Source organism: Comamonas testosteroni ATCC 11996, assembly GCF_000241525.1.
Lineage (GTDB): Bacteria > Pseudomonadota > Gammaproteobacteria > Burkholderiales > Burkholderiaceae_C > Comamonas > Comamonas testosteroni.
Window position 1 is genome coordinate 1 of record NZ_AHIL01000043.1, and the last position, 57671, is coordinate 57671.

A 57671-nucleotide genomic window follows, 5' to 3' on the forward strand; every position below is an offset into this window, starting at 1 on the left:
AACGTGAGCTTCTCAAGCAGGCCCATGAAATCTTAAAAAATGGGGCTGACATTGATCTGCATAGGCTGGCAAACAAAGATAAGGCTGTGCTGGTTGAAGCGTTGCACGGGCAGTATGAATTGCCAGAACTACTTTCTCTTGTTGGACTTGCTAGAAGCTCGTATTTTTACCATCGTGCCCGGCTGAAGCTGGCTGACAAATACTTGGATGTACGCCGAAGCATCACAGATATCTTCGACAACAACTACCGTTGCTATGGATATCGCAGAGTGCAGGCATCCTTGCTCAAGGAGTGCACGGGCATCTCAGAGAAGGTGGTGCGTCGGCTGATGAAGCAGGAAGGGTTGATCGTGGCCAAGCCAAAACGCCGCAGATATAACTCATACCTTGGAGAGATAGGTGCTGCCCCTCAAAACCTCATCAATCGAGACTTCCATGCTGCTGCGCCCAATGAGAAGTGGCTCACCGACATTACTGAATTCCAGATTCCTGCTGGTAAGGTTTACCTGTCGCCAGTCATTGATTGCTTTGACGGGCTGGTGGTGAGCTGGTCGATTGGGACTCATCCCAATGCAAATCTCGTCAACACAATGCTGGATGCGGCCATTGACGCTGTTCAAGGCAGCGAGAGCCGCCCTGTGATTCATTCTGATCGTGGAGCTCACTACCGATGGCCCGGCTGGCTCTCGAGGGTCCATGATGCAAAGTTGGTTCGCTCGATGTCTCGCAAAGGGTGCTCGCCAGACAATGCCGCATGCGAAGGCTTCTTTGGACGGCTGAAAATAGAACTGTTCTATCCCAGCAACTGGCAATCAACAACGATTGAGCAGTTCATTGAAGCTGTCGATACTTACATTCATTGGTACAACGAAAAACGCATCAAGGTATCTCTGGGACGTTTAAGTCCTGTGGAATACCGACAAGAACTTGGTCTAGCCGCATAAAAACCAGTCCAAGTTTTTATCCGCATCCCCGCCGGAGGCTAGTGGGTCACTTCTGGGTGGAAATCAACAGTCGTGCTCCAGGATTTGCCTGGCTGCTTCATTCTCGAGTTCTTCGAGGTAACGTTGGCAGCTCATAAGGACTCCTGATGGAACGAGGAGGCTCTGAACTAGCTATGAAACTCAGGTCGATCCAAGTTGGAATCTCACGACTGAGATTCAAAGATGTGTGGCGTTGTCTTAGGTGAGGCAGGTAATGAAATCCCAATTTTGGTGATCCCGCTTGAGGATGTCGCGAAAGCGGTACCGCCGTGCATCCGCGCTATAGCCGCAACGATGGCCAGTCCTAAGCCGTGATTGAGATTTGCATGTGCGCGGGACGCATCAGCACGATAGAACCGATCAAACAGGCGTGGCAGATGGATGGGATCGATCTCCGCTCCTCGGTTGATCACCGCAATGCTAACGTTGTCACGTTTGCCATCGGGTGTCTCCACTACGCTTTGGGAGATCTCGATAGTGATCGTTGATCCGGCTTCTGCATAGCGTGAAGCGTTGCCTAAAAGATTGGATAGTGCACGGCGAACCAAACGCGCATCCACAGCAACACTTGCATCTCCATCGATTAGAACTTGAAGGTGCGCTTCTTGAAGCACTGCCTCATGGAACTCGGCCACTTCTGAGGCAAGCTCTGCAAGACTCACTTTGGCGGATCGCCGCGCTTCAGTACCGCGGTCTGCGTGTGACAGAAACAGCATGTCAGCCACGATTCCGGCCATGCGCTGTAGATCCTCTAGGTTGGAGGCCAAGATGTCCTGTAGTTCAACAGCACTACGCGGTTTACGAAGCGCCAACTCGCAACTACTGATCAAGGTGGTCAACGGTGTGTTTAGTTCGTGTGCCACGTCAGCATTGAACGCCTCCATTTGTTGATAGGCGATGGCCAGTCGGTCAAGCAATGCATTGAACTGTGCGATCAATGGTCTTAATTCTTGAGGTTGATGGCTATCATCTAAACGGCGATGCAAGTCTTGCGCAGAAAGGCTTCGCGTTTGATCCACCAGTAGGCGTAAAGGCTTGAGTCCTATGCGAACAAGCCATGTGCTCGCAAATGAGACCAGCAATGCACCCGCCACGGCGGCAATGCCCAGGGTCCAGGCCAGACGATTAAGCAGTCGGTCATCTGGTCTACGGTCTAGCAACAGGACCGCTTGCATTGGCTGCAGGCCGTCGTTAACTGTCGGAACTTCCACTGAAAATTTGCGAACTGCAACCCGGTCGTCATCTTCAGGTTGGCGCAAAAGTTCAAATGCGCTTTTACCGGAGGTTGGCACCAGGCGTAAAGACAGTTCGTCATGCCCCGTGACGAAGTCGTTAAGCATGTGGTTCAAGGCCTCCGGGGAGTGAACCCCTCGGCTCTCGCTTAACAGGTGCTCGATTGCTGTTTTCTTGTGATCTAAGGTGTCTTGCTGACGTTCCGACAGCGTGACGGAGATCACGAAATAGACAGCAATGCATACAAAACCGAGGCCAACAATGGTTTGCAGTGCTAAGGCGCGGGCTAAACGTCGAGCTAAATGTGGTGCAGCGGTCTTGCTCATGTTGTGCGAGATTCGAGCACATAGCCCATGCCACGGACGGTGTGGAGGAGATGTTGCTCAAAAGGCTGATCAAGCTTTAGCCGCAGGCGTCGGATAGCGACCTCTACCACGTTGGTCTCACTGTCGAAATTCATATCCCAAACCTGAGATGCCAACTCTGTTCGTGTTAACACTTCCCCTTGGCGGCGTAATAGAAGGCTAAGCAAATTGAACTCTTTGGCCGTGAGCTCGATTCTCTGGCCCGCCCGCGTGGCCCTACGACGAATTAGGTCTAACTCTAAGTCAGCTAAGCGCAGAGTCGTCGCTTCGGGGGCGGCTTGGGCAACGCTGGGGCCACTGCGCCGTAATAGAACATGCAGGCGTGCGACCAGTTCAGAAAATGCAAATGGCTTAACGAGATAGTCATCGGCGCCACACTGCAGTCCCTTGACGCGATCCTCAACCTGGCCACGGGCAGTCAACATCAGTACAGGTGTTTGTTTCGTTTGCCTCAGCGCAGCTAGCACGGCTAGGCCATCGATGCCCGGAAGCATGCCGTCAAGCACGATCAGGTCATAGTCCATTTCACTGGCCAGGTGCAGACCGTCAATACCGTTGTGGGCTACATCCACAGTGAAGCCCTCTTCCGCCAGACCCTTGTTTAGGTAATCGGCGAGCTTGATCTCATCTTCTACAACCAGGATTTTCATGCTGACTATTCTGAGATAGGCGCACGCATTTTGAAAATGACAAATTTGTCATCCGGCTGTCAGGATGGTGAGGGGAGCACTTTATTATAGTGGCAGCGCCCACCCGCTTTCTATTCCTCACCTGGGCAATGTATCGCCCGGCTGACTTTGGATTGCACGGGTAGGAGTTTTAACAATGATTTCTTCGTCGTCTCATCGTGCTGGCCGAGCAGCTAGTGCGTTGCGTCATGCGTTGTTGTCCACCAGTTTGGCTTTAACTGGCGTGGCAGGCATAGCGCAGGACAATCCTGCCAATAAGGCGTCTCTGGCACCACTGACTCTGGACACTGCAGTAGCACGCGCTATCGACCAACACCCTCGTTTACGAGCTGCCCAGCGCGGTCTTGAGGCAAGCGATGGAGCCGTTCTGCAAAGTAAGGCGAGGCCTAACCCTGCGCTCTCGTATTCACAAGAAGATACGAGCAGAGATAAACGTACCACGACGGTTCAATGGACCCAAATGCTGGAAATCGGTGGCAAGCGCGATGCGCGCATGCGTGCTGCAGCACGTGGCCGAGATGTGGCTGAGGCGGAGCTGGATGCCGCCAAAGCTAATCTTGTCGCAGATGTCCGACTCGCATTCTTCGGGTTGTTAGTCGCACAGCAGCGTGAAGTCCTCGCAGGACAAACTCTTGACATCGCTCGAAGCGCGCGTGAGGCTGCATCGAAGCGTGTAGCAGCGGGCAAGGCAGCGCCCCTAGAGGCCAACCGGGCCAGTGTCGCTGAGTCCAGTGCAGAGCTGGAGCAAGCCCAAGCTCAGGCCGCAAAACGAGTGGCTCGTCAACAATTACAGGCCCTTATAGGAGAGGGAGGCCCTGTATTTGGTGATGCGCAAGGCAAACTTGACGCGTTGCCTACTGTTCCGGAAATTGGGGTTCTTCAAAGCCGCTTGGAGCAGTCGCCTTCCATTCAGCAAGCTCGCTTCACTGTTGAACAGAGCCGGGCGACCGCAGATCTGGAGCGCGCAAAGCGAATTCCTGACCCAACGGTGAGTCTAGGTATGAAGCGCGCTCAAGAGACCGGCAATCAACTCGTAGTCGGCGTCTCCATTCCTTTGCCTGTGCTCGATACCAATCGAGGAAATCAGTTGCAAGCCCTCCGCCTGGCTGACCAAGCTGAAGAGCGCTTGCTAGCTACCCGGTTGGAACTTCAGTCTCAACTTTATGCGGCGCGAGAGACGCTAGAGGCAAGTCGTAAACAAGCTATCCAACTGTCTGAACGCGTGCTGCCGACTGCACAAGTCGCCTATGAGGCGGCAAGCAAAGGATTTGCGCTAGGGAAATTCGGCTATCTGGACGTACTTGACGCGCAACGCTCTTTGTTTGATGTACGTAGTCAATACCTGGACCAGTTAATGGCCACACATCGTGCTTCGGCCGATATCGAACGCTTGTTGGGCACAACAGACGAGTAAGTTTTTTGCACAGATCATCAACATGAACGATACAAAACCATCTCCATTTGGGACTCGGCGTACTCAGATTGCAATTGCTGCAATCCTAGTAGTTGGCGCTCTTTCTGCTGCACTAATTCTTCGCAGTGGTCCAGACAGCAGCAGTGCTAAAGGTGCCGGAGGTCAGGGGCACTCAGAAGCCGCTAGCCACGCAGACACAGAACATCACGGCGAGAAGCAAAGCGGTGATCACAAAGATGAAAAAGGACACGCAGATGGTGAGCACCATGATGAAAAAGAGCAAAAGGACGGAGCCAAGTCTGCAGAGAAGAAAAGCGCCGAAGGTGCTCATGATGACGATGAAGGTCTAATCCAAATGGATTCGCAGCGTATGCAGGCTGCAGGCATTCGAACCGCAGAGGTCGGCGCTGCAACTGTTCGCTCAGTACTGCAACTTCCGGGGGAAATACGCTTCAACGAAGACAAAACGGCTCACGTTGTCCCTCGAGTCCCTGGCGTCGTCGACTCGGTACCCGCCAATCTCGGGCAGGTTGTAAAGAAGGGGCAGTTGCTGGCTGTGTTGAGCAGTGCGGCTGTTTCTGAGCAACGAAGTGAACTTCAAGCCGCTAGCCAACGCTTAGCACTGGCGCGTACAAGCTATGCCAGAGAGCAAAAGCTGTGGGAGGAGAAGGTATCGGCTGAACAGGATTACTTGCAGGCTCGGCAGACACTGCGCGAGGCAGAAATTGCCGTTTCAAATGCTCAACAGAAATTGGCAGCCAACGGCGCCGGAGGCGGTGGCGGTGCACTAAACCGATTTGAATTAAGGGCTCCTTTTGACGGAGTGATCGTCGAGAAGCATCTCGCCGTCGGTGAAGCTGTTCAGGACACTACCCAAGTTTTCACAATCTCAGACTTGCGCTCCGTTTGGGCTGAAATGAGGGTTGCAGCATCTGACTTGCCCGCCGTGAAGGTAGGGGAAAAAGCAACTGTCAAAGCGACAGCATTCTCGTCGTCTGCGACTGGGGTGGTTGCTTACGTGGGTGCTCTGATTGGCCAGGAAACACGTACCGCTCCTGCTCGAATCACTCTAGAGAATCCTGAAGGTGCGTGGCGCCCAGGTCTATTCGTTAATGTGGAGTTGACGGCCTCTTCGCAACAAGTGCCAGTGGCGGTAGCTTCCAGTGCTATCCAGCGTCTGGACGGCCAAAACAGTGTTGTGTTTGTGCCCGTCAAGGGGGGTTTCCGAGCTCAACCTGTACGCGTTGGTCGCTCAGATCCCCAGACAACAGAAATTCTTGAAGGGCTGAAGTCCGGCCAGTCCTATGTGACTGAAGGCAGCTTCATGCTTAAGGCCGAACTGGGCAAGGCTACAGCCGAGCACGCACACTAAGCAAGGGCTGCAAATGTTCGAACGAATTATCCGATTTGCCATTGAGCAGCGCTGGCTGGTCATGGTTGCCGTTCTGGCCCTAGCGGCTCTTGGCGTATACAACTATCAACGCCTCGCTATTGATGCTGTACCTGACATTACCAATGTTCAGGTACAGATCAATACGCAGGCCAGCGGCTACTCACCGCTTGAGACTGAGCAGCGAGTCACTTACCCAATTGAAACGGTGATGGCCGGCCTGCCCAATCTGGAACAGACTCGCTCGCTGTCGCGCTACGGCCTGTCGCAAGTGACAGTAGTGTTTAAAGATGGCACTGACATCTACTTTGCTCGCCAGTTAGTCAACGAACGCATCCAACAGGCCCGTGACAATCTTCCCGCTGGTGTCACTCCCACGCTGGGACCTATCTCTACAGGTTTGGGTGAGATCTATCTTTGGACCGTTGAGGCCGAGGACGGTGCAAAGAAGGCAGATGGAACGCCTTACACACCTATGGATCTGCGCGAGATACAGGACTGGGTGATCAAACCGCAACTGCGTAATGTGCCTGGTGTCACTGAAATCAACTCTATTGGCGGGTTCGCGAAAGAGTATCTGGTTTCGCCACGCCCAGAACAGCTGGCGTCCTATGGTTTCACTCTTGCTGACCTGGTTGCTGCGTTGGAACGCAACAATACCAATGTGGGAGCTGGATACATTGAGCGTCAAGGTGAACAGTATTTGATCCGTGCCCCAGGTCAAGTCTCTGGCATTGCTGACATTCGAGAAGTGATCGTGGGTTCGGCTCAAGGCCAGCCCATACGTATTCGTGATTTGGCAGAGGTTGGCTTGGGTCGTGAGCTTCGCACTGGAGCTGCCACGGATAACGGCCGAGAGGTCGTGCTTGGCACGGTCTTCATGCTGATCGGGGAGAACAGCCGTGTGGTCTCGCAGGCTGTGGCTGCACGTATGGAGCAGATTAACCGCAGTCTTCCTGAAGGCGTGAAAGCGATCACGGTCTACGATCGCACAAACCTCGTCGATAAAGCCATCGCAACGGTCAAGAAGAATTTGGTGGAAGGTGCGGCTTTAGTTGTTGTCATCCTCTTCCTTTTCCTAGGCAACCTCCGCGCGGCCCTGATTACAGCGCTGATCATTCCGTTGTCCATGCTGTTCACCTTCACTGGCATGGTGCAATACAAAGTCAGTGCCAACCTGATGAGTCTGGGCGCTCTTGACTTCGGCATCATCATTGATGGCGCGGTGGTCATTGTGGAGAACTGCGTGCGTCGTCTTGCCCACGCGCAAGAAGCACGCGGACGCTCTTTGACGCGCAGTGAACGCTTCCACGAAGTATTTGCTGCAGCCAAGGAAGCGCGTCGGCCATTGTTGTTTGGACAATTGATCATCATGGTGGTCTATTTGCCAATCTTTGCGCTCACAGGTGTAGAGGGCAAGATGTTCCATCCCATGGCGCTGACTGTGGTGATCGCGCTTGCTGGCGCAATGCTGCTGTCCATTACCTTCATTCCTGCGGCGATTGCTCTTTTCATGGGCAACAAGGTTGCGGAGAAGGAAAATCGCCTCATGGTTTGGGCACGTCGCGTTTATGCACCAGCCCTTCATCGCGTCATGAGAGCTCCTGCAGTTGTTCTGACTGCAGCTGGTGTGGCGGTGGTGCTAAGCCTGCTGCTGGCAACGCGTCTTGGTAGTGAATTTGCACCAAACCTCAACGAGGGCGACTTCGCCATTCAGGCTCTGCGGATTCCAGGAACCAGCCTGACCCAGTCCCTTGAGATGCAAATGCAGATCGAGAAAACCTTGAAGAAAGAGTTTCCTGAGATCGACAGGGTATTTGCTCGTACAGGTACCGCGGAGATTGCCTCTGACCCGATGCCTCCGAACATCTCGGACGGCTACATCATGCTTAAGCCGCAGTCCGAATGGCCGGATCCGGCACGTACACGAGACGATTTGCTGGCAGCAATTCAGGCAGCCGCAGATCGAGTTCCAGGCAACAATTTCGAGTTCTCTCAACCTATTCAACTGCGCTTCAATGAGTTGATATCGGGTGTGCGTAGTGATGTCGCTGTAAAGATTTTTGGCGACGACATGACTGTGCTGGAGAAGAACGCACAAGCCGTCGCAGGCATGTTGCAGCAAATTTCTGGAGCCTCTGAAGTCAAGGTCGAACAGACCACAGGCTTGCCAATGCTCACCGTGAAAATCGACCGTGAGAAGGCCTCGCGCTATGGTTTGAACATGGGTGACGTGCAAGACACCATCAGTACGGCACTGGGCGGTCGTGAAGCCGGCACAGTTTTCGAAGGCGACAAGCGATTCGACATTCAGGTTCGCTTGCCGGACGAAGTGCGCAATGACATGGAAGCGATAGGACGCCTACCTATCGCGCTTCCACGCGGTACGGATGGCCGACTTGGTTTTGTTCCGCTTTCGGCCGTGGCTAGTTTTGATATCGCACCAGGCCCTAACCAGGTGAGCCGAGAGGATGGTAAGCGCCGCATCGTGGTGAGTGCCAACGTGCGCGGACGTGATATTGGATCTTTCGTCACAGAAGCACAACAACGCCTCGAATCGCTGCAACTGCCTGCCGGCTACTGGACCCGATGGGGCGGAACCTTCGAGAACCTCGAGTCGGCTAGAAAACGCTTGACGATTGTTGTGCCGGCAGCATTGCTGATGGTCTTTGTCTTGCTGTTTGCAATGTTCGGCAATGTTCGTGATGGTCTCATCGTGTTCACGGGCATTCCGTTTGCGCTGACAGGTGGCATCTTGGCGCTCTGGATGCGCGGTATTCCTTTATCCATCTCGGCAGCGATCGGGTTTATCGCGCTGTCAGGCGTGGCAGTGCTCAATGGCTTGGTGATGATTGCCTACATCCGATCGCTGCGCGAAGAAGGAAAGCGCCTATATGAAGCAGTCACTGAAGGTGCTTTGACCCGACTGCGGCCAGTTCTGATGACCGCGTTGGTTGCATCGCTAGGCTTTGTTCCGATGGCCATCGCAACGGGCACAGGCGCGGAAGTTCAGCGCCCCTTGGCCACAGTGGTGATCGGCGGGATCTTGTCGTCGACTTTGCTGACCCTTCTCGTGTTGCCATTGCTTTATAGCTTGATACACCGCAAGGATCTCTCCGAGACGGAGGATGAGCAGGTGTTGGCGTCTACTGAGGAAAAGCCAGCCTGATACAAGTAGTTCAATTCACCTCATAAAAGCCATGGCCTCTAAGGCCATGGCTTTTTCTTGTAACAATACTTAATATGACAACATTGTCACATTCCTGTTGGCAATCTGTCGGTGGGTATTTTCTACACTTAAGCCATCTTCTCTGAATAGACGACTTTCTTAGATGGAGAAGAAAATCAATTCACTTAAGGAGTATTAAATGGCTCACCGTAAAATTTTTGCATCTCTCACCGCCGCAGCCGCAATGGCAACCGTTATGGCAATGCCTGGCGTCGCAGTCGCAGATACGTACTGGCACCCCACAAATAATGAGGCTGGTGTAAAAGTATACCCCGAGCATTTCAAGAGCTCTCGAACCCGTGACCAAGTTCGTGAAGAAGCAGCGAATGCCGTACGAGAGGGCGGGGACAATCGACTGCGCAGCGGAAACTACCCAGCTGAGGCGAAAGGTACGGAGCCCGAAAAGACACGTCAGCAAGTTATCGACGAACTGATTAAAGAAACCCCTTCGCAGCGAGATGCTCGTAACCAAGCTATAGCTGGGTAATCAGTAATATTTTCTTGGCGTGGATTCGTGGTAACACGATCCACGTTTTTTTTCGCTCAAAAAATGACAAAAATGTAATCGGAATGTCATCGTGCAGATCAGATTTTATCTCTAGGATTGTGGGTTTATATAAATTCAAAAATAGTTTCATTGAGAAGCTGAATAGTTCTTGATTAAATTCTTTTCGTAAAATGAAGACTTTAAATAAAATAAGTGAATTCCTGCGCTCTAGTGGCATGCAATCAACACGCATGATCATTGGAGTTAGTATATGGATTGCTATTTTTTCTAATTATTATCTTTGGCTGAAGATATCTAAACTAGGTGAAGAATCGAATATAAGTTTAATAATATCTTTTGTTTTTATATTGATTGGTGTGAATATTTTTTCGATTTCTGTTTTGGGATGGGGGTGGCTTTTAAGGCCAATTGCCAGCATCTTTGTAGTCGGTGCGGCTTCAGGTGCCTATTTCATGCAAGCATACGGGATTGTTATTGATTCCAATATGATAACTAATGTGCTTCAAACAGACTTCAATGAAGCCTCGGATCTGATTAACTTGCAGATGATTTTCGTGATCTTGCTGCTGTCGTTGCCTCCATTGTGGTTTATATGGCGCAGAAATTTCTCAAAATCTACTTTTGGCAAACTGATATTGCAACGTTTGATGCTTGCTCTCCTGGGGATTTCAATAGCAGTGGTAAGCCTAATTGTTTCTTTTCAGGCGTTCTCCTCAACCATGAGGAACCATAAGGAGATTCGCTATTTGATTAATCCATACAACGGACTATATGCGGTTTTCAAGAAAATTGACGATTCCCAGAAGAGGAAATCTAAAGATTTGGTAAAAATAGGAGAAGGAGCATACATTGAAGGGACTATAGACCCTATAGTATTTCTTGTAGTCGGAGAAACCGCTCGTTCAGATCATTTGGGGTTGAATGGCTATTTAAGAGATACCACACCTTTGCTATCAAGTCGAAAAGACATTTTGTCATTTAAAAATGCCTGGGCTTGTGGAACGAGCACCGCAGAGTCATTGCCGTGCATGTTTTCTCATTTATCAAGAGAGGAATTTTTTGATCGAAGCGAAAATTACGAAAATTTATTAGATGTTCTAAAAAGGGCAGGATTGGATGTCCTTTGGGTTGACAATCAATCAGGGTGTAAGGGGGTATGTGCGAGAATACCTGCTAGTAATCAAGAGATTATCGAAGGTAATATCAATTGCAGAGATGATGGCTGTTTTGATGCAGCAGTGTTGAACAATCTCCAAAAGAAAATTGAAGACTTGCCAAAACCTGGCAAAGCTAAAGGAACCGTTATTCTAGTTCACCAAATGGGAAGCCATGGTCCAGCCTATTACAAGCGCTCTTCATCAGATAGAAAAGCCTACTTCCCAGAGTGTGACTCTTCAGCTCTGCAAACCTGCAGTCGAGACCAAGTAGTTAATGCATATGACAATAGCATAAGAGAGACTGATTATTTCATTTCGAATGCAATTGATTGGATTAAGGAAACATATCCAGATCGACCAACTGCAATGATGTATGTCTCAGATCATGGCGAGTCTTTAGGAGAAAATAATATATACCTCCATGGCCTACCTTATAGTTTGGCACCCGATGCTCAGAAACGGATTCCTTGGATCGCTTGGTTCTCTGAATCATTTAAGCGCGAGAAATTCGACGAAAATGGATGTGCTGCTCTATTAGACGTTGATGCCAAGATAAGTCATGATAATTATTTCCATTCGGTTTTGGGAATGATGAATGTAAAGTCTGAGATCTACAATCCTGATCTTGATATTTTTAAAAAATGCAGGAAGTATTGATTTTTGAAGCGATGTTGAGCAAATGGGTTTCTGACTATCTGGTTGGATAAAGGCATAGCATGGTTTGTCGCTATCAGTGGCAAACAGGGGCGTAGCCCGAAGGGGGATGCGAACAAATGCTAGGACTACCAGGATTTAGTTCATATTCTCATACGAAGACAGGATTCGTGCAGTTGAACGTTACTTCAAGCTTGGCTTGCGTATCAGGGCCACAATTCGCCAGTTGGGATACCCAATCAAGAACGCATTGAAAGGCTGGTATCAGCACTTCCTGAAGTATCAGGATTTGTCAGTAAGCCAAGCGCCAAGAGCACCGAAATATTCGCTGCAGCAAAGACAGGCAGCGGTTGCTCATTACCTCGTCCACTATCACTGTATTGCTGCCACGATAAGGGTTTTAGGTTACACGGGTCGAGGAACCTTGTCGTCTTGCGTCACGGCGATATTCCGAACCAGGCTAAGCCGACCATGACCATGGGCTTCGCGGCATCCGAAAAGAAGATGCTAAAGGTTGGAGATAAGGTGAAGTCCTAAGCAGAGGTGATCAATGGCAAGGCATGGTGACGGAGCTGAAACCAAGTCGCTGATAGAAAAGAGCCTGCCGTCCACGGCAGGCTCTTTGTTCAAGACATTCGTTTAGGCAGCAGACCGTACTAGCAGAGCTCCAAACTCGCAAGTCATCGTGGGCTTTCGTTTACTTTCTGCCAACAGCCGAAGATTGGCCTAAAGCAGGCATCCATTAGTGGCAGCACAGGTGTGTGCTTCAGGCTATTGCTGTTTGAAACTCCCCTATGGATCATGTTTTTGCCGGTGCCTGAAGATCTTTGAGAGTCAGGGTGCTCGGAGCATAGTCGGAGCACCCTACCAAGGGGGCCTATTAATCTCAAACGATTCGGGGGTTCCGAGCCTTCACGGCGTTCATGGCAAAGCCCGCTAAGGCAATGGCAAGCACCAAAGCTTGCGCAATCGCGGTTTCCGCTGACGGATAGATGCCAAGCACTTCAATGCGCGGCCAATGGATCGGGCTCGCGCTCAACCAGCCAGCCTCCTGGAGGCCAGCAACCCCCTTGCCAGCGAGCACTACCGCGAGCACCGCAACCAGGATCGAACTGAGGCTGAAGAACTTACCAATCGGCATGCGCGCACTGCTCCGCAGCATAAGCCATGCAATGACGGCCAGGATGGCCACTCCGCATACCAATCCGCCTAGCAAGGCACTGTTGTTGCCGTCACTGGTCAGTGCAGAGTAAAACAACACGGTCTCAAACACCTCGCGGTAGACGGCGATGAACGACAAGGCGAACAATGCCCACGCTGAACGCCGCGTCATGGCTGCCGAAAGTTTGTCCTTTAGGTAGGCCTGCCACTTGCCCGCTGCGCTTTTCTGGTGCATCCAGAGCCCTACGCTCAGCAGCACAACGGCCGCGAACAGTGATGAAACCCCCTCGGTTACCTCACGGCTTGCGCCGCTGATGCTCATGAAGTAGGTGGCCACCGCCCAGGTCAGACCACCGCAAGCCAGTGCGGCCACCCAACCACCATGCACATAGCCCAGCACATCGCGTCGCTCTGCCTTCTTCAGGAAAGCCAGCATTCCCACGACGATCAACAGCGCTTCAACACCTTCACGTAGCAGGATCGTGAGGGAGGCAACGAAGGTGGTTAATGGATCTGCCTTATTAGCGCCGAGTTCGGCGTCCACCTGGGCAAACAGATCGTCCAGCTTCTGTGCTGTGGCATCGGCTTGTTCCAACCGCCCACCGGCGAGCGCACCGCGATAGGCCAGCATGGCGTTTTCGACTTCTGTGAGAAGTGCCTGGTTGCGTGCGCGCAATGCAGGCTCAAGCGGCTCAAAACCATCCAAGTAAGCCGACAGGCCCAGTCGTGTTGCGCTGGCCCGGTCGCCCGCGCGCGCCGCGGCAAGGCTCTTCTGAAGGAGTGAGCGGGCCAGGGTTAGTCCGCCAGAGCCGCTCGCAACAGCGGTGACTTCTGGGTGGCTACGAACATATGCGGTGAGGTCGCGAGCTGCGTCTGGTGCTATCAGTTCGGATAAAGCGGCTTCGGTCAAGGTCGCTGCAGCAGCTAGATCGGGAAAGACAGTCTTGGCGGCGGTGTCTCGAACCCAGGATTGTTCGCCGCGAGCACGCATGGCATCGTCATGCGACAGTGTTCCTGTGAAGAAGGCCAGCGCCCAACGATCCTCGTCAGCGAGCGTGCCGAAGCCCTGCATCGATGTGCCGGTCACGCCTTGAGAAATGACCTGGTACAGCGCGAGCACACTTCGCGAACGGGCACGATCATGATCGGTGAAGGCGATCGGGGGCGGGTCTAGCTTGGTGCTGAGTGGGCCGTCGCCAGCACCAGTTGCCCCGTGGCATGACGCGCACTTGGCTTCAAACAGCACCTTAGCGCGTGCGAGATCCGGTGGCTGAGTCGGAGATAGCGGAAACGGATAGGCTTTGACCAACGCCGCTGCCAGCGAATTGGCGCTGTCGGCCACTGCTTTGGCATCCGCCTTTGCGGCAATGAGGTCTACTAGCACTTTGGCCTGCCGCTGCAACTCGGGCAGCACCGCAGTGCTCGGCAATGCGGCTAGCTGCAGCACAGCGGTTGCCGCGAATTCCTTCATTTCTTCGTATTCACTCGCACTTTGAATCTGGCCGTTGCTTACTGCGCCACCGTAGTCAACCGCCAGGTAGTCCAGCAACTGCCAGGTCTGCTTAGCCTGATCGCTGGCAGCAGGGTCGGCAGCCCAGGCGGGAGAAGCAGACCAGAGCACAAACAATGCGGCTATTGCCAGGAATCTTCTGGCGTAAAGAGAAAGCATTTTCATGATATGGAAGTGTTATTGATTCTCATTTTATTCAGGATATGGCCCACTGGGCGTTGCTCAAGGCCGTTCGGCATAAGTTTCTAAAAAGGAGGTTTGCTTGTTGTAGGCAAAAAATGACTCAACCAAAAACGCCGCATAACTTAGGTTGCATTTATCGATCGAGTCACAGCCAACTGTGCTGAATGCCTATAAGAGGCAACATATTCATCTTCGTCATGGTTGCTGAACGATTACGTGACGAGCACTGCCAAGATTAGTGTTCCCAGTGCAATGCGATACCACGCGAAAACTCCAAATCCATGTCCGGTCAGATAGCGCATCAGAAGGCGTATGGCAAGCAGCGCAAATACGAAAGAGGCAAGGAGACCCATTACAAAAACGCCGATGTCGTCGCTCGACAATGCGTTCCAGTGCTTAAAGAGGTTGTATCCGGAGGCGGCCCCCAAGACTGGAATGCCAAGGAAAAACGAAAACTCCGTCGCCGCCTGGCGTGAAGCCCCGAACCATAGCCCGCCGATAATCGTCGCGCCTGAGCGAGAAGTACCCGGCCAAAGTGCAAGGCACTGCACGAAACCAATCTTCAATGCGTCGATTCGGCTGATCTCTTCGGCACGCTCGGCCTTTACATGCACGGGCCGCCGCTCGGCCCACAGAATCGCGATACCACCGATTACGAGTGCGACGGCCACTGGCCCTGGGCTAAATAGCAGCCTCTGCACATGAGATCCAATCAGCAATCCGAGCACTGCCGCAGGCATGAATGCAATGGCGAGGTTCACTAAGAACCGGCGAGCGCCCTGATCGGCACGCGCTGAGACAACAACGTTTGCCAGACGAGCCCTATATTCCCAGATGACCGCGAGCATCGCGCCGAACTGGATGAACACTTCAAAGACGTCGCGTTTCTCTTTCGCAAGGAATGAGAGCGCATTGCCCGCCAGGATCAAGTGCCCTGTCGAGGAGACTGGCAAGAATTCCGTGATGCCTTCGACGACGCCCATCATTAGCGTCTTGAGAACAAGTTCAGCGTGCATTTGCAGGCGGCATTGGTAGAGTCGAGTGGGACATCAGTTTCTCCGAAGCGATGTTCACGGCTCCGCATGTGTCAATGAAAAGATGGATCATCTTGCTGGCGTATGGGAATCTGCGCCGTTTCGTTCATGGCCGCGAAAAGCAGCGATCAGCAGAAACCCCGCTCCCAGGGTGATGCCAATGTCGGCTGCATTGAACGCCGGCCAGTGCCAATCACCCCAATGGAAATCGAGCCAGTCCACCACGGCCCCGTGCCGCACGCGATCAATAACATTGCCGAGCGCGCCTCCGAGAATTGCCGCATAGCCCACAGCCTCAGGTGTTGCAGTCTTCTCGCGGGCAATAAGCCAGGTGAGAAAGGCAGAAGCAGCGATGCCAAGAGCAACTAAAAAGCTGCGTTGCCATCCACCCGCCTGCGCCAAGAAGCTGAAGGCCGCACCTGGATTCAGCCAATGCCCGATGTTGAACCATGGTGTGATTTCATGGGAGCCATACAAAGGAATCCACGCGACGATGGCCGCCTTGGTCGCTATGTCGGCGGTAAGCACAGTCACGGCCAGCAGGTATACCCACAAATTAGTCCTCTTAATGGCCATGGGGCTTGATTTCCTCAGACGACCGCAGCAAGCGCATCCCATTGAAAACGACGGCCAGGCTAGCCCCCATGTCGGCCAGAATCGCCAGCCACAGACTTGCATGTCCAGTAAAAGCCAAGGCCATGAACACCGCCTTTGTCCCAAGCGCAAACACGATATTGGCCGTCAAGATGCCTGCAACGCGTTGCGATAGCCGGATGAACTCAGGAAGCTTGCGGAGGTTGTCTTGCATCAAGGCGACGTCAGCCGTTTCGATCGCTGTATCGGTACCAGCAGCGCCCATCGCAAAGCCTATGCTCGACTTGGCCAACGCTGGCGCATCGTTAACGCCATCCCCAACCATACCAACTGGCCCGCGTGCGAGTAGCCCTTCGATTGCCAACAGTTTGTCCTGCGGAAGTAGTTCGCCCTTGGCGTCGGTGATGCCCACCTGCGCAGCCACAGCTTGCGCGGTTTTCGAATTATCGCCAGTCAACATGACTGGCTCGATCCCCAGCGACTTGAGTTCGGCGATTGCTTGCCGGCTGGTGTCGCGCACCGTGTCGGCCACGGCCAGCAGGGCGAGTACTTGCTGGTCAGTTGCGAGGAGCACAACGGTCTTGGCCTCGTTCTCCAACGCATCGAGCTGAGTCTCGATCTCGAGTGTTGAAAGTCCCAGCTCTTTGATCAGCCGGTGGTTGCCGACGTAATAGACATCTCCATCGACGTTGCCTTTGACGCCTCGTCCAGGGATCGCTTCGAACTTGCCCACCTGAGCATGCGGTTGGTTGTAGCTGGCCACGATGGCAGAGGCCACAGGATGCTCCGACAGCGCATCGATGCTCGCAGCAATCCGCAGAACTTCTTCCCTCGGCTGGCCACGCAACGGTACGACATCGGTCAGAGAAGGGCGACCATGGGTCAGGGTCCCCGTCTTGTCCAAAGCCACCGATTTCAGGTGTCGCCCTTGTTCGAGGTAAAGACCGCCCTTGACAAGAATGCCCCGGCGTGCGGCCGCTGCCAGGCCGCTGACCACGGTAACCGGCGTGGAGATCACCAATGCGCAGGGGCAGGCAATGACCAGCATCACCAGCGCTTTGTAGACCCATTCGAACCAGGGCTGCCCGAAAGCGAACGGAGGAATGACCGCAACGGCGAGAGCAACCGCGAAGACCGCCGGTGTATAGATGCTGGCGAACTTGTCCACGAAGCGCTGCGTGGGTGCGCGTTGCCCCTGCGCTTCCTGCACCGATCGTGCAATACGGTCGAGAGTGGTTTCACCCTTTCGAGAGGTAACGCGGAACTCCAGCGTGCCGCGCTCGTTGATGGTACCGGCGAATACCGTGGCACCGGCGGTTTTCTCCACGGGCATGCTCTCACCGGTGATCGGCGCCTGGTTTACCGATGATTGGCCCGCGACGACTTCACCATCCAATGCGATGCGTTCGCCCGGACGCACCCGTACAATGCTGCCGAGTGGCACGGAATCCGCCTTGACTTCATGCCATTGCCCGTCCGGCTGGCGTACCAATGCGTTCTCCGGCGCCAGATCCATCAGCTTGCGGATGGCATTGCGGGCCCGATCCAGGCTCAAGGCCTCAATCATCTCAGCGATACCGAAGAGCCAGATCACCACCGCTGCCTCAGGCCACTGCCCAATCAGGGCCGCACCGATGACGGCGACCGTCATCAACAGGTTCATGTTCAGCGAGCGCGTCTTCAGCGCAATCCAGCCCTTTTTGAGGGTCTCGACCCCACCCAAGCTGATGGCCACGAGGCACGCAAGAATGATGGGCCAGGAGGCCTCGGATGCCCCCGCAAAGACCATGGCCTCTGCGCCGAGCGCTAGTACGCCGGAGACCGCCATCCGAATCCATTGCCCGCGCGAGATGCTGGTGCCGAAATCACGGGGCGCAGATGGCTCTGGGTCAGAGGTGCTTTGGAGCACTGGAGCCATGCCGAGTCGCTCAATCGCGGTCGTCACCGGAGCCAGATCGGCAAGATCGTGGCTCACGGTAAGCGTACGACCCATAAGATTGAAATTCAGTGCTTTCACCCCTGGCATACCTTCGAGCGCCTTGCGCAACAGCCCCTCCTCGGTTGGACAGTCCATTTTTTCGATGAGGTAGATGGCTTGGCCCTGCGGCGCGGTGTCGCCGCTGCGCTCGATGCTGGCCTTCATGCCGACATCGTTCAGCGCCTTGAGGATCGGCGCAGGGTCCGGCAAATGATGCAGCACATCCAGCCGTCGCCCCATCAGGTTGAAATCCAGTCGCTCAATACCGTTGATTGCACCCAGGCGCTTACGGATTGTTGCCTCTTCGGTGGGGCAATCCATATTCGGAATAAGGAAGCGTGTACCGTTGCCTGGCACTGGTGTCCGGATTGAAGACGCCACCATGCGAGGGGGGAGGGCTTCGACAGCGATTGGCATGCTACCCGCCGTCTTTTCTACCGGCTGCATACCCAGATTCACGATGGCCTGGGCAATCGGAGTGGTATCGGTGAGCGTATGGGATACCGTCAACGTGTGGGCCTTCAGGTCGAAGTCCAACTTCTGTACCCCTTCCAAAGGCTCCAGCGTTGCGCGCAACTGGCGTTCTTCGCTGGGGCAATCCATTTGCTGGATGAGATAGACAAGCTGCGAAGACCTGGGCTGCACGACCGCCTGCATGCCAATGTCGTGAAGTGCACGCAGGATTGCATTTTGGCCGGCAGGCTCATGCACTACTTCCACGTAATGAGCGGGCAAGTCAAAAACTACATCTTGGATGCCATCAATTTGCGCTAGCCGCTTGCGGATCTGGGCTTCCTCACTAGGGCAGTCCATATTGCCTATGAAAAAACCCGTCACGAGCGGCGCAACTGTCGCTTTCGTGATTCCTGTAGCGCACCCACATGTTGAGCCGCAAGTTGCTTGCGTCATTGCATTGTTCATAGTCAGTTGTCCTTGAATTCCTGATCGCTGGTTCGCTGCACGTAGTAACGGCATCAGATGCGACAGCGCACTCTGATTGATCATCACGCCGTCACTTGACTTCGGAGCCTATCTAGCGCATCATTAAAAACCCTAAAGCAGATTGAGAGTCAAGGGAAACCCGCAACTAGTGCCAGGGAATACAGAGTGAAGATCGGTGAATTGGCCAGCGCGACAGGGGTGCAGATCCCAACAATTCGTTTCTACGAGCAGGAGGGATTGCTGCCACCTGCAGCGCGCACGGCAGGCAACTACAGGCGATATGACGAATCGCACGTCCAGCGACTAGCGTTTGTGCGAAATTGCCGCTCGTTGGATATTGGGCTGGACGATATCCGGTCTTTACTTCAATTGAAAGATAGGCAGCGTGAACCTTGCGGCGAGGTCAATGAGCTTCTGGACAAACATATCCTGCAGTTAGTCAAACGCATTGAGGAGCTGAAGGCTCTCGAGGGACAGTTGATCGCTCTTAGAGCGCAATGCTGTTCCGGGCAGGTCGTCGAGCTGTGTGGAATACTTGATGGCCTGTCGTCGGCGTTGCAAAGTCCGGTGCCAACGATGTTATGAAAAATATCGGCCGTCTACTCAGCGAACCCAAGAGTTTGACTCGAAAGAGATTTGATTTACACGCGGCGTCTGCATCGATGATGGACTTTCAGTGTATTGCGCATACTTGCACTGGTACTTCTGATTTGATCGCGCAACGTTGACAATCTGAACCTCAGTCGGTTCGATACATAGAAGCTTCACGCCCAGCCTTCGAGGGATGTGGAAGTCACTCAATTTGGATCGTGTGGAATGCACGATCGCCCAGGGAAACATGAAGATCCATTTCACATCGTTGGGGCTTCTTATGCTCAAGTTCTTTATCGCACTCATCGGCCTGTTTTGGCGAGTCCTCCTCATCGTTGGAGGCCTAGTGCTTGGCTCGCTCTGGAATGCTGCTTGGGCCTTCTTCACTTCGCCCATGACGGATGATGAGGAAAGCACCTCGATCTCCTGCGCTTACGATGCCCATACTGCATTCCAAAATGGAGAAATTGGTATGGGTGAACTTCAGTATTGGTGCGAACAAGAAGAAGACCTTTAACTAGCTGTCAACGTTTTAATCGAACGCTAGACCCCTTACCAGCTTTGTTAGAGAGGTTGTCTGCTTTGTTAATGCTGGAGTTTTCAAGCCCAAGTCGATAGCCCGCCCACGCCATCATGGAACTCCAGATGAGTGGAAGTGCAATGAACATCATTGCCAATAAAGTGTTAAGAATCATGCGCTTGTATAGTTGCGGCTGACCGGAGCTCACGCTTTGCGTAATCTCTTGCATCAATGCAGATCCGGTCAAACCTGGGTACATCGCATCGATTAAATGGGCGTCAACCCATCGGGCCACATACCACATGACGGCCCAAAACTTAACTGTGAATATTGCTAATCCACCAACCACCATCACTTTCAAATCGTAGCAACTAATCACTACGATCAATGGCAGGAACATATACAACGCCATCAGTACAAGTGCTTGGAGCATGGGAAGCATATTCAACAATGGGACCATGCCGAGTGAGGATTCAAATGCCTGTTTACCTACTCCGATGGTACTAATCCCCCCTGTGACAGTACGCCACGCGTTCGTGCCCTTGCCATAGTCGTCGCCCAGCATCTTGTCAGGACTAACAAATGTCGGGTTGGCCTTCTCAAAGGCTAGCTTTGCCATGGCATCCTTGGCCTCATCTGTCGAACTAAACGTGATAGTGTTTTGGGCGACTTGCAAGAGACTCCGCCATGTCGAGGTGTTGCTGGTGAGGCGCTCTCGCACTCCTCCTGTAGCAGCGTCAGCTTCCCACCATTGCTTGCAAGTTGGGCGCCCCCAGTCCGGGTTCATAAAGCCCTGATCCGAACCGCCACCTTGCATGTATTCGCTGTCGCGATTGAAGTCGATGCTCCAGCCAGGCACCGGGTTATATGAGCGCATCACGTCATAGAAACCGGGCTCTGTTCGGAAAAACTGGCTGCCCACCCAGTCCACATCCGTGGGGCCATAGATGCTCCCCTCTGCGAGAATGCCTCGGCCGTTTGCTGAGATCTGATTCTTGTCCATCGAGAAATACTGGCTGCGCGCAGGCACAAAGCACTCGCTGTAGAAGCGCTGCACATCGTGCAACAGAGCCGGATCTTCAATCGTGGCCATCCTGGCCAGATCTGCTACGACGCGCAGATCGCGTTCAGAGCTGGTCATGCCCGCCCGAAAAGCGCCATTGATGCCAGAGGACAGCCCCATGACGCTGTACCACCACAAGGGGACATAGGACAGGTTTCCAGATCGGGCAAAAGACCCATTCACCGCGTCGGCCATCGCTCGGTCGTAGCCCGAGTTCGTCCCACCCTGTGTCGACACGACCTGAGGCTCAGAACCATCTGCAGCTCGCTCTGGCTTGTAGCTGAGATTGATGTTGTGCAGCGAGGTGAGAGGCGTGGTGGCGAAGCACAGGGCCATAACCAGCAATGCTGTAATCAGCTTGGTCTGTATGGACTCGATGAGAGCCAGCACGCCGTTAAACCCTGCGCCTTCTTCTTTAGCGCTATGCCACGCGCTAAACGCGATGAGCGCGAAGGGCAGGGCGGCCAGGCCGGTTCCGGTCAAAATTTCGCCGAGAAGGTTGGCGAATGCCCAGCCGTAGAGCGTCGTAAAAAGTTCAAGATAGCTATCGAGCTGCATATCGATCAGGAGATAAGGCCCATGATGAATCGGGCAATATTGCCCGCGCCTATTGGCACGAGTGCCAGGTACATCGTCAGCATGCCGGCAACGCGCCAGCGCATCGCCAGCACCGCCCGCAGCTCATGCTTGGCCACGTAGCCGCGTCTGAATCCCCAGGCCACGATCGGACGCCAACTGACAATCACCCAGCAGCACAGGGCGGTCTGAGTAAGCGTCCCGAGTTGCGCGCCCTTGCGAAACCACGCTGAGACAGAGACGACCTGTGAGGGCTCCAGCTTGAGCAGCCAGGTCAATAAGGTGCCGCCAATCAAAACGATCAAGGCACCGTAGATGAGCCAGGGCAGCCAACGACGAAGCCGCCCCTTACGCTTTGGAACCGACTCAGACGCTTCCACGACTTTTTCGGTGTCGGTCATCTTGTGCTCACACGTCCGTCGACCAACGGCGCAGGATCTGCACGCGTGCCGCCTTGCACATCCATCGACGCGGCCCCGGCTTGCTGCTGGTTGCCCATAATCGACAAAGCTGTCTCGCCGGTCATTTCTTTCCGAATGCGGAACTCAAACATCATGTCGTTGATGTACTGAGTCAGGCGGTCAATCTTCGTCTGCACCTCGGATCTAACGGGAGCAGCGCCCGTGGCCTCGGGCAGGCTCATACCGGAGATCAGCGCGTTACGCGCGATCAGTGCCTTGTCGATGGTCTTGTAGACCGCAACCTCCTGGGCCAGGCGGTTAATGGCCACGGACCGCACATCGGTCGGCAGCTTGCGCACGGCGTCCATCAGCTGTGGGCTCACGGCCATGCCGGGAGCGCTGACCTTGGCCAGGTCGGCATGGCTGCTTGAAGTGCTGAAGCCCATATTGCGCATCGTGGGCAGTACCTCGTCCAGCTCGCGCTCAAACTTCGGTGCAAGGCCAGTCGCCGTCGAGGTGATGGTGGGGCTCGGGCAATCGGAGCCTTGGGTGCACATATAGATTTTCTGATCACCAAGGACCTCAGAACTCCAACGGGCTAAGTCTTCAGGTGTCTTGAAAGCCTGGACCAGTCGTGTCGATGCCAGAGAGGAGCTACCGTAGTTCGCCGTTGCCAGCGAATTGGCAGCCTTGTTGATCGTGACGTTGTAGCCAGCCACCGCCAGGTCACGGATCGGCTGAATCGGTGGCGTGCCAGCACCCCCAGCGCGGGTACCGAACACCCATGGCAGCCCCGCACGCTGGCCAGACTCGTTCTTGTTGATATCGAGCTTGGCATTCACCACGCTGCCGCCCGCGTTGGCCTTTACCTTCCAGGCATCGCCCTTTGCCAAAGCAATGTACTCCTCATACGGGTCTTGACCATTCTTAATCATCGACTCCATCTCTTCGCAGGTCTTGAGCGACGCGGACACCAATAGATCCGCCTTTTGGCTGAAGTTCTGAAAGAGTTGGTAAAGGCCAGGCTGTGCGCGCTGGAGGAAGTACAGCGGCAAGGCCGAGATGCCCGCCTGGACGGCTCCAGTGATGGTTGCACCCAGGTTCTGAATGCTGTTCATGAGATCCGACCAGGAGAGGCCAATGTCAAATTTTCCGCAGGAATAGTTTGCGCGGACGCCAGCGCCCAGTTGCATCGACAAGGCACTGCGATGGGGCGCAGCGCTGATTGGAGAGCCGCCTCCCATCCGGTAATAAAGACCTGAAGACGTAATCGTCTGTGCGGCAGCCGGTGCCACGACCGAGGGAGCCAGCACGCAGGCCAGGCTCACGGCCACGCAGATCCGCTTGAGGCGCAGAGAAGGGGAATGTGTGATTGTCATAGTGATACTGGAGTGGGAGGTCAAGGCACGGAATAGAGATAGACACCACGGCGCCGGCAACAGGTGTACTTTTGCCAAAGATTCCAGGCGTAGCCGTCATCGGAACTGGTTGCACCGTCCCCAAAGGAGGTCAGTGAGAGCGAGTCGTTTTGGCCGAACTGCTGGCACCCGGACCAAGCCTGCGGATACAACATCTGCCATTTGCGTTTCTCCCCATAGTTGAAGTAGCGATAGCCACCGGAGGGCTGGACACGCGAATAGATGTGCGGCTGAGCCTCCTTGTAGATGATCGAGGCGACCCTCTCAGCCAGCACGGCTGAGGCCTTCACGGGGTGCGACTGGATGATTTCTCCGGTGCGTGGGTAAACGTTGCCCCAGGTCTGCGTGTAGCCAGACCCGATCTCGCCTAATCCGGGCACCCAGGCCTGCGGGTAGATCATTTCCACGGGCACGATGCCGCGCCAGAAAGGCGCATCGAGCTCGCTTTGGAAGTGCAGGTTGAAATAGCTGGCTCCGCCAGGACAGAAGAGGGCACCTCCGGTGCTGCCCGAGAGTATTTCTGAGAGCTGCTGCAGACCGGCGATGCCTGCCTGAATCTGCTGCACTGTCTCGGCAATCTCCATCACCTGCTTCACGCCCTCAATGGTCTTGAGGATCGTTCCAAGGCTGGCCAGCAATGATTCCGAGCTCAACAGACCCTTGGCATCAGATGCCACAGTTTCTGCAATGCTGGCAGGCACTTGGGTCCACTGGCGCCCAATATTGGGTAGCTCCTTCGAGGGGAACTTGGCCAACTCGCTAACCGTGGGAAATGCGATGGACTTCGGCATTGTGAACATGCCGCCAGACGCGAGCATGCTGGCAAACATGCCGGCAGGATTGCCTATGGCATCCGCCCCTTTGAAGTTCGCCATGGCCGAGTTGCTGTCCAGGCCGCCGGCGGACGAGTCCAGCAGCCGTCCTGTCAGTGCAGATCCAGCCGTTGTCAACGTGGTGGCCACGACCGTGCCGATGTCGGTCCAAGGGTGGCGCAGCGGTTCGTTGTAGGTGCTGACCACCACGTCTGGCACATAGTGGGAGATCTTGATCGAGGTCCGAATCCAGCATCCGGTCCAGCCGCAGCTCAAGAAAAAGCACACGCCCTCGACGGAGTACGACACACAAGACAAGGCTGCCTTGGCCGTATTCGCGATGATGGCCGGGGTGGTGGTTCCTGCCATGGTGGTGGCCGGTGTGAGCACGGCGCACATCGAGGCCGTACTGACGGCCGCGACGAGACGGCGCAGCCTGAGATTTAGGGAAGCTCGTTTTTTCATCGGGAAGGCCTCTGCTGAGCCGCGGCGAATAGTTCGATGGCGCGGTCCACATCCGCAACTCCATAAATGACCTTGGCGCGATTGATGACGATGGCCGGGAGCCGGTCCAATCGGTACTGGACGGCCAGCGTCATGCCGGAGGCCGCATTGGTGATCTGGTCCTTGTAGCGGCGGCGGATCTCGCCCTCGTGCTGACGCATGTAGGCCATGGCGTCGGCCTCGTTCTTGGGCAGCCCTGCATTGAGCTGCTGCTCAAGCTGAGCCATGGCGTCCACGCGATAGACCTTGAGCACGTAGCCAGGCTGGCGAAATGGCGGCCGCACCACCGTGGCCGAATTGGCGAAAACTTCCACCGTCGTCACCGAAGGGCCGATGGAGCCTTGGGCCAGGACGCCATGAGAGCAAAGGCCCAGCACCAGGGCAGTGAGGGATGACCGCATCATGCGCGTGCCTCCTGCAGGCGTGCCGCCACGCGGTAGGCCGCTTCAACCTCGGTGCATCCTTGCTCTTTCATGAGGCGGTGGCGCTCGGCTTTCTCGTGGCCTTCGGTCATTGCGAGGGCAATGGGCAATGCCGGTGGCACGTTTCGGAACAGCCACTGATTGTTCGCGCTGATGAGCACACCTTCGGTGTACTTAGCCGGCTCCTTCACGGCAGACTCCATCATGTGGCGTTGCTCTGGTGTGAGCGAACGAAAGCGCGCGATCTCCTCGATCTCGTTCTTGTCCATGGTCAGCAGCATCCAGAACTCGCACATGGACAGCACGCGGGACATACTGCCTGGGAAGTCCTTCAAGTTTTGCGTGGCCAACCAGAACCAGGCATTGAGCTTTCGCCACATCTTGGTGCCCTTGGCCACCTTCGGGCCAAGCAGCTCGTTGGTGGTAATCAAGTGCCCTTCATCAGTCAGCATGATGAGGGGGCGATCCTCATGCTGAGCGGCCTCTGCGCGCGACTGCACCGAGTCCAGCAGGCTGGTGTAGGCCACAGCAAGCGCATCCTCATAGCCGTCTTTGGTCAGTGTGCCCATTTCCACGAGGGTCACATCGGCATCGGGCCAGTCCTGGCCCAAGCGGTTGAAGAGCTTGCCGCGCAGGCCTGTGGTGAAGCTCATCATCGAATGGCCCATCTCTTCGGCACGCGAGCGGCGGTGCTCCGACAGAGATGCGTCCTTGACCATGGCCGTCAGCTCCAGGGCAACGTCTTGTGTCAGAGGATGGGGCTTGCCTTCCTTGGACACGCGCACTGCGGCTCGAATAATGGCTCTGGTGACCAGATAGCGGTCGGCCCGCGTCATGCGTTTGAGCTCGGCGTCTTCACCGCCCGTAATCATCATGATGGCCGAGATGAGCATCTCGCCCAGGTAGTCGCGCTTTTCTTCGTCCGAGTCGTCGTCGGCGTCAGCAGGCTCCATCACTTCATTGACCGACTCCATCAGTCGCTCGGCACCGACGAGCTCAGCATCCTCTTCGGAGGGGATACCCGCTCCAGCGCCGAAGTATTCCTCCGCTGCCTTGAAGGACTCCATGATCTCCTTGTCCTGCAGCAGCTGGCTGCCGTACACGAATGGAGGCAGTGATACGTCTGTATCGCCGCTCAAGTTGACGCGATGCACGCTCAAGCCTTTAGTGGCCATGTCCTTGACCATCAGATCGAAGGACTTGCCTGCATCAGCAATCACCAGGCGTGGACGGTGGATGGCCATCACCAGCATGGACAGGTAATTCAACGTCGCCGACTTGCCCGCACCTGTGGGGCCGAACACCACCATATGGGCGTTCTTCTTACGGTCAATCTTGTTGAGTGGGTCGATCCACAACGGCTCGCCGCCGCGATTCCAGAACCAAAAGCCTGGGTTGGCCGTGCCGCGTGAGCGCCCATAGACCGGCAAAATGGCGGCGATCAGGCTCGCAAAAGTCAGGCGCGACCGTCGCATGCTGCGAAGGTCGAACGAGGGATCGAATGCAAATGGCAGTGCACGCAGGAAGGCGTCATGCGGCACCAAGTCCTCTCGGGATTCGATGAAGCGCATCCCGGTCGGCGTCAGCTGGGCATTGACCTCGGAAACAGCCGCATCCAGATCCGCATGGGTCTTACCGCTCAGGTACAGCCCCATGAACATCGGATACAGCTTGTCCCCGGTGGCCATGTGCTGGAGCACTTGCTCCGACTCTCTATGGGTCTCCTGCGCCACGGCGTTTTGAGCACGGGAAGCCCTTTTGATGTCTTCGACGTGGCGCTCGACCTGGTACTGCGCTGCAATCGTCACCGTCACAGACAGCATCGATCCAGGCGGCAGTCGGTCAAACCGCGCATAGGCTTCGTTCCCGATCCGGCTTTCTGCGGAGAAGTGCCCGATGCTAGGGTGAGCACGAAGGTTTTGCAGCGTGAGGAACTTCACCGGCTGGCCATCGAACTCGAAGCAGCCTTGTTCCTGGTTGCACGAGGGCTCCGAAAGGTTCAGCGACTCGGAAAAATCCCAGTCATAAATACCCTCTGGAGCCTCATCACCCGGATAGGGCGCGCCGCGGAACAGCTCGGCGCCCGTGCTGGCCCAGGGCACGCTACGGTTGAAGAATGGAAGCATCCACTCGTAGAAGTCCTTGCCGTTGGCACGCCGCGCCGTCACGCCGGCTTCGTTCAGCGTGGCAAGCAAGGTTGTGGCCACCGCCTCCATCTGCTGCTCGGCCAGGCGGCGCTCATTGACCAAGTCATCAAACTGGCGATAGATGCAGCAGCGAACACGGCGCTGCTGGCCGCGCCAGGTCTGGCCCGTCACCAAGGTGTCGGTGAACAGCCCTTGCTCTCGGGAAACCTGCGACAGGTGACTGCGGAACTCTTTCAGCACGGACTGCGTGTATTCCGAGTCGATGATGGCCTGCGCGCGATTGGCGTCCTTGTGCTGGGACAGGATGTAGTCGTGAAGGTATTGGTTCAGCCCGTCGATGTTTCGGTCATCGCTCAGGAAGAACTGGACCACCCAAGGAGAAGAGTCGACCTCGGGAATCGCCTGGATAGCCTCTTGAATCTTGCGGCAGTGCTCTTGCAGGTACTCCAGCGGCTGCGCCTCCGTAGCGACAGCCCCCAGCTCGAACAGCGCGCCCAAGGTCTTGCCGTCGCGCATCACAAAGTTGCGGTCTTTGGGTGAAAACTTGACCCAAGGCAGCAGCTCAGTGAAGGAGGGCGGACGGGCGGCCATCTGCTTGCGGTCGGCGGCTGTCATGAGCCGGCGCTTGTGCCTGCCTTTGGTGCCCCCAGACAGGCCCAGCATTTCCAGCAATCCGCTCATTGGCCAGCCTCCCGCGCAGTGCGGCCGCGTGAGAATGCGGCGCGGCCTTGTTGCAGCTCTTCGGCCACCTCACCGGGCATGGCGTACTCCGTTGACTCATACATTGGGAAAACCGTGACATAGCCAGGCACGGGGTAACGGCCCTTGGCCAGGTGGGGATAGACCACCATGACTAGATCCGGGTTGGGTACGCGTGCAAAGCGCTGTTGCATAGGCTCCAGGGCTGACCAGTAGCGCTGCGTCATTTCGTCGCCGCGCGCGATCGGGCGCGCACTCGACGCACGCTCCAGGCGGTCCCGCGCCGTCTCACGAGAGGAAGCTGCTGACTGCGGGGGCTGAAACTTGCCCCGATACACATCCACCAGGGTCGGACTGCCAGCCGTAGCCTCCTTCAGCGGAGACTCGCGCGACCCAATAGCCGTGCAACCAGCCAGTAGCGCGGGAAGCACGATGGCAAGAAGAAGGGGATTATTCGAGGCCATAGCGGGCTCCAGACAGGACATTGGGGGACTGCGTGCGGTGCACGATCTTTCTTGGGTCGGCGGGCTTGTCGATTTCGATCTGGCGGTCCAAATGCACGACCAGCTGCTGGCCAGCGGGCGTGACCACCGCGTCAAACGAGCTCTTGAGGCGCTCAGTCAGCCAGCGCACCAGCTCATCGGTGGCTCCAGAACCCATGCGGCCCAGTGCAAAACTGCCGGCATTTCCGGTGATCGAGGAGGTGGTGCCATTGCTGCTGGCCATGGTGGTGGTCTGGGCCTGCGCCAAGGCCTCGGCGGCCACGCCCAAGCCCTTGGCACCAATGATGTCGGTCAGGTAAGCCGGCGCATTGGTCACGAACTTGCCTTGAATACAGGGGTTGCCGTACAGATCACTGATGAATCCAAGGTCTGTGGAACCATTGGTAGCGATGGCTGTGACGCCGGCACCTGCCTGGGTCTGCGGCGCACGACGCGCCGAAACCGTATGGATCGCACCATCGTTGAACACGAAAGTCATGCTGCGGATCTTTCCCTCGGTGCACGACAGCGCCATATCGCCTACGGCCACGCCGGTAACGATCATCCCGGCGAGGTCTTCGGGCAACTCCCAGCCGTTGGCGGCCAAGTTGTCGCGCCCGACCATGGCTTTGAATTGCATGGGGTCCGTCACACGGCCATTGACCGGCACACGGCCGATCAAACTGGTCATCGCGGTGACGCCCGCCAGCGTGGAGTTCTCCGGCAGCGTGAAATAAGCCACGGGTTGCGGCTTCGTGGACGCCTGAGTGGCCTGAGCAGCTTGTGCGGCCTGGGCCGCGCTGACCGCACTGGGCATGGATTGCGTGCCGTCCGGGGCTACCCGCACGTAGCGCGTAACCATCTTCCCTTGATGCTGGGTTGTCTCGGTGGTGTAGCCCATGGGCGGAACCACCTTGTAGGCAGTGCTGCCACCGGACAAGCCTAGATCCTGGGAGCCACCAGCGGGACGATGACCTCCGCCGGCGGCATTCGAACCAAGCCCTGTAACAGAGTCGATAGCGTCGCCAATGGGCTTAAAGACATCGACTGGGGCTGGATCTGTGTCATTGCTGGTACCACCAACAGCACCAGCAGAAGAGGTGCCTGCAGGTGCACCTTTCTCCAAGCGCTCCAGGCGCTTGTTGAAATCCTGGTTAGCACGGAGCACATCCTGAATATCAGCACGCAGATCCTTGTTGGAGGCCACCACTGTGGCCAGCGTCTCGCTGGGCGTGTCCTCATCGGCGCCTGCCGTTTTGGGCAGGGGGGCGGCTGCCATGGGCGCAGCGGTCGGTGCATTGTTCTGGCGCATGACGATGACCGAGCCGACGATGACGAAGGCCACAATGACAAGAACAGGGGTGAGTTTGTTGCTTTTCACTGCCATGGGGGCCTCACAGACAGGACTCGAAAGTGCGATCGCACACCAGGTAGACCGCCGTGGTGTCGGTGTCAGTGCCAGCAGCACCGATCCGGCCATGTTGGGCCGTGGCCGAGAGCCAGCGCCCGCGCAAGCTCTCCAAGGGCAGCTCCAGGGCAAAGCTCGAGCGGTTGGTGACGCGCACCGCAGTCACATACAGGTTTCCCGACTTCCACTGGCCTACGGGCGCAGCGTCCACGGCAGAGCCACGGAACAGTGTCGGCACGGGCTCGGTTCCTACGCCAACCTGGCTCACACCTGGCATGCCACCAGCCAAGCGTCGAGGTGCGTAGAGCTGGCGGGCAGCATGTCGAGTGAGCTGCACCATGTCCGCAGCAACACTCTCTTGCTGTTGAGACTGGCCGCCAGACAATGCAGCTCCACCAATGGGGTTCGGCACGGTCGTGGGCTCGATCACAGAAACCTGCAGCTCGCCTTTAGCGGACTGCGTGGACACGACCTTGCCCTTGGAGTCTTTAGCGTCTGGAGCGGCTACCGCAATCAGATCCATCGGAATCTGCTGGCCGCTATCCACCAGCTCGGCAATGATTCGGATCGCCGTGAATGGCACGAGCGCAGTCACATAGATCGTGCCGGCGATCGACTCGATACGCGCCACGCTATCCATGTCACTGGGCATGCGCAGCAACGCATCGGCTGGCAGGGTCACAAGGCGCTCCTGGCCGACCGTCAGATTCACCCGGACTGGCTCACGCGCAAACACAGCACGCTCGGCAGGGCCAGAAGTCAAAGGAGCTGGGCCAACGCGGCGTAGAGACGCTTCGGCAGCTGCGCGCCTGGCGGAGCCCACGGCTGTATTCGCCAGCGGTGCGGGCACGCTCACGCCTGCCACCATGCGCCCGCCAGCTGGGGCGCGTCCTGCATTGGCTCCTGCAGCTGGTGTTGTAGCTGCTGCACCCGTTTGGCCCAGGTCAATAGGCTCATTGAACTCGGGCGTCTCGGTACTGCCCGCCAGCGATTCGACCTGCTGAGCAGCGACGCTGCCATGCAGAAGCTGCAGGGCGACCAGGAGGCAGATCGAAAGAGAACGACGTTGGATCATGTGGATCAATCGACAGAGGTGTCACGAGGCAGGCTCGAAGGGGCAATAGTTCCGGGCAGACGCGGTGCTTTCAGGTCCGCTTGAACCGGCGCGCCAGGCTTGAGCTCCGCAGGATTGAGGCGCGCGGGCTGGCTACTGCCGAAGCAATCCAAGCCCAGACGCCATGGGTTGCGCTCACGGTCCACATCGAAGCGCACCACGCGCAGCGGGTACCGAATGAATACGTCCTTGACCGGCTGCCCTGCGAAGGTCTCCTGAACCTGCATGTCCAGCAGCACCGTCCAGGCATCCGAGCCTTCACGGATCACGCGGTTTTCGCTGTACGGGAATCCGGGGATCTCGCTGATCTGGCGAGTACGGCGGCGCAACTCGCCTTTGGCATGACGCTGCTGCATATCGGTTTGCAGTTGCGCCTGGCAACGAGGCGTCAGATAGAACTGCATCGCATAAATCTGCTTGCCATAGTCTTGAGAGCCATCGCTTTGCCAGCGATTAATCTGCTGCCAGATGTAGTACGCAAAACCGTAGGCATTTGTAGACGGCACTGGAGACTGCCCATCAATAACCCGTATCGTGTCACCCGCCTTAATATCTGGCGCAACGTGCAAGTCGATATTCTTTGGAACGCGCGAAGCGAACCACATGCCAGCCACTGCCAGCCCTACTATGCCAAATATGATTTTGGTAAGCTTTGCGCTATGGCTGCGCTCGGACGCAAGTGCGTCCAGATAATCACCACTGCTCATTATTTGGTTTCCGATGATTTGGCTTCAGCCCTGATCGAATTCAAGCGATAGCTGCAACCCAATTGCATCCGGCCGTCATGAACCAGAAATTTTGGCTTGGCCAAGTTGTGCGACACGAGAAAAAAATGCATCCAATGAAGGTAGTAGCCTTCAGGGCGGTTTCTCTTTACTTCTTGCAGGTACAGTGATGAATACCACAGCACTGTGAAAGGCACGATAATGCATATAACTGGAACAGTGATCCAAAGTCCCGAGATATATGCAACCACGCCTCCGACAAACAGGCTGGCGGCGAAAGACACGGCCCCAATGTACCCGGCTTCGCTTGCTGCCATGCCATTGATAATAGGTGGCTCAGAGTTCACGCGATCGGTCAGCGGAGCCGAAGCAATGGACATGCCTTGAGGACGGGTGTCTTTCGCTGTCATGTCAGGCCAGGGTCTGAGTAGCGTAATTGACCATCAACACCACGAGGCTGAGAATAATGACGCTAACAATTACGTGCTCTTTTAGATCGCCAAGCTGAATAGTGCCTTTGGTGTAGTCGCGATAGCGTTGCAGCGAAGCAATTACCACATATAAAAATGCGGCAACCGCAAGGACCAAACCCAGGATGGTAAATCCGAGTTTCAGATAAGCGCCTATGATCCCAAGAATATCGCCTTCTTGTGTGGTGCCGCCGCCGATACTTCCACCTGCTGGAGGTTGAATTGTTGGCAGAGCGCTAAAAGCAGGGCAGGTTGCAAGCAGCACAACCGGAGCCAATGCGATAGATGCGATGCCAGAGTTAATTTTTTTCAAGTGTTTCTTCATGATTTCTCCTGTCGATTAATTGATTTCTATAGGATGATTGATCCAAGCACTCCGGTCACTAATAAAACGGTAATAGCGACACCAATACATGCCCTCATGGCCTCCGATGTATCTAGCTCTCCATCCCCAAAGGCCTTCAATATCAGTGTCCCGAGCCATGCACCGACAGAAAACACTATCGCAAACACCAAGACAAAAATCAGGTACTTCAAGTTTTGAGGATTGAAGCCGGCGCCTTGTACGAATGCCGTCGCCATTTCTGAACGCATGGTTTGTTTTTCTTTTGGTTATTGCCGATAGTCACCACGCAATGGGGCGACTGGGCGAGGCTGGCGAGGTGCATCCACGTGGTTTGTTACGCCGAGGCGCAGCAGCTCCAGGTCGCGCTGCAGCCAGTCGTAGCGGAACTTCACGCGCTGGCCGGTCGGCGCGGCTTTCTCCGCGTCAGCAACCATCAATTGCACCTGCTCGATCTCGCCAGCGATGCGCGCCAAGCGCTCGCGCTCCAGCTCGTCGTCGGTAACATCTGCCCAGGCCATCGCAGTGGTGGAGAGCACTCCAATCACCAAGAGGGCAAAGAACGAATGTCGTGAGCGTTTCATCAATATCTCCTTCAAAATCAATGTCATGCGTATTTCTTGAACGCGCCTACCGTTGTCGATAGGGTGAATGCCACAAGCACGGTGAACACCAGAACCATGTAGGCCGGGTTGAAGCCGCCGAATGGCCAGGACAGGTACAAGCCAAAGCCACCTGTAAGCGCCCAGCCCACATAGCGCTTGGCGTGGTGGTAGACGAACGAGGATTCGCGGCCGCCTTGCCAACGGCGCCGATCCCTGCGCACCAGGCCGTCGATCACCCCCATCAGGCAAGCGAGCGCAAATGCGGGGAGCGCGAAAACAGCAGTGCAGAGGCGCAGCAGAACGTCCTGCAGGACAAACATGCTGATGACCACCCATTCACTGAGCATGTGGATGAACGACGAACCGGCCTTGGCCAGCCCTTTGAGTTGGGGCTGCACGCTTTGACCCAGAAAGCTAGGCAGAGCCGCATCTGTACCAGCCTGCTGGGCGGCCAAGTTGCGCTGATACCAGCGCAGCGCGCCAAGACGCTCGTAGGGCATACGCACCCACTTCACGATGCGCAGCGAAAAGTCCACGGTGTCTGGCACTAGCAGACTGCGTGGAGCGGCTGCGATATAGCGCAGATCCTGCTGCACCATCTCCTGTGCATGGCGGATGCCCTGGCCATGCCAGAAGAAATAGCCACCGCCGACTTCAATCACCAGACCAATGAGCCACGAGGACACTGTCACGCTGAATAGTCCAAAGCCAACCAACACGGCCACCCCCACAGGGCCGTGTGTGCTTGGCTTTCTGGCGGACGAGTTCGGAGCCGTCATAAGTGGGGCCCCATCACGTTGCCGGCCACGGCGGACGAAGTTGCACCTGCCATGGCGTAGCCAGGCATATCGTCATCAAAGGCAGAGGCGAGATCCGTGTCGATCAGCCCACCTGCACCAGCGCCCAAGGGCTGTGTACTGAGCCAATCGGTTTCTGCGGCCCACGTCTCACTCGTGCGATAGCGGCGCTTCATGTCCTCAGCAACCGCCTTGAGCGAAGCTGGTATGAACGGGTCGTCCTTGCTATCAGCCAGAGGAATACGAATCTTGTGGCAGCGATTGCCTTCCAGCAGCGCAAACGCTTGACCCTGTGGCAATGAAAGAACGTCCGAAGGCTCGATCAGCGGCGCCTTCGACTTGTTCGCTATGTCGTTGTTCTGGCTGGTGAAATCGACGCCATTGCCCTGAGCAGCCGTGTCCGACACGCCCGATACTGGCGTGAGCACCGTTACATTGACCTGTGGCACCTGGTCCGTCAGCAGGCTCGCGGTCGCCTTGCTGCGCACCCGCAGCATGCAAAGGTGGTTGAAGTTGTCGAGGATCTGGCCAGCCTTGGCCTTGTCACCAACCTTCGCCTCGATGTCGAACATCGACTGGGTGTATGCAGTGATGCGAAAGCCCGATCCGCCCAACTTGTTGACCATCGGAACGAACTCGGGGCCTGCAATCTCGTTGACCTCATCGAAATGGCAACACACAGTCGGCAGCTGCAGCTTCCCGTCGCCGTGTGGGTCGAGGCCTGTCTTGTAGAGCTTGCCGCCGGTCGAAACGAGATCGGACAGCATGGAATTACCCACGGCAGACGAAACCACGGAGTCAGACAAGGCATCCAGGCCGGCATACACGATGCCGCCCTGGCGGAACACCGTCATCCAGTCGAAGATCGGCCGCTTGTCGTTCGGGTCGAAGTAGTCCGGGCTGATGAGCTTGCCAACTGCGCCAGAGGTGAGCTTTTCGAGGAATGGCCCCAGGCTGGCAATGATCTTTTCGTAGAACGAACGCTCGTAGCTGAATGCGGCCGCCAGGCCGACCAGTACCTTGTCGTCCAGTCGTGCTTCCTTGATGAGCAGATACATCGCCACCTGATCGGGCGAACGATCCTGCAGGCTTCTAGGAACCGGGGCCTTCTTTGCCACGATAGCGCGCTCCAGCTCCACCAGGCGGTCCTGATAGCTGCCGAAGCGCTGGGGATGGTCAATCGCGAGCTTACGAAACGTCATGCCCGCGTAGTCCATGAACAGCGGGTCAATGCCAGTCACGTCCTTGAGCAGCGTCTCGTAGGTCGGAATGCGGCCGAGTGCCACCTGGGCCTGAGCCACGATGTTGGTGAACCGCCAGCTGAACTCCTTGAATGCAGCCGAGTTGCCCGAGGAGGGCAGGGCATTCGTCGCACGACCAGCGACTTCGGTGATACGCGCGAAATTGCCAATGCCGTTGTAGCGTGCAGAAATCTCCGGGTAGCCCAGATGGAACATATAGAACTGATCCAGGCGGCCAGCGCGTCGTGCCTCAGCGTGCATGCGTAGCATCAGCTCCGCGTCGCCCTTGGGGTCGATGACGATCACCACATGGCCGGCATGAATGTCCTGAGAGCACAGAAGCTCCAAGAGGCGCGTCTTGCCCACGCGAGTCGTGCCCATCACCAGCAAGTGGCCAGAGCGCGAGCCTTGGCGCAACACCACCGGCTTTTCGTTCTGCACTCCCACGCCATGAAGCACAGGGTTGCCGCCCAGGTCCACGCCCGTGGCGAAGGGGTTGGCGGTACCGCCGACATCAAGCGCACGCTCCAGTACCCTGGCCAGCAGGCTGTCGGTCTTGGCCTGCGCCCACTTGCGCATCTTTTCGCCGGTCGCTGCGAGCTTGAGCTCGGTTGGCGAGGCCTTCACGAAGCGCTGAACATCTGTCTCACGCGCGTCCAGCAAGCGCTGGGTGTGCAACTGCGTCCACTCAAAGCCTTCGCCCAGGTAGAGATGCTCCTTGAGATTGACAGGAAGCTTGTGAGGGGCCAAGCGCGTCATCTTGGTGAACTTCAGCCCGCGTTGATAGCTATAGACCTGGAAGGCCTGGCGCGCACGCACGCAACCGAAGCCGGCAGCGATTGCACCCGAGACTGCGCCCAGCGAGTGGGGCATCATCAGCGCCCATGGTGCGGCTGCTGCCACGCCAGCAATCCCAAAAGCTGTGGCAGCGCTCAATGCTTCGACTGGCGGCCTCAGCACGCCTTCCATGGTCCCGTCAGTCACTGCATGCCCTCCAGTTGGAACATGCCGTGAAGGCTTGGAACATTTTGGGACTGCGCAGCCACAAAAGGCGTTCCAAGCTGGCTCAGCCCAGCACGCAACAGTCGAGCATTGGCGCATGCTTTCACAGCGCCTTCCGATCCGAAATGCACCAGGCCAAGTCCGATCATGGAGCCTCCGCAAACGTGCGCTGAGGCAGGATCTGGTAGGCGCGGCCATTGCTGTGCACCAGCACGGGAAAAACTGGCGCACCCTTGGCGATCAATGTGTCTGCAAGGAATGCCCCTGTATCAGGAGCCAATTGCAAGGGGCTGGCCACTTGCTGCAGCAGCTTGAATGCGGCTGGCGTTGCTGCCTGCACCACAATGCCGACTGCATTGAGCTGTATCAGCTTCTTGTGATTGAAGGCTACCCAGCGCAAAGACGCGTCGTCCGCGCCGATCACGAACATGGGCTGAGTCAGCCATTGGCCATTGAAGACCTGCACGCCGTCTTGCTTGAGCACACCGCCGCGCAATTGGCTGCGAAACGGGAAACGCAGCCCGTCGAGCACATTCGCCTCATCTGTGCCGCCCACGATCTGGGCCACATAGGGCGCCAACGGCACAGACTTACCGCTGTCGTGGATCATCTCCAGCTCCACGCCGGCCAGGGCCGGCACGCTGCAAGCGAATCCAAGGGCGAGGATGGCGAACCGGCAGCGCATATCAGCGTTTTCCGCGGTTGGCAGGAGCTGGCGATGCACGCTCGATGATCTGCGTGCGCGGCACGTTCAGCATGTCGGCTGCACCTACAGACGACTGCACGCGCGGCAGGCCGTCATAGTTCACCATCGGCTCGTTGGGATACAGGCGGGCCATAGCCGCCTGCATTTCACGGTCCCACAAGATGCTTCGCTCCACATCTTGGTGGAAGATCCGCGCCATGCGCTCGGCATACTGACGGCGCTCTGCATCGTTGCGAGCATGAATGCCCAGCACCTCAAGGGGCGAGAGCTCCTTGACCGAGAAATTAGCACGAGGTCCCAGCGACAGCACCTTGGCGCGCTGCATCTCATCGGCAGTCAGACCCCACATCTGTTGCACTGCACGCGCTGTCTCGTCCAGTTGCGAGCGGCCCTGTTGAGTCGTGCTGGGCAGCGAGCCCGCTTCTGCAGTGCGGCCAGTGCGCAGCTGCGCAAGGGCGCCCGTGCTCAGCTGCAATGCGACCACGGTGGCAATAAAGGCAGTTTTTTTCATGAATCAGCCTCCATTGCTCACTGAAAGGGTCAGGCCTTGGCTGCCTGGAGCCACGAATGTGGCTGTGCGAGACACAGGATCTGCCGACTTGAGCGACAGACCATTGACCACATCACCTGGGCGCAAGACACGCACGCGGCGATCACCGGGCACGCCCGACGCGACCACGACCGACGGCTCGCCGTTCCACATATCGACGGACACAAGCTGGGCACCTGCAGGAGCTGCAGCTGGCTTCGCGGCAACGACCTTTGCTGCTTGGCGGGGAGTCGCGGGCTTCGCCTTCACCATTACGCGCTTGGGCGCTGGGCGCGGCGACGGCTGCTCGACGGGGGCGGCCTGTGCGGCTGCTGGAGCCACTGCAGGCGCTACCGCAGGAGCGGGAGCCGGTGCCGCAGAGGTCTTGCCAGCAAGCGCGTTGGCCTGCTGCATCGCGGCCAGCTGCTGGGACATCAGCAACATCATGTCTTCCATGCGCTTCATGCGATCAAGCACCTGGGGGTCGACGCCGACTGGTGTTGCAGTCGCTACTGCCGTGGGGGCCACCGCCATAGTCGGCGCTGGTGCGGCAGTAATAGGGGCACTACCAGCCGGTGCTGCTGCAGCGGCCTCATTTCGCTGGAGGGCCACGTTGGCCACGGCTTGCGGCACAGCGCCCGCGTCCCCCAGGCTGGCAACGCCTGCATCAGCTGCAGACTGACGCATAACCGCCTCTGGATCGAATTCTGGCTGCATGCCCACGGGGATTGGGTCCGCATCGCCAGCTGGTGCTCCGCCGATAGGTGCCGCAGCCGCATCAGCCAAGGGCGCAAGGGGCAGCGGGGAGGTGTCAGCCAGGCGCGGATCAAACTCGGAAGCATCGAAAGCAGGCTGCGGCGTCACCAGGCCGGCCTCGGGAAGCGATGAGCCAAGCAGATCCAGTGCTGGTAGACGTTTCGGCCCGTACTGAAGGTACACCACTGCCAATATTCCCACGACACCCGCAATGCCGACTGTGCGCAGCACCCATGGGTTCGTCGGCTTGCGTCGAGAGGGGATATCGCTGGACTCAACACTCACAGGCACCTCGGCCTTGCGTGGCCTTGCTGCAGCCGGTGCGCGACCAAACGCGCGGGCGAGGAATCCTGGCCGTTTTTGAGCCTCTACAGGCGCAGCAGCTGCCGCCGCAGTTGCAGTGGCAGCACTGAGAGGAGCGGCAGTCTCAAGCTCGCTCAACCAAGAATGATCGACAGCCGAATCATCGACACCAGTGACCTCGGGTGCCACTGAAACCGCGCGCGGCAAATCTGCCGCATCGGGAGGCGGCGGCGGTGGCACGCTTGGCTCAGTCACTTGTACGTCTGCATCGACAGTGCTTTGTTCCGACATGCTCACTCCTTGGCGGATGCCTTCGGCTGAGGCGTAGTGCTAGGGCTGACGATGGGCTCCAGGCGGCGAGGCTTGGGTGCGTTGGCCAGGGTGAACCAAACGCGGCGAGTGATGTGATCGGTGTGCCAGCGCCATGCCGTACCCACGAGCACGTTCAGAACGTCTTGAACAGAAAACGGGCCCAGCGTGCGCTGAGCCTCGGGCAGCGGCAGACCGAGAAAGCGCCGCGCATCGGAAGTCAGTGATTGAGAATCCACCAGGGCATAGCCCGTGCGAAGCAGCGTGTACTCGATGGCTTCGCCAACGGTCGTCACCTGTTCGCGCGGGAATGTGAGCTGGGCCACCAGGGCCAGCGGCTCATTCAGATGCGGCTGCGGCAGGGCGTCGGCAGTGGTGTAGCGGCCCAACTGCAGGCGTTTGTTGCCATCAACAAGCTGAGGGGTGGCCTGGGCTGAGGCCATGGCCAGCAAAGCCATGCTGGCAAAGAATCTGGGCATGCGGGTCATGGACCGTAGGAACTCCGTAAAAAGAACCCGGACCACAACCAAGAGGAGGTGTGCGAAGAAGATCAGTGGCCCGGGGGTGTCGACGCAATGCGTCAGTCGCCGGGCCGAATGTTCTTAGAGCTGCCGCTTTGTCACCAGCGGAAACCGTGCGTTACATACCTAACGGTTTACGCTTGACACACAAGAGAATAAATGATTGGTAACTTAAGGACGCAAAGGAAGGCGAGCGTCAGGGTCCGCTCGCATACTGGGCAAACGGCTCTACTGGGTACAGGACCTACCCAAAGGGCGCGCATGCTCCTCAAAATCGGAGCATGCGCAAAGGATTTACGGGTAATGGGAAGACAAAAGGCTGTACAGGAACGGGGAAGGCCCCAGCTCTCCGGAAGAGCTAGGGCCTTCAAATAAATGCATACAGCGTTTATGGTTGGCTGTGTTTCCTAGGCCAGATACCTAGAGTGCTTGTGCAGACCATTCAAGGCAATCGCCCCATCTCTGAGCAAAGCAGCGCAGCGAAAGCTAAGACGCCGGGATAGAGCGCCGATAAATCCCTCGCTTAGCGATCCAGCCGAACCCTCAACCGGCGTGCTCGTTCGCGAAAGGCCTCTTCACCACCTTCCAAAATGTCGCAAACGGCCTTACGAATTACCGCGTTCTCGAGACCGCCAGACGTATATTGGAGTGGGGGCAGGCCACCGGTAGGATGAGGGCCAGCGTCGGCGACGATGATCTGATCAGCGTCGGTGTTGATGACGAGGTTAGCATTGTGCGTGACCATGATTACCTGGCGTTTGGCCTTGGCTGCGATAAACAAAGCTACCAACTCTTCGAACACAGACTTTGGATCTAAGTTCTCCTCTGGTTGATCGATGATGAGCGGCCGATCGTCTGCGTCGTCAAGTGCCAAGTAAAGAAGAAGAAGTACGATTCCTCGTGTTCCAGGCGATAGCTTGCGGATATCGATCCCGTCATAGACTATTTCGTACCGCACAGAAATGTGATCGGTGGCGAAAAGCCAGTGCGCGAACTGCTTCAACCAACCACGAAACTCCACATGTTGGTTTTGGCCAAAGGGAGCCTGGCTCATAAGATCCCGCATGTATACCGAGATGAAATTCGCCATCGCTGCCTCCACGTCAGCGGCTGACCCTGTTTCCCAGGCTGGACGCAGGGTTGCATCCACTAAAGCGATTAGCGCCCCGCGGCCTTGAAATGGTCCAGACTTTCGCCTGTCGAGAAGCTTTTCTTCGGCAATAGCTCCCCAGGCGGTGACGTCAACGACTCGACGAACAGAGAACCCGAGCTTGCGAAGTGTGCCAGTCGATGCGGTCAGGCGCGTCATCAGCGGCGCGTAAAGATCAGCAAGGGAAGTCTGTTCATTGACGATTGCTTGAAACACTCGACCATAGGCTGCATCGCGCTCGTTCTGAAGCTCCTTACGACGCGCGGCCGCTCCTTGGGCGTCTGCTAAGCGTGATTGCAGACTAAGGAGAGCGGCATTCTCTTGCGCGATGCGTTTCGACAGGGTGGAGTATTGACCACGAATTACATTATCTGCGTTTAATAGGGCCTCCAGCCGATTCATTTCAGCGAGCAGCGTATTGAGCGTTAACTTCGAAATGTCTGCGGTGTCTGGAAAGAGTGGTGTGTTAGGGTCGCCGGCCGGAATGCCCGGGCCGGTGAGTAACGCTATTTGCTGATCGGACCATTCGACGTAGCTCGCCAAACTCTTGTCAACGTCGCCTTTATAGATCAACAGGAATTCATCCCATTGCTGCTGGCTGAGCCGGCTGTGACTGTGTCGCTCCTTAGCTTGACGCAGAAGCTCGGGTGCCTTCGTGGTACGAGTGCTAACAACCTCATCTTGCAGAGCAATGAATGTCCGGCGCTGATTACTGTACGCCTGGATCGTGCCGCGTAATGTCTGCACGACTTGTCCAAGCTGGGTGTGTCTGATAGCCTGCGCCTCCGTACCCTTAACGATAAGTTTGGCAAGATCTTCGTTGTAACTCTTGATCTGGCCGGTCTTTTGCGTCACCTGGACCACGAGGCTTGCGGTAGAGGCTTCTTTCTCGATCTCAGTGGCAATGCGCTCGGATAAGTCGGCGATTGCCTCAGACTCCCGTTCTCGGGCCTGCTGGAAGCGCGCGGTACGGAAATCTCTTAATTCAGCAAAGTCAATTGCGCCGTCCAGATCGTCATGCGGATGCGCATCGAAGATCACGCGTTCGATCTCCGCGATTAGTCCATCCGAGACTCCGGCAGAGGAACACAACTCCTCTACAAATTGCTGCGATAAGTACCGAGCGCGTGGAAAGGCAAGGTGGCCATTTGCATCACGACCGTCCAGGAAGCGCGTGACTGAAGCGCCTCCACCCCATGTCAGTGTTGTGGTCGCACTGCCTAGCAACTGCCGGGCACGAACGAGAAATGAAGGGCTTATGCTTGCACTCGCGCTCCAAGCATCAGGGGTGATTGCGTCGCAGCCGGCGGCGATCATGTCCGCAAGTGCGGTCTTGCCCGAGCCTCGCGCGCCGATGATTGCGACGAGTCCAGGATTAAGTGGGATTTCCGAGGTTGCAGCCCAACTGGCGTCTGCGACAGATAGGCTCGAGATTACTTGGGAAGGCATGGCCGTGGACGGCGATTCATTGCCGACATACGCTCGCCCCTCAGGGTCGATGCACGCCTGACGCAGGGCGTCGAACTCTAGACCACCCTTGATCCAAGAATAACGCTCTTCAACCGGTTGACCGACGGTTTTGTGGTCGTGGGCATCGCTTCCGTGCAGGCAGGGCTTACAGCCGCCATAACGTTCCTTAAGCTGCTCGAAAGTCACGCCCTTGCGACCAGACCAGAAGTCGCGCTGTGCTGAACTGCTCGAGAAGATGATGTGGGCGAACTTCTCAATCTCTTGTCGCATGGTTGCGTCCGCGGCTTGGCGCAAACCCGAAGTTCCATCACCTGTCGCACCTGCAACCGCGATGAGAATGTTGGCCTTAGCCCAATCGCTCTCGCGCATAACGCGGCGAAGCTGGTCGAAATTTACCTTGAACTGCGTGGCACCGTGAGAAAGCGCAGCGCGATCATCGACGATGCTGGAGTCGGCTTTCTTCCCAAGTGACATCAGATCGTGCCGGGTGCAATTGAACGTGTCACCATGCGCATGGAACTGAAGTCGCTGAAGAACGCGGTGCAGTTCTGCAATATGGTTTGGGTCCTCGGGGCTAACTAGGAGGTGCACGTTGACAAAGCCAGACTTTGCAGCGACATCTAGGCGCAATTCGACATTAGGAAAAATTAGCTGTACATCTGGCAAACGGCCTGCCATCTTTTGTCTTACCACCTCTTCGTAGGTGTCAGTAAGGTAGTAATCAGTCACCGCTAACGCCTCAATCTTTGGGGTCACAGTCTCAAGATTTGTGAGATAGGTTTCCCAAGGAGAGTCGCCGCCAAACTGATTATTCAGGACGGTTCCCGGCGCATGTATATGCGGTTCCCAGCGGCGCCATTCAGATCCCCGACTTATCACTTGCTCATTCTTCGTGACCATTTACCGTCCTTGTAACCATACTTAAATACGTTGTTCGCAGTGAGCAGTGCAGAAAAACCTGTAACACCTTATATGAATTCTGCGCGATAACCACTTTTTGCCAGTCGCAATCGAGCACACGACAATAGCCGCAAACTCGCCTACGAGCAGCAGAGAATTTTTTCGACCGACACCGACATCAGGTGAGCTTTTAGACCAGCTAGTTCTATCTATTGCTGGCCGTACTCTAGGTCTATGGTACGTACCTGTTGTTCAGCGATTGCTGCGCGAATCTCTGCCACGCTGTATGGGTCATCACGGCTATGCGCCACGTGATGACAAGTCGCACACAATGGCACCAGATCATGTATGGGATCGACCTGATATAAGTGACCAATACTCGATAGAGGTTTGAGGTGGTGCACGTGAATTAGGTTTGCTCCGATGATGCCGTACTTCTTTTCATAGCTCAGGCCACATGCCTGACAGGTAGCCCCGTAGTGAGCGATACATTGTTTGCGCGCAGATGCATTGCGCTCGTAGGCCGTCAATTCCAGCGTTTTAGGGGTTCCCTCTGTAAGCACCAGTGGAGATAACCGACAGGTAGGCTTGTCATCCCTTTTTACTGGTGATTGCGGAGGCAGTGGCCAAGTTGGGGGTAGTAGCGGTGCAACTAGTGCGCTTGATGGAGGTAGATGACCTATCGCGAAGACTCCATCTTCCCCTGTGACCACGCATTCCCAAACTCCCGCTTGGCCAATGAACAGATTCGATATGGGCTTGTGCTTGAGAACCTCTATCTTTCGCTGCCCAGTGGTCGGATCCTGAGACCAAAGTTGCATATCAGTATTTCTTTCATGCATATACGACGCGGGCCACTCACCCAACTGGTAATCCCAGCTTTCGCCACGTAAATAGCACCTTGATGCAAGGGCTAGACATTCTTCAGAAGAAGGGACAGCGATAGAGATGTGAAATGGTGGGAGGAGTTGCTCTGGGGGCGGAATGAGGTAAACGTATTTGGTAGTCTTTTTCACCAAGGTCCAGCCTCTTCTAGGCAGGATGACGCTTAAGGTCTCAGCGGCACCGAAGCGGTAAGTGTGTAGGCCGTGGTGGGCTGGCGCTTTGCCTCGCGGTTTGATTTCAATCGTCTGGATTGACCAACCAATAGGTGTATGGCTAGAGGCCGCTGCCTCGTCAAGTACCCATGATGTACCGGCCTGCGACTTAGACTTTCTACTCATTCTTTACGTGGCCTGGAGTCGTGGTTGTTTTATGAATGTCCATTCCTGCAGTGAACCGGCGCGGATGCTATTACACGACTCAATAATTCATTAGCCATTTAAGGTACTCCGCCGCAACTTTCCGTGGTCTGCTCAAGTGTAACGCGGTGATCAATCAAGCACAAAACATGTAGCTATTTGTAATTTCACTAACATGTTTCACGGTAAGTTTCAAGCGAAAAGCCTCTGGTCATCACCGCAGGGTTTCGCGCTGACAGGTGAGGGCGCACTAGGTACGGTTGCGCCCCATGGACGACCTCGCCCGCGCACCGCACCTACATAGTCAGCACATCCAGCAGAGAGCCAACAGTGATCCACCATTTCTAGGCAGAGATCCGCTCGATCGTGGCTGCTCGATATTCGCTATCGCAGACAGCTTGCAACTGCTGGGCCTTGCCAGCAAAACCAATCCGCTCATGCGCTGGTTGGGAAGATTCGAGGGGCTGGAGCAGCATCTGGAAGAGGAGCTTGATCCAATCTTGAGCGTGCGCTCAATCCTGCTGCAGCAGGTTGCTGACCATCCCAAAATGCCGCATGTGCCCAAACCTCAGCAAGAGAAGAATTGGCACAGCTTCGTCATGCGAGTCGTGGCTCAACCGTTCGTGCAAACATGCGGTGACTGGGGCCGCGACGGCATCGCCTCACGCATCAAATGGGACCCGCTGCAGCAGAGATTCATGGACTTCCTCGCACTGGGCCAGCCGGGGGAGGTGCTGTCTATCTGGACGCCCACCGATGGCAAGTCAGCGCGTGCCCAGCACTTCGCTCGAATCCTGCTCCAAGAGGAGTGCGCGTGAAGAGTATTGCTTCAAAGTTGCTTGCCATGGTGCCCTGGAGCAAGGCCAAGCCCGTGCTGCCTGCGCCTGCAGATCCGCTACCGTTGCCTGATGCGCCAGTAGGGAGGGGGGCTCAAGACCAGCCACTCAAGCCAGACGAGATCCACATCGCGGGCAGTGAGCCCGGATGGTTGCGCGTGCTCAATGCCCAGCAGCTGCTGGCCACGGTCCGCGCAGAACGGGCTATCACCCAGATTTGGAGCCAGTCGCATCAGTCGCAGGCCATTTGGGAGAGGGACCTGCTACCGGCGATTCGGCGATACGCCGAGTTCGTGCAGCTAATGCCGGCCTCCGAAGCGCACCACCACGCCCACGCGGGCGGCCTGCTGTCGCACACCATTGAAATGCTGCTCGCGGCCATGACCTGGCGCAATGCTCATCTGCTGCCAGGCGGAAGCCAGATCGAGATCGTTGACGCCCAGCGCGATCAATGGACCTATGTGGTGTTCTTCTGCGCTTTGCTGCATGACATCGCCAAGCCCATGACTGACCTACGCATCGCGTGGCGTCCTGTGGGCGAGAACGATCCAATCCGTTGGGCACCTGCAGGCGGAAGTCTGTCGCAGATCGCTGGCCAACGCACTGCCGAGTACCTAGTGGACTTTGCGCCCAAGGGGCAGCGCGATTACAGCGCCCATGCCAAGCTGGCCCAGCTGCTGCTACCCCGCATTGCGCCAGAAAGTGCGCTGCGATTCCTGGCGCACACGCCCACCGCCTTGGATGCCCTGGAGCAATACCTCACCGGCCAGGACACGGACAGTCTCGTCGCCAAGATCGTCAAGCGGGCCGACCAGCTTTCAACGCAACGCGCCTTGCAAAAAGGCTCCAAGGCCCGCTTCGCCACGGCCAAGGCCGTGCCTCTCATCGAGCTGCTGATGCAATCCATGAGGACCATGCTCCAAGCTGGCACACAACTCCCGCTGAACCGCAACGGTGCGGCAGGGTGGGTGTTCGAGGGGGCGATCTGGTTCGTGGCCAAGCGCCTCGCTGATACCGTGCGAGAGCACATCCAAGCAAACGAGCCCGATGAAAGCGTGCCTGGCAACGCAAAGAACGACCGGCTGTTCGACACCTGGCAGGACTACGGCGCGATCGAGCTCAACCCTGCCAGCGGCCAGGCCGTCTGGCATGTCACAGTGCACGGTTACGCCGAAGATGGGTCAGAGCAGGGGGCCTACATGCATGACTTTGCCATGCTCAAGTTTCCTCTGGCCAAGCTGTTCAACCACGAGAGCAAGTACCCGGCCGCCATGCGCGGGCGGCTGGAGATCCGCGACCGTCGCAAGGATGGAGCAGGGCAAGACGAACAACAAGCTGCTGCAACTCTCAGTGCATCGGAATCTGCGGCAGCAATCGATGCCAATGCACCAGCAGCTGCGGCATCCTCAGCCCAACCATCCCAGGTTGCGGCAAAGCCTGCGAAGCAACAGCCCCAGGATGCGGCAGAAGCAAAAAAGCATGCCGCCATCATGCGGGAGCCTACTTTCACCAAGCCGCCGAATGCTGCGGCAAAGCCCAGGCCTGCGGCAACCACTGCGGCAGTAGCCAAGACACCTGCACCAGAAACTCCATCCCAAACTGCGGCAGTCATGGCAGTTAGGGCGCCTACGGCGCCAGTGCAGCAGACCCAAGCTGATACAGCCTACGACGAGTTTGAAGCTGGGGCAGCATCGAGATCCGGCGTGCCCACCCCATTGAAGCTGGACTACGACAGCCTCGACAACGGCGAAGCCGCGTATTTGCTGGGCGACAGCGAGGGCAGCTACTTCCTCGATCCATCCGAATCTGCAACAGCATCGGACAAGCCTGGCAAAAAGAACAAGCCGGCCAAGAACCCACAGCCGGCAGAGAAGGGCGCAGCGCCCTTGGAGCAACCATTCCAGGATGCCGCAGCGGTGCCGCCACCACCACCAGCTGCGCCTCCTCAGCCCGCCACCTTGCACCAGCCGCCCCAAGCTGCCGCAACTACGGCCGCAAGGCCGCCTTCTGTCAAACCTGCAGCAGCTGCGCCGCCGCCAGCGCCAAGCGCACCTAAGAATCCCGCCCAAGAGCTACGTCATGACCAAGTGCCGCGCTCTCAAAGCGTGAGTGCCGAGTTCAAGCGCATGGCCGCTGAGCTGGACGAGCTCGACGACCTGCCCGTGCTCAAGGGGCGCACCGCCACTGCAAGTGCGCCGCCGGCGGCCGCAGCGACACCAGGGCCGGTTCTTCTGCTTCAGCCGCTGCCCGACATCGACGCAAACCCCGACAAGCCGCCACCCGAGCCAAGCCCCTTGGCATTGGCTTTCATGCAGTGGGTGCAAATGGGGCTGGTCAATCGCGAGCTCAAGTTCAACGAGACCGGCGCGGCGATTCACTTCGTGGAGGAGGGCATGGCCCTGGTATCGCCCAAGATCTTCAAGGAGTACGCACGCCATGGCGACCGTGAGGACGGCCACGAGGATCTCACCGTCGACGAGCTCAGCACCAAGACCCAGAGGGAGGTCATCAAGTGTGGCTGGCACCTGCCAGCCGCGAATCGCACAAACATCGTCCGCTATGAGATCCACAGCCGCGGCACCGTAGTGGCCCATCTGTCCTGTGTTGTCCTCACCAGCCCAGGCCGGTGGGTCCAGCCCATCCCCCCCAGCAATCCCGCATTGAAGATGGTTTGATATGAAATCCACCTACTCAACTGATTACGAGATTGGCGACAACACCGCGCCAGACAAGCGCCTAGAGCTATGGAAATCGCGTAGCTTCTGGTTTCGGCTGCGGCACCGATGGAACGTGCTCAGTGCTTTTGCCGAGGGCAGCTTGACCTGGCACCACGCCAAGCTCGGCCTCAAATACCCGGATCAGGTCATGTGGCTGCAGCGCTGGCCACCGGGCAATGGATTGATGCCGGTCTGCCCAGCCGTCATTGCCGAGCTTGAGCACATCGATCGCACCATGATGGACTCCGACCAGCCCGCGCCACGGGTCGCTATTTTCTCACTCCACAGCATCGGCCACGATCGCACCCAGTGCAGGAACTGCGGCGGATCTGGCGGGGCCTTGCCCACGCAATGCCCAGGTCGCCCCATGACCGATGACGAGCGGCATGCCGTCCTGGAGGGGCTACTCGATTACGTCGATGGCCAATGGCTTGGCCAACTCATCAAGCAAGCCCCAAAACCGCTTGCCGAAACCTGCAAACTTGAGCCCAAAACGTCTGCCGAAACCTGCAAACTGGATTTGCCGTTTCCTGCACTCTATATACAAGGGTCTTCTATACAAAGAACTACTACTACGTCTCCAAGCGTCGTAGCGCTCGAAGTGGCACCAGCTCGCGAGGCGCAAGTCTTCTCGGAAAACGACTGGGCAGCGAAGTGCGCAGCCTTGTCGGACGCTGCCAACCAAGGCTGTGGCCAGGTGTACGAGACCTACGAGCTACGCGTGGGGGCCAGCATTGACCTTGCGCTGCTGCAGGTGCCCGAGCTGCACCTCGATCGCGCCATCGAGATCGCTGTTCAACACGGCTACACAACGCCTGCTCAACGTGCGAAGACCGTGCAGATGCTGCGTGACGATGGTTCTTGCAGCCATGGGTTTGATCCACACACGTGTCCAGTTGGATGTGGAGACGTCGACAATGTGAACGATTCAATGGTGGACTCAGACGGGATGCCGTGCGGCTCCTGCGGGGGCTCGAAACGTGTCCAGTGCTTGCGACTTTGTAGCAGCGGACGCAGCGCCGATGCCGGAAAAAGATGACGGGTCAAACAAAAATGTTTGACAGTTGGCAGCGAAGTCCTTAGAGTCCGAACCGTGCGTCAACGGGAGCTATTTGTAACTCTCGCGGAATTGGTTAAGAGGAAGAGGTAAAAACGTAGTCCCATGGGTCTACTGAAAGCCTTAAAAACTGGAGCTCTAGCGCTCCTATTTTTAGAGCTTATCTACTAGATACGATGTATATTATGTTAAATCACAAATGCTAGACTAGTTGTAGCAGCACGCCCTTTCACTGTAAGCATCTAAAGGCTGCGAATGCGAAATGCTGGGTGATGTTTAGAGCACCTTACCCCGCACATCTGCCACATCTGCGATACATCCTTGATGATCTGCGCTACAGCGATGCACAGCTCGCTAGGCTCCTAGACCTCAAGTCATCTACCATCAAAAAATATCGGCGCGAGGGGCAAGCTCCTCGCGCCGTTCATTTAGCCCTGTTTTGGGAGTCACGATGGGGAATTTCTACCATCGACGCAGTCGCTTTCAATCATGCAGCGGGCAACTACGCACTAGCCGAATCTCTGAATCGCAAAAACGCTAGGCTTGTCAAGCAAATCTTGACCATGGAAAAGAGCTTGCGAGGCATAAAACCGCATCGGCAAACGTTCCAATTTTCCAAATTGGCTAGCAGCCGATACGAAATTGGCGGTCTCGGGCTTCCTTTCGTGCAGCCCTGACGTCATCGAGTTTCTTCATCCCGCATGCATTTACTCGGCACTCGGCATCAAGCACTCGAATCTGGTGCTCAAGCATTTGGCATTCGCTCAGAGTTGAAGAAGCAGATCGAGAAGCTACTGGAACGACTTGTTCTGTAGCTATGGCGTGGGCTCTATCTCTCTGCTGTCTGGCGATTGCCACCTGCTCTTCCCAAGATACGTGGGCAGGAACACGTGCAATACGGTCCATAAAACGACCGTTTGCTGAGCACGGCACGCTCTCCCATGTGAGCCGATCTTGAAAGTCTTTGCAGAGGTAGATTTCCTTTGTCTCCGACCTATCTACCGGACGGATGCCTTGTTGAGCTATCTGTTGGCCGCCCTCGCAGGGTGCATTGCTGTAGGTATTTCCACACCGATAGATCTGACCTGTAGATTGCGTGCGTGGTACCTCAGGAGCTTTAGCTTTTGGCGCTGCCTCATTTGGCTCAGGCGGCCTAACGACAGTTCGTTGAGAAACCGCCCCGGGAGGCCCCTTTAAAAATCGCAGGATCTCAGACTGATACCTGTATGCAAGTGCGGCGATTAGAAGCACCGAAATCGTGAGAATGAGCTTTGACAAAAAGCTCATCTCATTTCGTCCACTCGTGAACGGATTTTCGCGTTTCCAGCTCCCAGGATCGTAGTGCCCCACTTCCCTACCCTTCCTGCTAACTTATTGCTCTAGTAACAAGTTCTCGCCATTCCCGATTGCGAAGCTCGCCCGCTGCGTGAAGCGCACGGATAACATCCTGAAGTACTTCAGGTTTGTGCCCCAAACCATGAAGTGCATTTATCAATGTTGACTTTCTATTGGCTACTTGCGCTGGAGCGCTAAGGACTCCATGCTGTTGCAATTTCTGGTCAACAATTAATTCTGCAGCAACGGTGTTTACCAGAACACTTTCTGGAATACCCGACCAAACCCATAGCTTCGCAGGGGTAAGCGACTCGCGCACTGCTCGCATGCGTTTTCGGGCCACATCACTAACTAGCTTTGCCATGTCAGTTTGGTTCAATACCCGAGCCTTACCGAGGTGGCGTCCAAGAACGGACTCACTAAAGCTCGCGTTAAACGGCACGGTCGTCTGAGCAAGCTCTCCACGTAAGCTATCAATGAATTTCTGAGCCTTGCTCTTCTTAGCGCCATGTTGCATCAGTTGCAGCTGAATTGTGTCTAATGCATTGGTTGTAGCCGTAATTGACGCCAAAGGCAGACTTTTCTTCAGCATGGGCTGACGCGTATCCTCCGTTGCATCCCAATCCATAACGCCCAACCAACTGGCGCCCAGCTCCTCAAGCAACAAACAAAGATCTGAAACGACTTCTTTACCACCGGCCGGGATGATCAGAAGGTCCTGTCGATCTGGAGATCTATCTGTCTGGATTTCAATAAGTTCTCTTAGAAGAGTAACGTCGTTTGCCCCTTCAACAACAACAACTCTCTTAGATAACAAAGCCTCAGGTGGTCGAAGACCATATTTTCCGAATGCAACTCTGAGTTCTCGATCAGTCTTCGTTAGCCTACGCAAACGCAGAGTCGTTGAGCGCTGCGAGTCAGCGACAAGCGGAAACCAGTCGTCCACAGGAAATTGATTCATGAAGTATGGGGAATGAGTCGTGATCACGGCTTGTGAATCATCTGTAACACACTCCTTTAGCTCATCAGCAATCGCTCTAAGTGATGTTGGGTGAAGGTGGTTGTCAGGCTCCTCGAACAAGTACAGAACAAACTTTCCCGTAGCCACGCCGAGTTGCCGATACAGGCTAAGAATGACGGAGCTCTGATGTCCTGTGCCTAACCTCTCCAACCCAGATTCTTGATCATTTATTCGAAATGTGATGCCGGCCATTGGAAGCAGAGAGTCGATATCAATGGAATTTGCATCCACTGACAACGCTTCGACCTCCAAAAGACTTCGAGCAGCAGCTTGCGCACCGGAGAGAATCTGCTCTCCACTCCTCTTAACTGCAGCTCTTACTTGCTGATTAAGTTGCACAAGTGAATGAGCGCCACGGGCCTTACGAATGGTCGCTGCCAGCGTGGCTCTGAAAGGGTCTAGCCCACCCGTTGTGAGATCACGTATTGGTGGTACATGCACAATCACTATCTCATCTAGAAAAGATGCTCGACCGCTTTCATCTAGAAGTTGCCCGTTCAAATGGCATGTAGGCTTGCCATTGCGCTTAACCTTAATCTGATATGTTACTTTCTGGTTGAGTGCCAAATTCAGTCCCTGCGAAAGACTTTGCGTAGGAACATCAAAAAAAACTCGAATGGTGATTGTCGCGTTTGGCCCCGTGATTGCACTGCAAAAATTAGAGGCTGTCTTTTCTGGGCTGTAAGCTGAGAGGAAAGCAAACTTCAATGCCCTTAGGACATTGGATTTCCCGCAGCTGTTAGGTCCACATACCACTGATGACCTCGTAAGATCCAAATCGAGTCGTTGTATCGACCTAAAGTTGCGAATCTCTACTCTAGATATGCGCATTAACCGTCCCTCTGAGGCTTATGTTGAACCCAAGTACATCACTGGGCTCTTGTTTCCTCAGAGCATACCAATGATTAATATTCAAACAGCCTTAGTGGTTATCTAAGACACGTGGTGACGTATTGAGGTTTTTAGAGGGTCCGCCACGCGAATCAGTGCAGCGCTTTGCCAGTGGTGCCGCGATCGCATGATTCAGTTGCACTTGGCACTGCCTGATCGATAGGTGAACATCAGGGGCACTGCCCCCGATACCCCCTCAGTTATCCATCAGGACAGAGCGCACCTGTGAATTGCGCCTCGCCAGGGCTTCCAGGTAGCTGCTTGTCTGTTGCTGCTGCTCCTGGCGCACCTGGGCCACTTCCTGAGGCATTGGCGCGTTGCTGTAGCGGGTGTTGCGGCCATCGCTGCGGGAACCAGTCACCGCATCAACCACCAGGGGCCTGTCCTGGCCGCCGGTATTGAGGTATGGCGCGTCGCAGGTGACAGGGCGGACTACCCCGTCAAACTTCACGGTGACCATGCAATTAGCCATGCGCTTGACGCTGTAGCCCGCAGCCTCCAGGTCTTCGCTGGTGACCTCGAACATGCGGCGGGTACCGTCGCTGACGATGAAGAGCGTGATGCTTTTGTCCTTCTTCGACAGATGTCCGGCAACGTGTAGCTGCTTGCCGAACAGCGGTTCTTTCGTCTGAGGTGGCGCTTCGACCGGGGCCGCGGTGGCCTGCTGCGGCTCCAGAGGCTTTGGCTCTGCCGGCGCGGGAGATGGTGACGCGACTACCGGGGTTGCAGCAGCACCAGGTGCAGGGCCAAGGACGCGTGGCTTGACGGGCGGTGAAGGAACGACCTTGAGGCCCCAGACATCGTGCTCACCATCAGGCCAGAAGGCCCAGAACTGAGGAATGGGCTCCTTGTCCGTCCAGAGCTGAAACGCTTTCTGCTCTGCGATGTTGGCCGCGTTCCAGTCGCCGAGCTGGGGCGCTGGTCTCGTGCGAACTTCGACCAGGTCGCGATAACTCGGGTCGATGGCTGCGAGCGCGTCGATGTTCAGCGGCAACTGGCCAAGGCCTGCAAACCATCCGTGTGTTCTCTCCGCGACCCAGCGATGCTTGCCCAACCTTTCGCTGCTTTCGATGCCTCGCCTGAAAATCAATGCCGGTGGGTCGGTCCCCCAGAAGAACTGGACCGCGCTCGCGCTCTGCTGGCGCTGGCCGCATGAGATCAGCAACACACAGTGTCGGCTGGCCAGAGCCATTCAGAAATGACCAACACCTGTCCTTTTTTTTCGTATGTGGCAAACTATGACCATGGCTAAAGCACACACACTCACCAAAGCGAAAACGGGCACGACCCCCGCAGGTGGTCGTGTGGTTACTCAATCTGCTGACAAAAGCACATCCAAAGAGGTGATCGCGCGCAGCTTTGAGAAGAAAATGGCCGCCGCGCGTAAGGCGTCCGTCAACAGCCATCTTGGTTTCGTTGTTCCCAAACTGACAGGCCATGAGGCATTGCACTTCATGCGCAGCGTTGGCGGCTTCGCCTTGTCTAGCAAAGTAAAGACTTCCAAGCCCAAGTCCTGATGGGTCAGATCCTCATTGCGTATCACGGCACCGATGCAACAGTCCGTGATGCACTGGTATCACGACGCACTAGCCCTGTACCTTCGTCCAACCCATATGATTGGCTCTATGACGGAATGTACTTTTTCGAAGGCGACTCAGCCCGCGCCTTAAAGCTTGCTACAGCCTCCAGCAAGCGGCCTCAACACAAGCTCACACGCAACCCTATAGCTACGCCAGCTGTTGTTGGGGCAATTATTGAGATTGATCGCCTGTTTGACCTGACCACGCAAAGCGGGATTGAAAACTTCACCCTCGCTGCGGAACTCATGGTCAAGGCCTATGAAGTCGATGGCAAAGAGCCGCCCAAGAATAGGCCTTCATTTCCGGGTGACACCGAAAATCTTCACCGTGCCTTCGACCGAGAAGTGTGCAAGATGGTGCATGCCTTGCGCAGACATGCAAATACCGAGGCGATCGCTCTGGCGGCTCAGCTATCGCAGTTGCTGGGGCTAAATGAGAGCGGTTCATCCTCGTTGACTGCATCGCAGCTGAAGCAACTCGGAGAAGCCACCCTGCAGATTGTCAATACAGCACCGTTTCAAGCTTCGAGGGGTGCCTTTGAACAAGGCAAGCAAGTTGACCCATCGAGCGCAATATACGATGACACACACCTCCAGCTCGCGGTGCACGATCTTTCATCCATCAAGGGCTGGTTCCTGTGCCCTGGGGACAAGCTGCTGACCCCGGATGAGTTCAGCGCTGCCGAGGATGCCTTGAATGCTGCCAAAGCACTGCGCACAGCCCAGAAACCCCGTACACGCGCCTCCTGATTGCGCCATGCGTTCTCTCCTTGCTTTTGCTCTCGCCCTTTTCGTCTTCTAACCGGCTTCAACCTTGCAGCGCGGCTGCAATCCACGAGCAGGCCAAATTTATCGACAAGAGCTGCCAAGCCTATGCATACGCAGCTCCGAACCTGCTGGCAAAATGGTGACCATGCGATTCCTCCACACGATGTTGCGCGTTGGCAATCTCCAGCGCTCTATTGACTTCTACACCAACGTCATCGGCATGCAACTGCTGCGCAAGTCCGAGAACCCCGAGTACAAGTACTCGTTGGCCTTTCTTGGCTTCGAAGGTGGTAACCCGGGTCAGGCGGAAATTGAGCTGACTTACAACTGGGGAACCGAGAGCTATGACATGGGCACGGCTTACGGTCATATTGCCCTGGGTGTGCCCGATGCCTATGCAGCCTGCGAGAAGATCAAGGCGGCCGGCGGTAATGTGACCCGTGAAGCAGGTCCCGTCAAAGGCGGCAGTACCGTGATTGCTTTTGTGACGGATCCCGACGGCTACAAGATTGAATTGATTCAACGCAAAGACGACCTGGGCACCGGCACCGGTCTGCGCTGATTCTTTTTCTCCAGATTCCTGGACCGAGCGGCACATGAGTGCCGCTTTTTTTTGCCTGAACGGCCTACCTATCGTCCAAACATGGGTTTGCAGGCATTGGCCGGCATTCCAGACTCGGTACTCCAACACCAATCAGGAGACAGGCAATGAGTGACTCGGTTCTGGAGCAGCTCCAGCAGCGTTTGCAGCATCTTGAGGATATTCAGTCGATACAGGCTTTGAAGGCTCGGTACTTGCGAGCCTGTGATCAGAAGCAGCCGAACGCCATGCGTGAGTGCTTTGTGGAGCATGGTGCAGCCATCGAAGCCGATGGCTTTCCGTCTTTTACGGATCGAGAAGAATGGGTTGAAACCTTCACCAGACTGGCAGTTGCCAATCCGTCCATCCAGGACATGCACCACGGCCACAACCCTCAGATCAGCTTTACGGGAGCTGATAGTGCAAAAGGCTTGTGGGATCTGGAGTTCTGCCAGGTCAATGTCAAGGAACGCACCATCGTCAACCTCTCAGGTCAGTACAGCGATGAGTACGAGCGCATCAACGGGTGCTGGCAGATCCGTTCCATGCGCTTTGCGCGGAGATCGTTTGTCATGCGCCAGGTCGATGCGACAGGTATTGAAAGAGTCATTGCCCTGGGCAAGCCTCCAGCAGCTGGATTCATTGAAAACAACTGATCCTTGCTCTGCTGCAAATACCAAAAAGCCCGATACAGCGAATGCCATATCGGGCTTTGTGCAAGAGAACTGGGTTTATCAGTCGGCCAGAATCACTTCCACACGGCGAGCTTCGGCATTGGAGCCGTCGGCCTGAGATTGCTCGGGCTTCTTCAGCTCGACCTTGTCTTCTGCCACGCCCAGTGCCACCAAAGCGGCCTGGACCGCTTGCGCACGCTGCTTGGCCAGCTCGGCATTGATTTCAGCACTGCCGGTTGCATCATGGAAACCGGAGATCACGGCGCGCTTGCCTTCAGCCACGCCCTTGACCACGTCGCTCAGCGCTTCGTTGGCGCCAGCGGCCACTTCCGCCTTGCCCGAGACAAAGTAGAACTTGACCACACCGTTTTCCACGATCACGCGGGCAGCCTCTTCAACCACCACCACAGGCACGTTGGTCGCGCTGGGTGCGGACACGGCGGCTTCAGCCTTGGGAGCATGGGAAATGCCACGCTTGTAGACGACGGTGCCGACGACGGTGGAGACAACCAGAGCGATCAGGGCAAACAGAAAACCCAGGGCAAAGCGTTGTTGGCTATCGTCGTCAGAGCTGTTGAAGGACATGAATGAAATCTCCGTATTTGCGGGTGATTATGAAAGTACGAAACCTGTATTCATGACACTTTGCGGCCCGACTACATGCTTCGGGCTGACAAAGCGACAAAACCACGCATTCTAGAGGTTTGCCGTGAAACGCCCTAACGGCCGCCTTCACGGCAATCGCAAAAAAGATTCAAATTTCAGCTGCTTCAGAGCGGGAAAGCGTTGCTTTTACGCCTTCGTGCGTGCACAGGTACACCGATGGCGCGTCCGCGCGTTATATATCAAAGTCAATTCAGCTCTGAATCCGGTTTGAGGAGTTTCCATGTCCGCCCTGCCTTTGTTGAATCATTCCATGCGTGATGCTGACCAGATGCTGGAGCGGGCTCTGGTGCAGTGGGGAGGTGACGAGGATTTGTGGATTTTTGGTTATGGCTCCCTGATCTGGCGCCCCGAATTTGACTTCAGCGAACGCCGTTCGGCCCATGTTCATGGCTGGCATCGTGCTCTCAAAATGTGGAGCACCATCAACCGTGGCACGCCGCAGGTGCCAGGCCTGGTGTTTGGCATGCTCTCGGGCGGCAGCTGCCAGGGCATGGCCTTCCGTATTCCTCGAAATCAGGGCGATACCGTCATGCGCAAGCTCTGGCTGCGTGAGATGCCCAATGCCGTCTATGACCCGCGCTGGCTGCCTTGCCGCACCCCGCATGGGGCTGTGAAGGCCCTCGCATTCACGCTCTCGCGCCAAAGCCCGCACCATACCGGCGAGCTGGCGCCGGATGAATACCGGCGCATCTTCTCTGAGGCCCAGGGCATATACGGCACGACACTGGACTACGCCCAGGCCACTTTTGACGAGCTGCAACGGCTGGGCATCGACGACAAGGCGCTCAAGCGCCTGCTGGCCTATGCGGACTTCCAGCAAGCCAGGTGCTCAGCTCTTGCTGCTATTTGAAACGTAGCTAACATCGCTCTGCAGTATTGGGCTACAAGGCAAAAATGCTTGAAATTCTGACGATCCGGGGCACAATGGCCTTTTGATTTCGGAAAGACTGCCATGCTCCCTAACCGTGTTGCCGCCCTCTTTTCGCGCCCAGCCTGGACAGGTCTGGCGCTTGCTGCAAGCTTGGCCGTGACGGCCTGCTCCACGACCAGCAACACGGCCGCGCCCTCTTCTTCGGAGACAGCCCCTACAGCAACTCCCAGCAAAGGCGTGCAATCGATTGCACGTCTGGAAGCCACCAAGGGCAGCCAGGTAACGGGCACGGTGCAGTTCTTCCCACAGCCCGATGGCAGCGTTCGAGTACAGGGCCGCGTGGAAGGGCTGGCGCCGAACAGCGAGCATGGCTTTCATGTCCATGAAAAAGGCGACTGCTCCAGCGGCGACGGCTTGAGCGCCGGCG

48 protein-coding genes and 2 pseudogenes (1 of these 50 running past the window's edge) are annotated in these 57671 nt (G+C 56.3%); 19 read left to right on the forward strand and 31 right to left on the reverse strand.

The window, feature by feature from the left end:
* Positions 1-944, forward strand: a 944-nt coding sequence (locus CTATCC11996_RS18555) for an IS3 family transposase (RefSeq protein WP_003079122.1), incomplete at its 5' end; no start/stop codon positions are given.
* Between the two features lie 203 nt (positions 945-1147).
* On the opposite strand, the gene CTATCC11996_RS18560 is transcribed toward CTATCC11996_RS18555, so the two are convergent.
* Entirely contained in the window at positions 1148-2542 is a 1395-nt protein-coding gene (locus tag CTATCC11996_RS18560) for a heavy metal sensor histidine kinase (protein ID WP_003062497.1), read from the reverse strand.
* Positions 2539-3231 (reverse strand): heavy metal response regulator transcription factor, encoded by a 693-nt coding sequence (locus tag CTATCC11996_RS18565; RefSeq protein WP_003062499.1) that lies wholly within the window; start codon positions 3229-3231, stop codon positions 2539-2541. The genes CTATCC11996_RS18560 and CTATCC11996_RS18565 overlap by 4 nt, the downstream gene beginning before the upstream one ends.
* A 175-nt stretch (positions 3232-3406) precedes the next feature.
* On the opposite strand from CTATCC11996_RS18565, the gene CTATCC11996_RS18570 reads away from it, so the two are divergent.
* From CTATCC11996_RS18570 to CTATCC11996_RS26350, 7 genes and pseudogenes are all read left to right on the forward strand, one after another.
* Positions 3407-4684 carry a TolC family protein gene (locus CTATCC11996_RS18570; protein ID WP_012838505.1) on the forward strand — a complete coding sequence of 426 codons (1278 nt, stop codon included), beginning with the start codon at positions 3407-3409 and terminating at the stop codon, positions 4682-4684.
* Between the two features lie 22 nt (positions 4685-4706).
* Positions 4707-6056 (forward strand): efflux RND transporter periplasmic adaptor subunit, encoded by a 1350-nt coding sequence (locus tag CTATCC11996_RS18575; RefSeq protein WP_034349613.1) that lies wholly within the window; start codon positions 4707-4709, stop codon positions 6054-6056.
* A 13-nt stretch (positions 6057-6069) separates the two neighbouring features.
* On the forward strand, positions 6070-9243 hold the full coding sequence (locus tag CTATCC11996_RS18580; RefSeq protein WP_003055034.1) for an efflux RND transporter permease subunit: 3174 nt from the start codon (positions 6070-6072) through the stop codon (positions 9241-9243).
* 199 nt (positions 9244-9442) lie between these two features.
* Entirely contained in the window at positions 9443-9790 is a 348-nt protein-coding gene (locus tag CTATCC11996_RS25140; protein ID WP_003079124.1) for a DUF4148 domain-containing protein, read from the forward strand.
* Between the two features lie 191 nt (positions 9791-9981).
* On the forward strand, positions 9982-11625 hold the full coding sequence (locus tag CTATCC11996_RS25145; RefSeq protein ID WP_003062506.1) for a phosphoethanolamine transferase: 1644 nt from the start codon (positions 9982-9984) through the stop codon (positions 11623-11625).
* Between the two features lie 142 nt (positions 11626-11767).
* Positions 11768-12061, forward strand: a pseudogene (locus CTATCC11996_RS26345) (IS3 family transposase); the annotation flags it as partial.
* Positions 12062-12093: 32 nt separating this feature from the next.
* Positions 12094-12159, forward strand: a complete 66-nt coding sequence (locus CTATCC11996_RS26350) for a hypothetical protein (RefSeq protein ID WP_224651146.1) — start codon at positions 12094-12096, stop codon at positions 12157-12159.
* Positions 12160-12508: 349 nt separating this feature from the next.
* Here the strand turns inward: CTATCC11996_RS26350 and CTATCC11996_RS18585 are convergent, their stop codons facing one another.
* From CTATCC11996_RS18585 to CTATCC11996_RS18600, 4 genes are all read right to left on the reverse strand, one after another.
* The gene (locus CTATCC11996_RS18585) at positions 12509-14458 is read right to left on the reverse strand and encodes a cytochrome c/FTR1 family iron permease (protein WP_003062510.1); all 1950 of its coding nucleotides are present in this window, start codon (positions 14456-14458) and stop codon (positions 12509-12511) included.
* Positions 14459-14688: 230 nt separating this feature from the next.
* Positions 14689-15492, reverse strand: a complete 804-nt coding sequence (locus CTATCC11996_RS18590; RefSeq protein WP_003055168.1) for an undecaprenyl-diphosphate phosphatase — start codon at positions 15490-15492, stop codon at positions 14689-14691.
* A gap of 87 nt (positions 15493-15579) precedes the next feature.
* Positions 15580-16086, reverse strand: coding sequence for a signal peptidase II (gene lspA, locus CTATCC11996_RS18595; protein WP_003062512.1), 507 nt, complete (start codon positions 16084-16086; stop codon positions 15580-15582).
* Positions 16076-19003, reverse strand: a complete 2928-nt coding sequence (locus CTATCC11996_RS18600; protein WP_003079126.1) for a heavy metal translocating P-type ATPase — start codon at positions 19001-19003, stop codon at positions 16076-16078. Before CTATCC11996_RS18600 ends, lspA begins: the two co-directional genes overlap by 11 nt.
* Positions 19004-19189: 186 nt before the next feature.
* On the opposite strand from CTATCC11996_RS18600, the gene cadR reads away from it, so the two are divergent.
* Together cadR and CTATCC11996_RS18610 are read left to right on the forward strand one after the other, a co-directional pair.
* Complete coding sequence (gene cadR / locus CTATCC11996_RS18605) at positions 19190-19609, forward strand: Cd(II)/Pb(II)-responsive transcriptional regulator (RefSeq protein ID WP_003079129.1); 420 nt, start codon at positions 19190-19192, stop codon at positions 19607-19609.
* Positions 19610-19862: 253 nt separating this feature from the next.
* Entirely contained in the window at positions 19863-20132 is a 270-nt protein-coding gene (locus CTATCC11996_RS18610) for a hypothetical protein (protein WP_224648078.1), read from the forward strand.
* A 7-nt stretch (positions 20133-20139) separates the two neighbouring features.
* On the opposite strand, the gene CTATCC11996_RS18615 is transcribed toward CTATCC11996_RS18610, so the two are convergent.
* The 22 genes from CTATCC11996_RS18615 to CTATCC11996_RS26490 all read right to left on the reverse strand — a co-directional run bounded on the left by CTATCC11996_RS18615 (position 20140) and on the right by CTATCC11996_RS26490 (position 44231).
* Complete coding sequence (locus CTATCC11996_RS18615) at positions 20140-21756, reverse strand: conjugal transfer protein TraG N-terminal domain-containing protein (RefSeq protein WP_003055179.1); 1617 nt, start codon at positions 21754-21756, stop codon at positions 20140-20142.
* A gap of 5 nt (positions 21757-21761) precedes the next feature.
* On the reverse strand, positions 21762-22175 hold the full coding sequence (locus CTATCC11996_RS18620) for a hypothetical protein (RefSeq protein WP_003055181.1): 414 nt from the start codon (positions 22173-22175) through the stop codon (positions 21762-21764).
* Positions 22172-23554 carry an integrating conjugative element protein gene (locus tag CTATCC11996_RS18625; RefSeq protein ID WP_003055183.1) on the reverse strand — a complete coding sequence of 461 codons (1383 nt, stop codon included), beginning with the start codon at positions 23552-23554 and terminating at the stop codon, positions 22172-22174. The genes CTATCC11996_RS18620 and CTATCC11996_RS18625 overlap by 4 nt, the downstream gene beginning before the upstream one ends.
* Before the next feature lie 20 nt (positions 23555-23574).
* Positions 23575-24804 (reverse strand): TraU family protein, encoded by a 1230-nt coding sequence (locus CTATCC11996_RS18630; RefSeq protein ID WP_003062520.1) that lies wholly within the window; start codon positions 24802-24804, stop codon positions 23575-23577.
* Between the two features lie 62 nt (positions 24805-24866).
* A complete protein-coding gene (locus tag CTATCC11996_RS18635; protein ID WP_003055187.1) occupies positions 24867-25313 on the reverse strand; it encodes a TIGR03757 family integrating conjugative element protein in 447 nt (148 codons plus the stop codon).
* On the reverse strand, positions 25310-28159 hold the full coding sequence (locus CTATCC11996_RS18640) for a conjugative transfer ATPase (protein WP_003055189.1): 2850 nt from the start codon (positions 28157-28159) through the stop codon (positions 25310-25312). Before CTATCC11996_RS18640 ends, CTATCC11996_RS18635 begins: the two co-directional genes overlap by 4 nt.
* Positions 28156-28641: a TIGR03751 family conjugal transfer lipoprotein gene (locus CTATCC11996_RS18645; RefSeq protein ID WP_003055191.1), complete on the reverse strand. Its 486-nt coding sequence runs from the start codon at positions 28639-28641 to the stop codon at positions 28156-28158. The genes CTATCC11996_RS18640 and CTATCC11996_RS18645 overlap by 4 nt, the downstream gene beginning before the upstream one ends.
* The gene (locus CTATCC11996_RS18650) at positions 28628-30046 is read right to left on the reverse strand and encodes a TIGR03752 family integrating conjugative element protein (protein WP_003055194.1); all 1419 of its coding nucleotides are present in this window, start codon (positions 30044-30046) and stop codon (positions 28628-28630) included. The genes CTATCC11996_RS18645 and CTATCC11996_RS18650 overlap by 14 nt, the downstream gene beginning before the upstream one ends.
* 7 nt (positions 30047-30053) lie before the next feature.
* Positions 30054-31142 carry a TIGR03749 family integrating conjugative element protein gene (locus CTATCC11996_RS18655; RefSeq protein ID WP_003062523.1) on the reverse strand — a complete coding sequence of 363 codons (1089 nt, stop codon included), beginning with the start codon at positions 31140-31142 and terminating at the stop codon, positions 30054-30056.
* Positions 31143-31147: 5 nt separating this feature from the next.
* Positions 31148-31888, reverse strand: coding sequence for a PFL_4703 family integrating conjugative element protein (locus CTATCC11996_RS18660; protein ID WP_003055196.1), 741 nt, complete (start codon positions 31886-31888; stop codon positions 31148-31150).
* Positions 31888-32316, reverse strand: a complete 429-nt coding sequence (locus CTATCC11996_RS18665) for a TIGR03750 family conjugal transfer protein (RefSeq protein WP_003055197.1) — start codon at positions 32314-32316, stop codon at positions 31888-31890. Before CTATCC11996_RS18665 ends, CTATCC11996_RS18660 begins: the two co-directional genes overlap by 1 nt.
* 1 nt (position 32317) lies before the next feature.
* Positions 32318-32701 (reverse strand): DUF2976 domain-containing protein, encoded by a 384-nt coding sequence (locus tag CTATCC11996_RS18670; protein ID WP_003055198.1) that lies wholly within the window; start codon positions 32699-32701, stop codon positions 32318-32320.
* A 26-nt stretch (positions 32702-32727) separates the two neighbouring features.
* Positions 32728-32970: a DUF3262 family protein gene (locus CTATCC11996_RS18675; protein ID WP_003062529.1), complete on the reverse strand. Its 243-nt coding sequence runs from the start codon at positions 32968-32970 to the stop codon at positions 32728-32730.
* Between the two features lie 18 nt (positions 32971-32988).
* Positions 32989-33303 carry an integrative conjugative element protein, RAQPRD family gene (locus CTATCC11996_RS18680; protein WP_003055199.1) on the reverse strand — a complete coding sequence of 105 codons (315 nt, stop codon included), beginning with the start codon at positions 33301-33303 and terminating at the stop codon, positions 32989-32991.
* A 23-nt stretch (positions 33304-33326) separates the two neighbouring features.
* The gene (locus tag CTATCC11996_RS18685) at positions 33327-34103 is read right to left on the reverse strand and encodes a TIGR03747 family integrating conjugative element membrane protein (protein WP_003055200.1); all 777 of its coding nucleotides are present in this window, start codon (positions 34101-34103) and stop codon (positions 33327-33329) included.
* Positions 34100-36331: a type IV conjugative transfer system coupling protein TraD gene (gene traD / locus CTATCC11996_RS18690; RefSeq protein WP_003062535.1), complete on the reverse strand. Its 2232-nt coding sequence runs from the start codon at positions 36329-36331 to the stop codon at positions 34100-34102. The genes CTATCC11996_RS18685 and traD overlap by 4 nt, the downstream gene beginning before the upstream one ends.
* A gap of 178 nt (positions 36332-36509) precedes the next feature.
* Positions 36510-37049 (reverse strand): PFL_4695 family integrating conjugative element protein, encoded by a 540-nt coding sequence (locus tag CTATCC11996_RS18695; RefSeq protein WP_003062537.1) that lies wholly within the window; start codon positions 37047-37049, stop codon positions 36510-36512.
* Position 37050: 1 nt separating this feature from the next.
* Positions 37051-37581: a hypothetical protein gene (locus CTATCC11996_RS18700; RefSeq protein WP_003062539.1), complete on the reverse strand. Its 531-nt coding sequence runs from the start codon at positions 37579-37581 to the stop codon at positions 37051-37053.
* A 3-nt stretch (positions 37582-37584) separates the two neighbouring features.
* Entirely contained in the window at positions 37585-38640 is a 1056-nt protein-coding gene (locus tag CTATCC11996_RS18705; RefSeq protein ID WP_238532428.1) for a hypothetical protein, read from the reverse strand.
* Positions 38641-38951: 311 nt separating this feature from the next.
* Complete coding sequence (gene pilL2, locus CTATCC11996_RS18710) at positions 38952-39455, reverse strand: PFGI-1 class ICE element type IV pilus protein PilL2 (RefSeq protein WP_003062543.1); 504 nt, start codon at positions 39453-39455, stop codon at positions 38952-38954.
* Between the two features lie 556 nt (positions 39456-40011).
* Positions 40012-43008, reverse strand: coding sequence for a TrlF family AAA-like ATPase (locus CTATCC11996_RS18715; protein ID WP_003062544.1), 2997 nt, complete (start codon positions 43006-43008; stop codon positions 40012-40014).
* 209 nt (positions 43009-43217) lie between these two features.
* Positions 43218-44231 carry an HNH endonuclease gene (locus CTATCC11996_RS26490; RefSeq protein WP_308487612.1) on the reverse strand — a complete coding sequence of 338 codons (1014 nt, stop codon included), beginning with the start codon at positions 44229-44231 and terminating at the stop codon, positions 43218-43220.
* A gap of 287 nt (positions 44232-44518) precedes the next feature.
* On the opposite strand from CTATCC11996_RS26490, the gene CTATCC11996_RS18720 reads away from it, so the two are divergent.
* The 3 genes from CTATCC11996_RS18720 to CTATCC11996_RS18730 are packed head-to-tail and all read left to right on the forward strand — an operon-like array spanning position 44519 to position 48841.
* On the forward strand, positions 44519-45067 hold the full coding sequence (locus CTATCC11996_RS18720; RefSeq protein WP_003062548.1) for a hypothetical protein: 549 nt from the start codon (positions 44519-44521) through the stop codon (positions 45065-45067).
* Entirely contained in the window at positions 45064-47760 is a 2697-nt protein-coding gene (gene mobH / locus CTATCC11996_RS18725; RefSeq protein ID WP_003079143.1) for a MobH family relaxase, read from the forward strand. The genes CTATCC11996_RS18720 and mobH overlap by 4 nt, the downstream gene beginning before the upstream one ends.
* A 1-nt stretch (position 47761) precedes the next feature.
* Entirely contained in the window at positions 47762-48841 is a 1080-nt protein-coding gene (locus tag CTATCC11996_RS18730; protein ID WP_003062552.1) for a hypothetical protein, read from the forward strand.
* A 1384-nt stretch (positions 48842-50225) separates the two neighbouring features.
* On the opposite strand, the gene CTATCC11996_RS25155 is transcribed toward CTATCC11996_RS18730, so the two are convergent.
* Complete coding sequence (locus CTATCC11996_RS25155; RefSeq protein WP_080569900.1) at positions 50226-52046, reverse strand: ATP-dependent nuclease; 1821 nt, start codon at positions 52044-52046, stop codon at positions 50226-50228.
* 1062 nt (positions 52047-53108) lie between these two features.
* Positions 53109-53193 (reverse strand): annotated as a pseudogene (locus tag CTATCC11996_RS25640) (IS5/IS1182 family transposase); the annotation flags it as partial.
* Between the two features lie 157 nt (positions 53194-53350).
* Here CTATCC11996_RS25640 and CTATCC11996_RS18750 point away from each other — a divergent pair.
* The 4 genes from CTATCC11996_RS18750 to CTATCC11996_RS18765 all read left to right on the forward strand — a co-directional run bounded on the left by CTATCC11996_RS18750 (position 53351) and on the right by CTATCC11996_RS18765 (position 55689).
* Positions 53351-53623: a hypothetical protein gene (locus CTATCC11996_RS18750; RefSeq protein ID WP_138983867.1), complete on the forward strand. Its 273-nt coding sequence runs from the start codon at positions 53351-53353 to the stop codon at positions 53621-53623.
* A complete protein-coding gene (locus CTATCC11996_RS18755; protein WP_034349620.1) occupies positions 53623-54435 on the forward strand; it encodes a hypothetical protein in 813 nt (270 codons plus the stop codon). Before CTATCC11996_RS18750 ends, CTATCC11996_RS18755 begins: the two co-directional genes overlap by 1 nt.
* A gap of 163 nt (positions 54436-54598) precedes the next feature.
* Entirely contained in the window at positions 54599-55015 is a 417-nt protein-coding gene (gloA, locus tag CTATCC11996_RS18760) for a lactoylglutathione lyase (RefSeq protein ID WP_003079160.1), read from the forward strand.
* Positions 55016-55161: 146 nt separating this feature from the next.
* Positions 55162-55689 carry a nuclear transport factor 2 family protein gene (locus tag CTATCC11996_RS18765; RefSeq protein ID WP_003079162.1) on the forward strand — a complete coding sequence of 176 codons (528 nt, stop codon included), beginning with the start codon at positions 55162-55164 and terminating at the stop codon, positions 55687-55689.
* A gap of 78 nt (positions 55690-55767) precedes the next feature.
* Here CTATCC11996_RS18765 and CTATCC11996_RS18770 read toward each other — a convergent pair whose 3' ends face one another.
* Positions 55768-56292 (reverse strand): OmpA family protein, encoded by a 525-nt coding sequence (locus CTATCC11996_RS18770; RefSeq protein ID WP_003079164.1) that lies wholly within the window; start codon positions 56290-56292, stop codon positions 55768-55770.
* Between the two features lie 301 nt (positions 56293-56593).
* Here CTATCC11996_RS18770 and CTATCC11996_RS18775 point away from each other — a divergent pair, with 301 nt between their 5' ends.
* Both CTATCC11996_RS18775 and CTATCC11996_RS18780 read left to right on the forward strand, forming a co-directional pair.
* Positions 56594-57223, forward strand: coding sequence for a gamma-glutamylcyclotransferase (locus CTATCC11996_RS18775; RefSeq protein WP_003079166.1), 630 nt, complete (start codon positions 56594-56596; stop codon positions 57221-57223).
* Positions 57224-57325: 102 nt separating this feature from the next.
* Positions 57326-57671 carry the 5' portion of a superoxide dismutase family protein gene (locus CTATCC11996_RS18780; RefSeq protein ID WP_003079167.1) on the forward strand. Its footprint extends 266 nt past the window's final position, so the window shows 346 of its 612 coding nt (coding positions 1-346); the start codon lies at positions 57326-57328; the stop codon falls past the right edge of the window.

Bases quoted from the DNA above. Each gene is read 5' to 3' on its own strand.
- CTATCC11996_RS18695 (WP_003062537.1), bottom strand. From the start codon at position 37,049: ATGCGCTGCCGGTTCGCCATCCTCGCCCTTGGATTCGCTTGCAGCGTG.
- CTATCC11996_RS18770 (WP_003079164.1), bottom strand. From the start codon at position 56,292: ATGTCCTTCAACAGCTCTGACGACGATAGCCAACAACGCTTTGCCCTG.
- CTATCC11996_RS18730 (WP_003062552.1), top strand. From the start codon at position 47,762: ATGAAATCCACCTACTCAACTGATTACGAGATTGGCGACAACACCGCG.
- CTATCC11996_RS18570 (WP_012838505.1), top strand. From the start codon at position 3,407: ATGATTTCTTCGTCGTCTCATCGTGCTGGCCGAGCAGCTAGTGCGTTG.
- lspA (WP_003062512.1), bottom strand. From the start codon at position 16,086: ATGGCCATTAAGAGGACTAATTTGTGGGTATACCTGCTGGCCGTGACT.
- CTATCC11996_RS18650 (WP_003055194.1), bottom strand. From the start codon at position 30,046: ATGGCAGTGAAAAGCAACAAACTCACCCCTGTTCTTGTCATTGTGGCC.
- CTATCC11996_RS18680 (WP_003055199.1), bottom strand. From the start codon at position 33,303: ATGAAACGCTCACGACATTCGTTCTTTGCCCTCTTGGTGATTGGAGTG.
- CTATCC11996_RS18610 (WP_224648078.1), top strand. From the start codon at position 19,863: ATGAAGATCCATTTCACATCGTTGGGGCTTCTTATGCTCAAGTTCTTT.
- CTATCC11996_RS18665 (WP_003055197.1), bottom strand. From the start codon at position 32,316: ATGACAGCGAAAGACACCCGTCCTCAAGGCATGTCCATTGCTTCGGCT.
- CTATCC11996_RS18755 (WP_034349620.1), top strand. From the start codon at position 53,623: ATGGGTCAGATCCTCATTGCGTATCACGGCACCGATGCAACAGTCCGT.
- gloA (WP_003079160.1), top strand. From the start codon at position 54,599: ATGCGATTCCTCCACACGATGTTGCGCGTTGGCAATCTCCAGCGCTCT.
- CTATCC11996_RS25155 (WP_080569900.1), bottom strand. From the start codon at position 52,046: ATGCGCATATCTAGAGTAGAGATTCGCAACTTTAGGTCGATACAACGA.
- CTATCC11996_RS18635 (WP_003055187.1), bottom strand. From the start codon at position 25,313: ATGATGCGGTCATCCCTCACTGCCCTGGTGCTGGGCCTTTGCTCTCAT.
- CTATCC11996_RS18580 (WP_003055034.1), top strand. From the start codon at position 6,070: ATGTTCGAACGAATTATCCGATTTGCCATTGAGCAGCGCTGGCTGGTC.
- pilL2 (WP_003062543.1), bottom strand. From the start codon at position 39,455: ATGACCCGCATGCCCAGATTCTTTGCCAGCATGGCTTTGCTGGCCATG.
- CTATCC11996_RS18700 (WP_003062539.1), bottom strand. From the start codon at position 37,581: ATGAAAAAAACTGCCTTTATTGCCACCGTGGTCGCATTGCAGCTGAGC.
- CTATCC11996_RS18675 (WP_003062529.1), bottom strand. From the start codon at position 32,970: ATGCGTTCAGAAATGGCGACGGCATTCGTACAAGGCGCCGGCTTCAAT.
- CTATCC11996_RS18660 (WP_003055196.1), bottom strand. From the start codon at position 31,888: ATGAGCAGTGGTGATTATCTGGACGCACTTGCGTCCGAGCGCAGCCAT.
- CTATCC11996_RS18655 (WP_003062523.1), bottom strand. From the start codon at position 31,142: ATGATCCAACGTCGTTCTCTTTCGATCTGCCTCCTGGTCGCCCTGCAG.
- CTATCC11996_RS18615 (WP_003055179.1), bottom strand. From the start codon at position 21,756: ATGCAGCTCGATAGCTATCTTGAACTTTTTACGACGCTCTACGGCTGG.
- traD (WP_003062535.1), bottom strand. From the start codon at position 36,331: ATGGAAGGCGTGCTGAGGCCGCCAGTCGAAGCATTGAGCGCTGCCACA.
- CTATCC11996_RS25140 (WP_003079124.1), top strand. From the start codon at position 9,443: ATGGCTCACCGTAAAATTTTTGCATCTCTCACCGCCGCAGCCGCAATG.
- CTATCC11996_RS18775 (WP_003079166.1), top strand. From the start codon at position 56,594: ATGTCCGCCCTGCCTTTGTTGAATCATTCCATGCGTGATGCTGACCAG.
- CTATCC11996_RS18590 (WP_003055168.1), bottom strand. From the start codon at position 15,492: ATGCACGCTGAACTTGTTCTCAAGACGCTAATGATGGGCGTCGTCGAA.
- CTATCC11996_RS18630 (WP_003062520.1), bottom strand. From the start codon at position 24,804: ATGTGCGCCGTGCTCACACCGGCCACCACCATGGCAGGAACCACCACC.
- CTATCC11996_RS25145 (WP_003062506.1), top strand. From the start codon at position 9,982: ATGAAGACTTTAAATAAAATAAGTGAATTCCTGCGCTCTAGTGGCATG.
- CTATCC11996_RS18715 (WP_003062544.1), bottom strand. From the start codon at position 43,008: ATGGTCACGAAGAATGAGCAAGTGATAAGTCGGGGATCTGAATGGCGC.
- CTATCC11996_RS18720 (WP_003062548.1), top strand. From the start codon at position 44,519: ATGGACGACCTCGCCCGCGCACCGCACCTACATAGTCAGCACATCCAG.
- CTATCC11996_RS18565 (WP_003062499.1), bottom strand. From the start codon at position 3,231: ATGAAAATCCTGGTTGTAGAAGATGAGATCAAGCTCGCCGATTACCTA.
- CTATCC11996_RS18685 (WP_003055200.1), bottom strand. From the start codon at position 34,103: ATGACGGCTCCGAACTCGTCCGCCAGAAAGCCAAGCACACACGGCCCT.
- CTATCC11996_RS18765 (WP_003079162.1), top strand. From the start codon at position 55,162: ATGAGTGACTCGGTTCTGGAGCAGCTCCAGCAGCGTTTGCAGCATCTT.
- CTATCC11996_RS18575 (WP_034349613.1), top strand. From the start codon at position 4,707: ATGAACGATACAAAACCATCTCCATTTGGGACTCGGCGTACTCAGATT.
- CTATCC11996_RS18640 (WP_003055189.1), bottom strand. From the start codon at position 28,159: ATGAGCGGATTGCTGGAAATGCTGGGCCTGTCTGGGGGCACCAAAGGC.
- CTATCC11996_RS18600 (WP_003079126.1), bottom strand. From the start codon at position 19,003: ATGAACAATGCAATGACGCAAGCAACTTGCGGCTCAACATGTGGGTGC.
- CTATCC11996_RS18620 (WP_003055181.1), bottom strand. From the start codon at position 22,175: ATGACCGACACCGAAAAAGTCGTGGAAGCGTCTGAGTCGGTTCCAAAG.
- CTATCC11996_RS18670 (WP_003055198.1), bottom strand. From the start codon at position 32,701: ATGAAGAAACACTTGAAAAAAATTAACTCTGGCATCGCATCTATCGCA.
- CTATCC11996_RS18625 (WP_003055183.1), bottom strand. From the start codon at position 23,554: ATGACAATCACACATTCCCCTTCTCTGCGCCTCAAGCGGATCTGCGTG.
- CTATCC11996_RS18585 (WP_003062510.1), bottom strand. From the start codon at position 14,458: ATGAAAATGCTTTCTCTTTACGCCAGAAGATTCCTGGCAATAGCCGCA.
- CTATCC11996_RS18750 (WP_138983867.1), top strand. From the start codon at position 53,351: ATGGCTAAAGCACACACACTCACCAAAGCGAAAACGGGCACGACCCCC.
- CTATCC11996_RS26490 (WP_308487612.1), bottom strand. From the start codon at position 44,231: ATGAGTAGAAAGTCTAAGTCGCAGGCCGGTACATCATGGGTACTTGAC.
- CTATCC11996_RS18560 (WP_003062497.1), bottom strand. From the start codon at position 2,542: ATGAGCAAGACCGCTGCACCACATTTAGCTCGACGTTTAGCCCGCGCC.
- CTATCC11996_RS18645 (WP_003055191.1), bottom strand. From the start codon at position 28,641: ATGGCCTCGAATAATCCCCTTCTTCTTGCCATCGTGCTTCCCGCGCTA.